The organism is Armatimonadota bacterium (genome assembly GCA_031459765.1).
Taxonomy (GTDB): domain Bacteria; phylum Sysuimicrobiota; class Sysuimicrobiia; order Sysuimicrobiales; family Kaftiobacteriaceae; genus Kaftiobacterium; species Kaftiobacterium secundum.
Map to the genome: position 1 here is coordinate 56509 of JAVKHY010000006.1, position 55514 is coordinate 112022.

The 55514-nt window shown below is 70.6% G+C and carries 60 protein-coding genes and 1 pseudogene (1 of these 61 running past the window's edge); 31 read left to right on the plus strand and 30 right to left on the minus strand.

What is annotated here, in order from left to right; all coding sequences use genetic code 11:
* From QN141_08790 to QN141_08865, 16 genes are all read right to left on the minus strand, one after another.
* On the minus strand, positions 1-1217 hold the 5' portion of the coding sequence (locus tag QN141_08790) for an NADH-quinone oxidoreductase subunit M (GenBank protein MDR7558573.1). 262 nt of this gene lie to the left of the window's left edge; only the first 1217 of its 1479 coding nucleotides appear in the window; its start codon is at positions 1215-1217; the stop codon falls past the left edge of the window.
* A complete protein-coding gene (gene nuoL, locus QN141_08795; GenBank protein ID MDR7558574.1) occupies positions 1214-3067 on the minus strand; it encodes an NADH-quinone oxidoreductase subunit L in 1854 nt (617 codons plus the stop codon). The genes QN141_08790 and nuoL overlap by 4 nt, the downstream gene beginning before the upstream one ends.
* A 9-nt stretch (positions 3068-3076) precedes the next feature.
* Complete coding sequence (nuoK, locus tag QN141_08800) at positions 3077-3376, minus strand: NADH-quinone oxidoreductase subunit NuoK (GenBank protein ID MDR7558575.1); 300 nt, start codon at positions 3374-3376, stop codon at positions 3077-3079.
* Positions 3376-3876, minus strand: a complete 501-nt coding sequence (locus QN141_08805) for an NADH-quinone oxidoreductase subunit J (protein MDR7558576.1) — start codon at positions 3874-3876, stop codon at positions 3376-3378. Before QN141_08805 ends, nuoK begins: the two co-directional genes overlap by 1 nt.
* A gap of 18 nt (positions 3877-3894) precedes the next feature.
* On the minus strand, positions 3895-4389 hold the full coding sequence (gene nuoI, locus QN141_08810) for an NADH-quinone oxidoreductase subunit NuoI (protein MDR7558577.1): 495 nt from the start codon (positions 4387-4389) through the stop codon (positions 3895-3897).
* Positions 4386-5369, minus strand: a complete 984-nt coding sequence (nuoH, locus tag QN141_08815; GenBank protein ID MDR7558578.1) for an NADH-quinone oxidoreductase subunit NuoH — start codon at positions 5367-5369, stop codon at positions 4386-4388. The genes nuoI and nuoH overlap by 4 nt, the downstream gene beginning before the upstream one ends.
* On the minus strand, positions 5366-7855 hold the full coding sequence (nuoG, locus tag QN141_08820) for an NADH-quinone oxidoreductase subunit NuoG (protein ID MDR7558579.1): 2490 nt from the start codon (positions 7853-7855) through the stop codon (positions 5366-5368). The genes nuoH and nuoG overlap by 4 nt, the downstream gene beginning before the upstream one ends.
* Entirely contained in the window at positions 7852-9120 is a 1269-nt protein-coding gene (nuoF, locus tag QN141_08825) for an NADH-quinone oxidoreductase subunit NuoF (protein MDR7558580.1), read from the minus strand. The genes nuoG and nuoF overlap by 4 nt, the downstream gene beginning before the upstream one ends.
* Positions 9113-9580: an NADH-quinone oxidoreductase subunit NuoE gene (nuoE, locus tag QN141_08830; GenBank protein ID MDR7558581.1), complete on the minus strand. Its 468-nt coding sequence runs from the start codon at positions 9578-9580 to the stop codon at positions 9113-9115. Before nuoE ends, nuoF begins: the two co-directional genes overlap by 8 nt.
* Positions 9577-10755, minus strand: a complete 1179-nt coding sequence (gene nuoD / locus QN141_08835; protein ID MDR7558582.1) for an NADH dehydrogenase (quinone) subunit D — start codon at positions 10753-10755, stop codon at positions 9577-9579. The genes nuoE and nuoD overlap by 4 nt, the downstream gene beginning before the upstream one ends.
* Before the next feature lies 1 nt (position 10756).
* Positions 10757-11272 carry an NADH-quinone oxidoreductase subunit C gene (locus tag QN141_08840; protein ID MDR7558583.1) on the minus strand — a complete coding sequence of 172 codons (516 nt, stop codon included), beginning with the start codon at positions 11270-11272 and terminating at the stop codon, positions 10757-10759.
* Positions 11269-11787 (minus strand): NADH-quinone oxidoreductase subunit B family protein, encoded by a 519-nt coding sequence (locus QN141_08845; GenBank protein MDR7558584.1) that lies wholly within the window; start codon positions 11785-11787, stop codon positions 11269-11271. The genes QN141_08840 and QN141_08845 overlap by 4 nt, the downstream gene beginning before the upstream one ends.
* Complete coding sequence (locus tag QN141_08850; protein ID MDR7558585.1) at positions 11784-12137, minus strand: NADH-quinone oxidoreductase subunit A; 354 nt, start codon at positions 12135-12137, stop codon at positions 11784-11786. The genes QN141_08845 and QN141_08850 overlap by 4 nt, the downstream gene beginning before the upstream one ends.
* Positions 12138-12194: 57 nt before the next feature.
* Entirely contained in the window at positions 12195-13355 is a 1161-nt protein-coding gene (locus tag QN141_08855; protein ID MDR7558586.1) for a cysteine desulfurase family protein, read from the minus strand.
* A complete protein-coding gene (locus QN141_08860; protein ID MDR7558587.1) occupies positions 13355-13684 on the minus strand; it encodes a MerR family transcriptional regulator in 330 nt (109 codons plus the stop codon). Before QN141_08860 ends, QN141_08855 begins: the two co-directional genes overlap by 1 nt.
* Before the next feature lie 210 nt (positions 13685-13894).
* Entirely contained in the window at positions 13895-14470 is a 576-nt protein-coding gene (locus QN141_08865; GenBank protein MDR7558588.1) for a CoA pyrophosphatase, read from the minus strand.
* Between the two features lie 293 nt (positions 14471-14763).
* On the opposite strand from QN141_08865, the gene thyA reads away from it, so the two are divergent.
* Both thyA and QN141_08875 read left to right on the plus strand, forming a co-directional pair.
* On the plus strand, positions 14764-15681 hold the full coding sequence (gene thyA / locus QN141_08870; protein ID MDR7558589.1) for a thymidylate synthase: 918 nt from the start codon (positions 14764-14766) through the stop codon (positions 15679-15681).
* Positions 15678-16187 carry a dihydrofolate reductase gene (locus QN141_08875; protein MDR7558590.1) on the plus strand — a complete coding sequence of 170 codons (510 nt, stop codon included), beginning with the start codon at positions 15678-15680 and terminating at the stop codon, positions 16185-16187. The genes thyA and QN141_08875 overlap by 4 nt, the downstream gene beginning before the upstream one ends.
* Positions 16188-16247: 60 nt before the next feature.
* Here the strand turns inward: QN141_08875 and QN141_08880 are convergent, their stop codons facing one another.
* Positions 16248-17369: a hypothetical protein gene (locus tag QN141_08880; GenBank protein ID MDR7558591.1), complete on the minus strand. Its 1122-nt coding sequence runs from the start codon at positions 17367-17369 to the stop codon at positions 16248-16250.
* A 91-nt stretch (positions 17370-17460) separates the two neighbouring features.
* On the opposite strand from QN141_08880, the gene QN141_08885 reads away from it, so the two are divergent.
* From QN141_08885 to QN141_08920, 8 genes are all read left to right on the plus strand, one after another.
* The gene (locus QN141_08885; protein ID MDR7558592.1) at positions 17461-18351 is read left to right on the plus strand and encodes a fumarylacetoacetate hydrolase family protein; all 891 of its coding nucleotides are present in this window, start codon (positions 17461-17463) and stop codon (positions 18349-18351) included.
* 75 nt (positions 18352-18426) lie between these two features.
* Positions 18427-19233 carry an IclR family transcriptional regulator gene (locus QN141_08890; GenBank protein ID MDR7558593.1) on the plus strand — a complete coding sequence of 269 codons (807 nt, stop codon included), beginning with the start codon at positions 18427-18429 and terminating at the stop codon, positions 19231-19233.
* Complete coding sequence (locus QN141_08895; protein ID MDR7558594.1) at positions 19230-20138, plus strand: ABC transporter permease; 909 nt, start codon at positions 19230-19232, stop codon at positions 20136-20138. The genes QN141_08890 and QN141_08895 overlap by 4 nt, the downstream gene beginning before the upstream one ends.
* Positions 20138-20923 carry an ABC transporter permease gene (locus QN141_08900; GenBank protein ID MDR7558595.1) on the plus strand — a complete coding sequence of 262 codons (786 nt, stop codon included), beginning with the start codon at positions 20138-20140 and terminating at the stop codon, positions 20921-20923. Before QN141_08895 ends, QN141_08900 begins: the two co-directional genes overlap by 1 nt.
* Before the next feature lie 44 nt (positions 20924-20967).
* Positions 20968-22083, plus strand: a complete 1116-nt coding sequence (locus QN141_08905) for an extracellular solute-binding protein (GenBank protein MDR7558596.1) — start codon at positions 20968-20970, stop codon at positions 22081-22083.
* A gap of 7 nt (positions 22084-22090) precedes the next feature.
* Entirely contained in the window at positions 22091-23203 is a 1113-nt protein-coding gene (locus tag QN141_08910) for an ABC transporter ATP-binding protein (protein ID MDR7558597.1), read from the plus strand.
* Positions 23187-24173 (plus strand): succinylglutamate desuccinylase/aspartoacylase family protein, encoded by a 987-nt coding sequence (locus QN141_08915; GenBank protein MDR7558598.1) that lies wholly within the window; start codon positions 23187-23189, stop codon positions 24171-24173. The genes QN141_08910 and QN141_08915 overlap by 17 nt, the downstream gene beginning before the upstream one ends.
* Before the next feature lie 103 nt (positions 24174-24276).
* Positions 24277-25527 carry an amidohydrolase family protein gene (locus QN141_08920; protein MDR7558599.1) on the plus strand — a complete coding sequence of 417 codons (1251 nt, stop codon included), beginning with the start codon at positions 24277-24279 and terminating at the stop codon, positions 25525-25527.
* Positions 25528-25599: 72 nt separating this feature from the next.
* Here the strand turns inward: QN141_08920 and QN141_08925 are convergent, their stop codons facing one another.
* From QN141_08925 to QN141_08935, 3 genes are read right to left on the minus strand one after another with little or no spacing between them, the layout of a single operon-like run.
* Entirely contained in the window at positions 25600-26625 is a 1026-nt protein-coding gene (locus tag QN141_08925; GenBank protein MDR7558600.1) for an ABC transporter substrate-binding protein, read from the minus strand.
* Positions 26626-26664: 39 nt separating this feature from the next.
* Positions 26665-27543: an ABC transporter permease gene (locus QN141_08930; protein ID MDR7558601.1), complete on the minus strand. Its 879-nt coding sequence runs from the start codon at positions 27541-27543 to the stop codon at positions 26665-26667.
* Complete coding sequence (locus QN141_08935; protein ID MDR7558602.1) at positions 27530-28357, minus strand: ABC transporter ATP-binding protein; 828 nt, start codon at positions 28355-28357, stop codon at positions 27530-27532. The genes QN141_08930 and QN141_08935 overlap by 14 nt, the downstream gene beginning before the upstream one ends.
* Here QN141_08935 and QN141_08940 point away from each other — a divergent pair.
* Positions 28277-28879, plus strand: a pseudogene (locus tag QN141_08940) (DNA-3-methyladenine glycosylase I). The gene QN141_08935 and the pseudogene QN141_08940 sit on opposite strands and share 81 nt — an antisense overlap.
* 99 nt (positions 28880-28978) lie before the next feature.
* Here the strand turns inward: QN141_08940 and QN141_08945 are convergent.
* The 3 genes from QN141_08945 to QN141_08955 are packed head-to-tail and all read right to left on the minus strand — an operon-like array spanning position 28979 to position 30235.
* Complete coding sequence (locus QN141_08945) at positions 28979-29437, minus strand: GAF domain-containing protein (GenBank protein MDR7558603.1); 459 nt, start codon at positions 29435-29437, stop codon at positions 28979-28981.
* On the minus strand, positions 29437-29877 hold the full coding sequence (locus QN141_08950) for a hypothetical protein (protein MDR7558604.1): 441 nt from the start codon (positions 29875-29877) through the stop codon (positions 29437-29439). The genes QN141_08945 and QN141_08950 overlap by 1 nt, the downstream gene beginning before the upstream one ends.
* Entirely contained in the window at positions 29855-30235 is a 381-nt protein-coding gene (locus QN141_08955; protein MDR7558605.1) for a hypothetical protein, read from the minus strand. Before QN141_08955 ends, QN141_08950 begins: the two co-directional genes overlap by 23 nt.
* A gap of 83 nt (positions 30236-30318) precedes the next feature.
* Here QN141_08955 and QN141_08960 point away from each other — a divergent pair, with 83 nt between their 5' ends.
* Genes QN141_08960 through QN141_08970 form a run of 3 tightly spaced genes read left to right on the plus strand, consistent with a single transcriptional unit; the run spans position 30319 to position 32329 of the window.
* Entirely contained in the window at positions 30319-30945 is a 627-nt protein-coding gene (locus QN141_08960; GenBank protein ID MDR7558606.1) for an exopolysaccharide biosynthesis protein, read from the plus strand.
* Positions 30942-31937, plus strand: coding sequence for a Gfo/Idh/MocA family oxidoreductase (locus tag QN141_08965; GenBank protein MDR7558607.1), 996 nt, complete (start codon positions 30942-30944; stop codon positions 31935-31937). Before QN141_08960 ends, QN141_08965 begins: the two co-directional genes overlap by 4 nt.
* A 41-nt stretch (positions 31938-31978) precedes the next feature.
* Positions 31979-32329, plus strand: a complete 351-nt coding sequence (locus QN141_08970; protein ID MDR7558608.1) for a 4a-hydroxytetrahydrobiopterin dehydratase — start codon at positions 31979-31981, stop codon at positions 32327-32329.
* Between the two features lie 29 nt (positions 32330-32358).
* Here QN141_08970 and QN141_08975 read toward each other — a convergent pair whose 3' ends face one another.
* Complete coding sequence (locus QN141_08975) at positions 32359-33114, minus strand: sulfite exporter TauE/SafE family protein (protein ID MDR7558609.1); 756 nt, start codon at positions 33112-33114, stop codon at positions 32359-32361.
* An 87-nt stretch (positions 33115-33201) separates the two neighbouring features.
* Here QN141_08975 and QN141_08980 point away from each other — a divergent pair, with 87 nt between their 5' ends.
* The 8 genes from QN141_08980 to QN141_09015 are packed head-to-tail and all read left to right on the plus strand — an operon-like array spanning position 33202 to position 41900.
* On the plus strand, positions 33202-34113 hold the full coding sequence (locus QN141_08980) for a creatininase family protein (protein ID MDR7558610.1): 912 nt from the start codon (positions 33202-33204) through the stop codon (positions 34111-34113).
* Between the two features lie 7 nt (positions 34114-34120).
* Positions 34121-34729, plus strand: a complete 609-nt coding sequence (locus QN141_08985) for a class II aldolase/adducin family protein (GenBank protein ID MDR7558611.1) — start codon at positions 34121-34123, stop codon at positions 34727-34729.
* Between the two features lie 3 nt (positions 34730-34732).
* Positions 34733-35908, plus strand: a complete 1176-nt coding sequence (locus tag QN141_08990; protein MDR7558612.1) for a Tm-1-like ATP-binding domain-containing protein — start codon at positions 34733-34735, stop codon at positions 35906-35908.
* Positions 35909-35912: 4 nt separating this feature from the next.
* Positions 35913-37016 (plus strand): alcohol dehydrogenase catalytic domain-containing protein, encoded by a 1104-nt coding sequence (locus tag QN141_08995; GenBank protein ID MDR7558613.1) that lies wholly within the window; start codon positions 35913-35915, stop codon positions 37014-37016.
* A 32-nt stretch (positions 37017-37048) separates the two neighbouring features.
* Positions 37049-37963: a TIM barrel protein gene (locus QN141_09000; protein MDR7558614.1), complete on the plus strand. Its 915-nt coding sequence runs from the start codon at positions 37049-37051 to the stop codon at positions 37961-37963.
* A 53-nt stretch (positions 37964-38016) separates the two neighbouring features.
* Positions 38017-39015: a LacI family DNA-binding transcriptional regulator gene (locus QN141_09005; protein ID MDR7558615.1), complete on the plus strand. Its 999-nt coding sequence runs from the start codon at positions 38017-38019 to the stop codon at positions 39013-39015.
* A gap of 2 nt (positions 39016-39017) precedes the next feature.
* Positions 39018-40007 carry a TAXI family TRAP transporter solute-binding subunit gene (locus QN141_09010; protein ID MDR7558616.1) on the plus strand — a complete coding sequence of 330 codons (990 nt, stop codon included), beginning with the start codon at positions 39018-39020 and terminating at the stop codon, positions 40005-40007.
* A gap of 21 nt (positions 40008-40028) precedes the next feature.
* Positions 40029-41900: a TRAP transporter fused permease subunit gene (locus tag QN141_09015; protein ID MDR7558617.1), complete on the plus strand. Its 1872-nt coding sequence runs from the start codon at positions 40029-40031 to the stop codon at positions 41898-41900.
* On the opposite strand, the gene QN141_09020 is transcribed toward QN141_09015, so the two are convergent.
* The 4 genes from QN141_09020 to QN141_09035 all read right to left on the minus strand — a co-directional run bounded on the left by QN141_09020 (position 41901) and on the right by QN141_09035 (position 47445).
* Positions 41901-43019 (minus strand): C45 family peptidase, encoded by a 1119-nt coding sequence (locus tag QN141_09020; GenBank protein MDR7558618.1) that lies wholly within the window; start codon positions 43017-43019, stop codon positions 41901-41903.
* Positions 43020-43051: 32 nt separating this feature from the next.
* Positions 43052-44035, minus strand: coding sequence for a GNAT family N-acetyltransferase (locus QN141_09025; GenBank protein MDR7558619.1), 984 nt, complete (start codon positions 44033-44035; stop codon positions 43052-43054).
* A gap of 335 nt (positions 44036-44370) precedes the next feature.
* Positions 44371-45081 carry an ImmA/IrrE family metallo-endopeptidase gene (locus QN141_09030; GenBank protein ID MDR7558620.1) on the minus strand — a complete coding sequence of 237 codons (711 nt, stop codon included), beginning with the start codon at positions 45079-45081 and terminating at the stop codon, positions 44371-44373.
* A 108-nt stretch (positions 45082-45189) separates the two neighbouring features.
* Positions 45190-47445 (minus strand): DEAD/DEAH box helicase, encoded by a 2256-nt coding sequence (locus QN141_09035; protein MDR7558621.1) that lies wholly within the window; start codon positions 47443-47445, stop codon positions 45190-45192.
* Between the two features lie 69 nt (positions 47446-47514).
* Here QN141_09035 and solA point away from each other — a divergent pair, with 69 nt between their 5' ends.
* The 7 genes from solA (at position 47515) to QN141_09070 (ending at position 53360) form a co-directional block, all read left to right on the plus strand.
* Positions 47515-48654 (plus strand): N-methyl-L-tryptophan oxidase, encoded by a 1140-nt coding sequence (gene solA, locus QN141_09040; protein ID MDR7558622.1) that lies wholly within the window; start codon positions 47515-47517, stop codon positions 48652-48654.
* A gap of 8 nt (positions 48655-48662) precedes the next feature.
* Positions 48663-49514: a hypothetical protein gene (locus tag QN141_09045; protein ID MDR7558623.1), complete on the plus strand. Its 852-nt coding sequence runs from the start codon at positions 48663-48665 to the stop codon at positions 49512-49514.
* A gap of 26 nt (positions 49515-49540) precedes the next feature.
* On the plus strand, positions 49541-49960 hold the full coding sequence (locus QN141_09050; GenBank protein MDR7558624.1) for an RNA-binding protein: 420 nt from the start codon (positions 49541-49543) through the stop codon (positions 49958-49960).
* Positions 49961-50032: 72 nt separating this feature from the next.
* Complete coding sequence (locus QN141_09055; GenBank protein MDR7558625.1) at positions 50033-50770, plus strand: helix-turn-helix domain-containing protein; 738 nt, start codon at positions 50033-50035, stop codon at positions 50768-50770.
* Entirely contained in the window at positions 50760-50897 is a 138-nt protein-coding gene (locus QN141_09060) for a hypothetical protein (protein ID MDR7558626.1), read from the plus strand. The genes QN141_09055 and QN141_09060 overlap by 11 nt, the downstream gene beginning before the upstream one ends.
* A gap of 253 nt (positions 50898-51150) precedes the next feature.
* Positions 51151-52377: a DEAD/DEAH box helicase gene (locus QN141_09065; protein MDR7558627.1), complete on the plus strand. Its 1227-nt coding sequence runs from the start codon at positions 51151-51153 to the stop codon at positions 52375-52377.
* 50 nt (positions 52378-52427) lie between these two features.
* Positions 52428-53360, plus strand: coding sequence for a cobalamin-binding protein (locus QN141_09070; GenBank protein MDR7558628.1), 933 nt, complete (start codon positions 52428-52430; stop codon positions 53358-53360).
* Positions 53361-53377: 17 nt separating this feature from the next.
* Here QN141_09070 and QN141_09075 read toward each other — a convergent pair whose 3' ends face one another.
* Together QN141_09075 and QN141_09080 are read right to left on the minus strand one after the other, a co-directional pair.
* Positions 53378-53764 (minus strand): cupin domain-containing protein, encoded by a 387-nt coding sequence (locus QN141_09075; protein MDR7558629.1) that lies wholly within the window; start codon positions 53762-53764, stop codon positions 53378-53380.
* Positions 53761-53973 carry a hypothetical protein gene (locus QN141_09080; GenBank protein MDR7558630.1) on the minus strand — a complete coding sequence of 71 codons (213 nt, stop codon included), beginning with the start codon at positions 53971-53973 and terminating at the stop codon, positions 53761-53763. Before QN141_09080 ends, QN141_09075 begins: the two co-directional genes overlap by 4 nt.
* Positions 53974-54058: 85 nt before the next feature.
* Between QN141_09080 and QN141_09085 the strand changes: the two genes are divergently transcribed.
* A complete protein-coding gene (locus QN141_09085) occupies positions 54059-54733 on the plus strand; it encodes a hypothetical protein (GenBank protein ID MDR7558631.1) in 675 nt (224 codons plus the stop codon).
* Entirely contained in the window at positions 54726-55514 is a 789-nt protein-coding gene (gene mutM / locus QN141_09090; protein ID MDR7558632.1) for a bifunctional DNA-formamidopyrimidine glycosylase/DNA-(apurinic or apyrimidinic site) lyase, read from the plus strand. The genes QN141_09085 and mutM overlap by 8 nt, the downstream gene beginning before the upstream one ends.

Genomic DNA, 55514 nt, shown 5'->3' on the forward strand with positions numbered 1-55514 from the left:
GCGCGAAAGGTCCCGAGCAGGATCAGAAACTCGCCCACGAAGCCGTTTGTTCCGGGCAGCGCCATGGAGGAGAGCATGATGATCGTGGCCACGACGGCAAAGCGCGGCATGAGCGCCGCCACGCCGCCGTAGTCGTCCATCAGCCGGCTGTGGGTGCGCTCGTAGAGCACGCCCACCAGCAGAAACAGGCCTCCCGTGCTGATGCCGTGGTTGACCATCTGCAGGAGGCTGCCCTGCAGGCCTTCCACGGTGAAGGCGAAGGCGCCGAGGGTGACAAAGCCGAGGTGGCTGACGCTGCTCATCGCCACCAGCCGCTTCATGTCCTGCTGGGCCCAGCTCACCGCGCCGCCGTAGAGGATGCCGACGACGGCCAGGACGCTGAGCCACGGCGCGAACTGCCGGGACGCCTCGGGAAACAGCGGCAGGAGGAAGCGCAGGAAGCCGTAGGTGCCCATCTTCAGCAGGACCGCGGCCAGGACCACGCTGCCCGCGGTCGGCGCCTCGGTGTGGGCGTCGGGCAGCCAGGTGTGCAGCGGCCAGACGGGGACCTTGATGGCGAAGGCCAGGGCGAAGGCGCCGAACAACCAGGCCTGCAGGGGCATGCCCGGCCGGAGGTCCCGGAGGACGAGCCAGTCGAAGCTCCGCGCCCCCGGGGGGCCGCTGTGCAGGTGGAGGACGATGATGGCCACGAGCATCAACGCGCTGCCGACCATGGTGTAGAGGATGAATTTGTACGCCGCGTAGGTCCGCCGGTCCGAGCCCCACAGGCCGATGATGAAGTACATCGGGATGAGCACGGCGTCCCAGAAAACGTAGAACAGCACCAGGTCCAGGCTGAGGAAGGTGCCCAGCAGCGCCGTCTCCAGGACCAGCATGCTGACGGTGAACTCCTTCACCCGCTCGGCGATCGCCGTCCACGACGAGAGCAGGGCCAGGGGCATGATCACCGCGGTGAGGGCGACCAGTGGCAGGGAGATCCCGTCCACCCCCAGGTGGTAGGAGAGCCCGAGGCCGCCCACCCAGACCGCCCGCTCCTCGAACTGCACCGCCGCCGTACCCGCCTCGAAGCGGGCGAAGACCAGCAGGGCCAGGGCCAACGCGCCGAGCGAGGCGGCCAGACCGGTCCAGCGGATGGCGTCCTCTCGCCGGCGGTCCAGCAGGGCGGCCGCGACGGCGCCGGCCAGGGGGAGGAAGACCAGGGCGGACAGCAGCTTCATCGCAGCCGCCAGAGCCAGTAGCCCAGCATCAATACGGTGCCGGCCAGGATCGCCGCGGCGTAGTGGCGCGCGTAGCCGGTCTGCAGACGGCGCAGCGCTCCGCCGGCCCGCCCCACGGCGGCCGCCACGCCGTTCACCGCGCCGTCGATCACGCCCAGCTCCACGGGGCCGGCCAGGGTGCGGCCGAGCCATCGGGCCGGCGCCACGACGGCCCGGGCGTAAAGCGGATCCAGGAGCCAGTGGCTCTCCAGGAACGGCCGCAGCGCGCCGAGACGGGGTTCGCGCCGCCCCCGGTACACAGAGACGGCGAGCAGGATCCCGAGCACCCCCACGGCGGGTGGCGCCACGGTCGCCCACCGCGGGATGCCGTGCTCGAGGACCTCCAGGCCGAAGAACTGCTCCAGACTGTGAAGCAGCGGGCGTCCGGCGACGTGCGCTCCCAGGATCCCCCCGACCGTGGAGAGCAGGGCCAGCGCGGCCATCGGCCACAGCATGACGGCCGGGGCCTCATGGGGATGGGCCGGCCCGGGCGCGGCCGGCGGCGGGGCGAAGGTCATGATGGCGGCGCGGGTGATGTAGACCGAGGTCACCAGGGCGGCGATCAGCCCCACCAGCCACACCGCGAGGAAGCCGGCGGCCGGCCCGCGCGCGAAGGCCGCCTCCAGGATGAGGTCCTTGCTGAAGAAGCCGGCGAAGGGCGGCACGCCGGCCATGGCCAGGGCGCCGATGAGAAACCCCCACATCGTCCAGCGCATCGGCCCGCCCAATCCGCCCAGTCGGCGCATGTCGATGACCCCGTGCATGGCGTGCATCACGCTGCCCGCGGCCAGGAAGAGCAGCGCCTTGAAGAAGGCCTGGGTCGTCAGGTGGAACATCCCGGCCTGGGGGGCCAGGACGCCCATGCCGAGGAACATGTACCCGAGCTGGCTGATCGTGGAGAAGGCCAGCACGCGCTTGAGGTCCCACTGCACCAGAGCCACCGTCGCGGCGAAGACGCTGGTGGCCGCCCCGATTGCGGCCACCACGGGGAGGACGGTCTCGGCCCGCAGGAACAGCGGGTAGAGCCGGCCCACCATGTACACGCCGGCCGTGACCATCGTGGCGGCGTGGATCAGCGCCGAGACCGGCGTGGGGCCCTCCATCGCGTCGGGTAGCCAGGTGTACAGGGGCAGCTGCGCCGACTTCCCGGTGGCGCCGGCGAACAGCAGGAGCGTGATCACCGCGGCGGTGCCGGCGGAGATCGCGGTCGCCCGGGCCGCGGTCTCCCGCAGGTCCAGCGTCCCGGCGGTGAGGCCCAGGAGGATCATCCCGAGCAGGAAGGCGGCGTCACCGATGCGGTTGACCATGAAGGCCTTGCGTCCGGCGGTCGCCGCCCGCTCGCGGTCGAACCAGAAGGCGATCAGCAGGTAGGAACACAGCCCGACCAGCTCCCAGCCCACGAACAGGGCCGGCAGCGAATCGCCCAGCACCAGCAGCAGCATCGACCCCAGAAAGAGGTTGAGGTAGCTGAAGTAGCGGCTGTAGGCGGGATCGTCCCCCATATAGCCGATGGAGTAGACGTGGATGAGGAAGCCCACGCCGCTGACGACGAGCACCATCACCGCAGAGAGGGGGTCCAAGAGCAGCCCCAGGCGGATGTGGACGTCGCCGGAGCGGATCCACTCCCACAGGGGCACGGCCCAGCCGGAGGCGACCTGCGGATTCCGAACCGCCGCCAGTGCGGCGGCGAAGGAGAGGCCGGCACTGCCGGCGCCGAGGAGCCCGACCGCCTGCCGGGGCAGTCGGCCGGCGAAGATCCCGTTGAGGAGCCACCCGGCCAGCGGAAAGGCGATGATCAGGATCAGCAGCATCGGCGGATCTCAGCCCCGCAGCAGGTCCACGTCATCGATATCCACGGTCTCGCGGGCGCGGAAGATGGCGAGGATGATGGACAGGCCCACCACCACCTCCACCGCGGCCACGACCATGACGAAGAACACCGTCACCTGCCCCTCCAGCGAGCCCAGCTGGCGGGCGAAGGCGACAAAGGTCAGGTTCACCGCGTTCAGCATCAGCTCGATGGACATGAAGACGATCAGGGCGTTGCGCCGGATCAGCACGCCGACGGCGCCCAGGGTGAAGAGGACGGCGCCGAGCGCCAAGTAGTAGGCGACGGGGATCACGGCGGCGCTCCCCGGGCGAGGACCACGGCGGCGACGATCCCGACGATCAGGATCATCGAGGCCAGCTCGAAGGGCAGGACGTACCGGGTGAACAGCGTCTCCGCCACCGCCTGAGCGGTGCCGAACTCCCCGCCCACCGCCGGCGGCGGAGGGGTGGCGGCGGTGCGGAGGACGGCGGCGGCCGCCGCCAGAAAGGCCGCGGCCAGGACCAGCCCCACCGGCCGCTGCCGGGGCAACTTGGTCGCCCGGCCCTCACCGCTGCGGATGTGCAGGAGCATCACGACGAAGAGGAAGAGGACGACGATGGCGCCGGCGTAGATGATCACCTGGAGGACGGCGATGAACTGCGCAGCCAGGAGGAGGTAGAGGACGGCCAGGCTGCCCAGGACCAGCAGGAGGGCCAGGGCGGCGCGGACCGGCGGATGGGCCAGGATGATGCCGACCCCCCCGGCCAGGGCGCCTGTTGCCGCCAGGATGAAGAGGACGACCTCCGCCACCTGCGCCTCCACGACCCGCTACACCTCCCGTCCCGGGTCCCGCCCCGAGGCGCCGGGATAGGGCTCCGTCAGCATCGGCTTGGTGTAGATCAGCGACTCCCGCGTGTACCCCGCCAGTTCGTACTCCCGGCCCAGGACGATCGCCCCCGTGGGGCAGGCCTCCTCGCAGAACCCGCAGAAGATGCAGCGGAGCTCGTTGATCTGGAACTCCTCGGCGTACCGCTCGCCCTTGCTCACCTGGCGCTCGGGAGTGTTCTCCGCCGCCCGGACGTAGATCGCCTGCGAGGGGCAGACGATCACGCACAGCTCGCACCCCACGCAGCGCTCCATCCCGTCCTCGTAGAGGGTGAGCCAGTGGCGGCCCTTGAAGCGGGGCTGGACGGCGGTGCGCTTCTCCTCGGGATACCGGATGGTGATGGGCGGCTTGAAGAGATAGCGGAAGGTGATGCCCAGCCCCCTGAGCATCGCCGCTCCCCGGCGCAGGTACGCGGCGGCCGCCGCCCCGGTCCTCATGGGGCCCTCAGGAGGACGACCGCGGAGGTGACCACGATGTTGAGCAACCCCAGCGGCACCAGCACCTTCCATCCGAAGGCCATGAGCTGGTCGTGGCGCACCCGCGGCAGCGTCGCCCGCAGCCAGATGAAGAAGAAGATGAACACGAAGGTCTTCAGGAAGAACCAGACCGCCCCCGGCAGGAGCGGCCCCTGCCAGCCGCCCAGGAACAGCGTCGTCGTCAGGGCGCTCATCGTTACGATCCCCAGGTACTCGCCCGCATAGAACATGGCGAACCGGAACCCCCCGTACTCCGTCTGGTAGCCGGCGACCAGCTCCTGCTCCGCCTCCGGCAGGTCGAAGGGGGCGCGGTTGGTTTCGGCCACGGCGGCGGTGAGGAAGAGGAGGAAGGCCACGGGCTGCAGGACGACGAACCAGAGGCGCCGCTGCGCCTCCACGATCTCCACCAGGCTCAAGGTGCCCGCGGTCAGGACGACGGCGATGACGGCCAGCCCGAGGGCGAGTTCGTAACTGATGAGCTGGGCGCTGCTGCGCAGGCTCCCCAGCAGCGAGTACTTGTTGTTGGAGGACCATCCGCCGAGGATGATCCCGTAGACGCCGATGGAGGAGGCGGCCAGCACCAGCAGGATCCCCACGTTCACGTCCGCCAGGTACAGCGCGACGCGCCGGCCGAAGAGGGAAACCTCCGGGCCGAAGGGGATGACGGCATAGACCAACAGCGCCGTGGTCATGCTGATCGCCGGCGCCACCAGGTAGACGAGGACGTCCACCTGAGCCGGGCGGAAGCTTTCCTTGAAGAGGAGTTTCACGCCGTCCGCCAGCGGCTGGAGCAGCCCGAAGGGTCCCACGCGGTTCGGTCCGTAGCGCACCTGGAACTTCCCCAGCAGCCTGCGCTCCAGCAGCGTCATGTAGGCGAAGGCCGTCAGCAGCGCCAGGATCAGGATCGCGCTCTTGACGGCGGCTTCCAGCGCGCCGGTCATAGGCCCGCCACCCGCACGCGCGTGACCGGATCGCCGGGGTCCACCAGGACGTTCACCGGCGCGGCGTCGAATCCGCGCGGCACGTAGGCCTGTCCGGGGAGGATCGCCGTCGAGAGGCGGGCCCGCAGGGCGAGCGCTCCCCGGGGCGAGGACACCACGACCGGATCGCCGTCCTCCACGGCGGCGCGCCGGGCGTCCTCGGGGTGCAGGATCGCCCACGGCTCGCCGGCCAGGTCGGCGACGGCCGGGGCCCGGGCGCTCATCGCCCCCCGGTCGAACAACACCTCCCCCACGATCAACGTCAGCGGAAACGGCGGATCGAGCGGTGAGGGACCGGAGGCGGACACAGGCGCCGTCGGCCCGGGCCGGGCGCCGGCGGTACCGCCGTTTCCTTCCTCCGCCGGACGGCGCGGCGCCAGCGGCGCCCGCTCACCCAGGCGCAGTTCGGGGATCACCGCGCGCATCTCGTCAAAGATCTCCTCCCAGTCGCTGTACGCCACGGTGGCCCCGAGGACGCGGGCCAGGGCGGCGAGGATCTGCCAGTCGCCGCGCGCGGCGCCGGGTCCCCGGACCGCGGCGCGGATCCGCTGAATGCGGCCCTCCAGGCTGGAGACGGTGCCGTCCTTTTCCGGCAGAACGAGCGCCGGAAGGACGACGTCGGCGTCCTGCGCGGTCTCGGTGAGGAACGCGTCCTGGACGACGACGAAGGGAACCCGCGCACGCGCCGCGGTCCACCGGGACCGGTCCGGGACGTCGGTGGCGGGATCCCCGCCGATGACGTAGAGGACGTCCAGTCTTCCGGCCGCCGCGGCCTCGATGATCTCGGGCGCCGTCAGACCTCCTTCGGCGGCCGGCGGCGCTCCCCACAGCCGCTGCAGCTCCCCGCGCACCTCCTCCAGCGGCCGTCCGCCCGGCGCGGTGTCGGGCAGCAGCCCTCCCAGCATCGCCCCGAAGACGTTGCCGCGGCCGCGCAGCACCGACGGACGGACGCCCCATCGCCTGCAGATCGCCCGCACCTCCGCCAGCGCCTCCGGCCCGTCGACGGCTTCCAGCGCCGCCCTGCCGATCATCACCAGCGGCCGCCTCGCCCCGCGAAGGGCCGTCGCCGCCGCCGTGATCCGGTCCGGCTCTACGCCTCCCGCCGACGCCCCATCCCGGTCTCCGTCCAGCGCGTGCCGGAGCGCCGCGAGGACCGCGCTCCCCTCGCCGTGCCGGTGCAGCAGGTGGTGGGCCAGGTGGCGTTCGACCTCCAGGGCCTTGGAGGTCACCGCGACGACGGCCGTCCCGCGGTCGAGGGCCTGTTTCAGGCGTAGCCAGAGCACCGGGTACTCTTCGGTGAGGTCGCATCCCACCAGGAGGACGACGTCGGCGTCGGCGATGCCGGAGATGGGTGTGGTCAGCCCCCAGGTCAGGCCCAGACTCGGGCTGCCCCGGCGGGCATCCAGCCGGCAGTCCAGGTGCGGGGTGCCGACGACGCTGCGGAAGACGCGCGCGGCGACGTAGGCGTCCTCGTTGCTCATCCGGCTCCCGCCCAGCAGCGCCACCTGCGCTCCGCCCGCGGCGCGGATCCGACGGGCCACCGCCTCCAGCGCCTCCTCCCAGGAGGCGGGCTGCAGCGCGCCGTCGCGGCGCACCAGGGGTTCGGTCAGGCGCTCGGGGTGCTGGACATAGCCGTGACCGAAGAATCCCAGGTCGCACAACCAGATATCGTTGACTTCGGGCCGCTCGCCGGCCCGGGTGCGCCGGATGACGTTCCCGCGGACGTCGAAGGTCACCGCGCAGCCCACCCCGCACAGCGTGCAGACACTGTCCACCGGGTGGTTGTCCCAGGGACGCGCCGCGAACCGGTAGGACTTCGCCGTGAGGGCGCCCACGGGGCAGATGGCGATGGTGTTCCCGATGAACTTCGAGCGGACGGGCTGCGTGAAGGGCGTGTTGATCTCGCTCCGGAAGCCCCGGTCGAACCCCTTCAGCGCGTCGTCGCCGGCGACCAGTTCCCCGAACCGCACGCACCGCCAGCAGAGGATGCAGCGCTCGCGGTCCAGCACCAGCACCGGGCCCAGGGACACCGGCTTGGCGAAGTCGCGCTTCGTCTCGATGAAGCGGCTGCGGCCCGGTCCCCAGCGGAAGGTCTGGTCCTGGAGGGGGCACTCCCCGCCCTTGTCGCAGATCGGACAGTCCAGCGGATGGTTGATCAGCAGGTACTCGAGGATGGCCTCCTGCGCCGCCTTCACCTCGGGGGTCGTGGTGTGCACGACCATCCCCTCGGCCGCTTCCAGCGTGCAGGAGGTGGCCAGCTTCGGAACCTTCTCCACCTGGACCAGGCACATCCGGCAGGCGCCCAGCGGCGGCATCCGGTCGTGGTAGCAGAAGATCGGGATCTCGATGCCGGCCCGCCGCGCGGCGTGCCAGACGGTGGTGCCCCGGGGCACGGTCACCGGGCGGCCGTCGATGGTCAGGGTCACGGTCGGCGCGGGCTCGCTCATACCTGGACCGCCGTCTTCACGTCGCAGTGTCCGGTGCGGACGTGGTGGTCGTACTCGTGGCGGAAGAACCGCAGCGAGGAGTAGATGGCGGGCGGCACGCTCTCCCCCAGGGGGCAGAAGCACGTCCCCGTCATCCCCCGGGCGATGCCGTCCAGGAGCTCCAGATCCTCCGGCCGTCCTTTTCCGTGAAGGATCCGGTCCAACACCTGGCTGAGCCACACCGTGCCCTCGCGGCAGGGGGTGCACTTGCCGCAGGACTCGTCGCGGTAGAACTCCACCGTCCGGGCCACCACCTCCACCATGCAGGCGGTGTCGTCCATGACGATGAGCGCCGCCGACCCGAGCATCGCGCCGTAGACATCCAGTTTCGCCAGGTCGTAGTCCATGGGCGTGTCGAGGTAGGCCGCGGGCAGGATCGCCGAGGAGGTCCCTCCGGGGAAGCACGCCTTGAAGGCCCGTCCCGGGCGCAGGCCCCCGGCCGCCTCGATCACCTGCCGGATCGACGTGCCCAGCGGCAGTTCATAGACGCCGGGGCGCTGCACATGACCGCTCACAGAGAAGAGAATCGGCGGGCCCTGCTCCCGGTACCAGGCCTCTCCCCGGGCCAGGATCCAGGCCACATGGCACAGCGTCTCGACGTTGTTCAGCGCCGTGGGCTGCATGTACAGCCCCTTCACGGCTGGATAGAAGGGAGGCTTCAGACGCGGCATGGCGCGGCGGCCCTCCAGGGACTCCAGCAGGGCCGTCTCCTCCCCGGCGATGTAGGCGCCGGCGCCGGTGGCCAGGACCAGGTCCAGGTGGTAGCCGCTGCCCAGGATGTCGCGCCCCAGGTAGCCCCGCTCGTAGGCCTGGGCGATCGCCCGCTCCAGAACCGCCCGGGCCCGGTGGAACTCCCGGCGCAGGTAGATGAAGGCCTGGTGGGCGTCGACGGCGTACCCGGCGATGACGATCCCCTCGATCAGCCGGTGGGGGTCGCCCTCCATCAGCGTGCGGTCCTTGAAGGTGCCAGGCTCCCCCTCGTCCGCGTTGACGACCACATACTTCGTCACCGCCGGATCCCGCGGGAGGAACTTCCACTTGCGGCCGGTGCCGAAGCCCGCGCCACCGCGGCCGCGCAGCCCCGACCGCTCCACCTCGTCCACGACCTCCTCGGGACGCATCGCCAGCGCCCGCCGCAGCCCTTCGTAGCCGCCGCGCGAGACGTAGGCGTCCAGGTCGCCCTGATCGGGCTCGTGGATGTACTTCAGCAGGAAGGGCTCAGGCATAGCGCTCCAGGATCTCGCCGATCTGCTCCGGCCGCAGCGGGCCGTGCCGGTCCGGGCCGACCATCACCACCGGGGCCGCCTCGCAGGCGGCGAGGCACTCCGCCGTCTTGAGCGTGAAGCGGCCGTCGGGGGTGGTCTCGCCGACCTGAATGCCCAGGCGGCGCCGGAGGTCGTCCAGCACCGCCCGACACCCGTTGAGCAGGCAGCTGACGTTGGTGCACACCTGGATGAGGTGGCGCCCCTCGGGCCGGAAGCGATAGAGGTGGTAAAAGGACGCCACGGCCGCCGCCTCGGAGGCCGGCAGCCCCAGCAGGGCGGCCACCTCCGCGACGACCTCGGGATGGAGCGCCCCGGCCTCCTCCTGCGCCACGAACAGGGCGCCGAGGAGGGCGGAGCGCGGCTGCGGGAACTGTCCCGCCAGCCTCACGATCGCCGACCGGGCGGCGTCGGACAGCCTCATCGGTCCACGTCTCCCAGGACGATGTCGATCGAGGCGATGGCCACCACGACGTCGGCCACGTAGTTGCGAAAGAGCATCACCGGCAGCGCCTGGAGGTTGTGGAAGGACGGCGCCCGCACCCGCACGCGCACGGGACGGTTGCTGCCGTCGCTGACGACGAAGTAGCCCTTCTCCCCGCGCGGAGACTCCACCGCGGCGTAGACCTGCCCCGGCGGGGGGTGGATGCCCTCGCTGACCAGCTTGAACTGGTGGATGACCGCCTCCATGCTCCGCACCAGCTCCCGCCGCGGCGGAAGGGCCACCTTCCGGTCGTCGATCAGCACCGGCCCCGGCTCCAGCCGGTCCAGCGCCTGACGGATGATCCGGCAGGACTGGCGCATCTCTTCCATCCGCACCAGGTACCGGTCGTAGGCGTCGCCCCGCCGACCGAGGGGGACGTCGAAGTCGTACTCCTCATAGCCGCCGTAGGGGAACGCCTTGCGCACATCGTAGTTCAGCCCCGAGCCCCGGCCGATGGGTCCGGTGCAGCCGTAGCGCAGGGCGTCCTGCCGCGTCAGCACGGCCACCCCCTCGGTGCGCTGCCGCCAGATCAGGTTGTCGCTGAGCAGCCGCTCGTACTCCTCCAGGCGCCGGGGGATCTCCTCCACCACCTCCCGGACCCGCGCCGGGAACTCCTCCGGGATGTCCCACTGCAGCCCCCCGATGCGCATGTAGCCGTGCATCATGCGCTGGCCGGAGACGGCCTCGAAGAGGTCCAGGATCCGCTCCCGGTCGTTGAAGCAGTACATCAGCAGGCTGGTCACGTTGACGTCGATCGCCGAGGTTCCGAGCCAGACCAGGTGCGAGGCGATGCGCGACAGTTCGGCCAGGATGATCCGGATGATCTCGGCCCGGCGGGGCGGCCGGATCCCCAGCAGTTTCTCCACCGCCAGCACGTAGGCGTGCTCCTCGATCATCGTCGCCAGGTACTCGATGCGCGGGGGAAAGACGATGTTCTGGTGGTAGGTGCGGGTTTCCATCTCCTTCTCGAAGCCGGTGTGCAGGTAGCCGATCACCGGCTCGGCGCGCAGGATGACCTCGCCCTCCAGCTCCACCATGAGGCGCAGCACCCCGTGGGTGCTGGGATGGTGGGGCCCCATGTTCAGGACGATGGCCTCGCGCGCCAGCTCGGACATCTCAGTCCTTCCGCGGCGGGGTCCTGGGGATGATGGCGCTGGGCGGCTTGGGAGTGTGGCCAAAGAACTGCACCGGCTCTTCCACCAGCGGGTAGTCCTTGCGCAGCGGGTGGCCCTCCCAGTCGTCGGGCATGAGGATGCGCTTGAGGTCCGGATGCCCCAGGAACCGGATGCCGAACATGTCGTACACCTCGCGCTCCAGCCAGTTGGCGCCGGGATACACTTCCACCGCGGTGGGCACTGTGGGATCGCCTCCGGGCAGACGCATCGCCAGGCGCAGCCGGGCCGGGGGATCCAGCGCCGTCAGCAGGTACACCACCTCGAAGCGGGGCTCGGCGGGATGGCGGTCGACCGCCGTCAGGTCGGTGAGCATGAGGAAGCCCAGATCCCGGGCGCGGACCAGCGCGTCCCGGATGCTGTCGCGGGAGACGAGGAGGGTCAGCTCATCCCGGAACCGCACCTCCTCCTCGGCCAGGCCCCGGAAGGCCTGCGCCACCTCTTCCCGCCGATCCGTCACCGCCGGCTCCGGGCCGCGGGACCGGCGGCGATCAGTTCCTGCAACTTGGTGAAGCCGTACAGCAGCGCCTCGGGGCGCGGCGGACAGCCGGCCACGTAGACGTCCACGGGGATGAGTTTGTCCACGCCCTGCACCAGGGCGTAGTTGTTGAAGACGCCGCCGCAGGAGGCGCAGTCGCCCATGGCGATGACCCACTTCGGCTCCAGCATCTGCTCGTAGATGTGCTTCACCACCGGGGCCATCTTCTGGCTGACCCGGCCGGAGACGATCATCAGGTCGGCCTGGCGCGGCGAGGCCCGGAACAGCTCGCTGCCGAACCGGGCGATGTCGTAGCGGGACTGGGCGGCGGAGATCATCTCGATGGCGCAGCAGGCCAGCCCGAACTGCACCGGCCATACGGAGTTGCTGCGCGCCCACCCCACCAGGCGCTCCACGGTGGTGGTCAGGATGTTGCGCTGCAGAGCGGCGACCTCGGCGTCGGTCGCCTCGGCAGAAGCGCGCGTCCTGGAGATCATTGCCATTCCAGAGCCCTCCGGCGCCAGGCGTAGACGAAGCCGACTCCCAGGACGGCCACGAACAGGAGCATCTCGATCAGGCCGAAGACCCCCAGCCGGCGGGCCACCACCGCCCAGGGGTAGAGGAAGACGGCCTCAATGTCAAAGAGCAGAAAGAGCATGGCGATGAGGTAGTACCGGATGGGCACGCGCTCGCGCGCGGAGCCGATGGGCCAGACCCCGGATTCATAGGGTTCTGCCTTCCCCGGCAGGGGGCGGCCGCGGCCCAGCACGCTGTGCAGCGCCAGCAGCGCCACGACGAGGGCGATGATGAAGCTGAAGTAGATGAAGATCGGCAGGTAGTCCGCCACCACGCGTCCCCGGAGGCGCTGCTTCCTTCACGATGATTACAGAGATGGTGGGGGGTGTCAACGCCGCAGGTCCGCGGGGCGCAGCGCCGCCCGCACCCGAGCGACGATCTCGGGTGTGACCTGCAGCAGATAGTCCACCTCAGCCGGGGTGGTGCCGCGGCCGAGGGAGAAGCGCACCGTGCCCTTCGCCGCCTCCGGGGGCAGCCCGATCGCCGCCAGCACGTGGGAGGGCTCCAGGCTGCCCGAGGTGCAGGCCGATCCGCTGCTCGCCGCGACCCCCTGGAGGTCTAAGGCGACGAGCAGCGACTCGCTGTCCGTCCCCTCGAAGGAGACGCTGAGCACCCCCGGCAGGCCGGCCTGTGGATCGCCGTTGCGTCTGGCCCCGGGAATCGCCGTCAGCCCCGCGGCCAGACGGTCGCGCAGCGCGCGCAGGCGGACGGCCTCCTCGGCCATCGTCTCTTCCGCAATGCGCACCGCCTCGCCGAACCCGACAATTCCCGGGACGTTCTCCGTGCCGGCGCGGCGGTTGCGTTCATGGGCGCCGCCGTGCTGGATGCGAGCCAGCGGGGTCCCGCGGCGCACGTACAACGCCCCGACGCCCTTGGGGCCGTACCGTTTGTGCGCGGAGACGGAGAGCAGGTCCACGGACAGCGCGTCCACCTTCACCGGGAGAATGCCCAGGGTCTGCGCGGCGTCGGAATGCATCACCGCGCCGTGGTCGCGGACCAGTCGGCCGATCTCCTCCACGGGCTCGATCGTGCCGATCTCGTTGTTCGCGTGCATCACGCTGACCAGGATCGTATCCGGCCGCAGCGCGGCCCGAACGTCGTCGGGATCGACCCGGCCGAACCGGTCCACGGGCAGGATGGTGATCTCGAAGCCGCGGGCGGCCAGGAAGCGGCACGACTCGAGGACGGCGTGGTGCTCCACCGCCGTCGTCACGATGTGCTTCCCCCGGTGTTCGGCGGCATACGCCGCCCCCAGCAGGGCCAGGTTGTCCGCCTCGGTGGCGCCGCTGGTGAAGACGATCTCCTGCGGAGCGGCCCCGATGGCGGAGGCGAGGATCTCCCGGGCGCGCTCCACCGCCTCGCGGGCCTCCTGTCCCCAGGCGTGGATGCTGCTGGCGTTTCCGAACCGCTCGGAGAAATACGGCAGCATCGCCGCGACCACCCGCGGATCCACCGGTGTGGTGGCGGCGTGGTCGGCGTAGACGCGCATCAACGGGAAAGGGCCAGGGCGATCCCGGGCACGAGCGGCGTGCCGCCGCGGACGGGGGGAAGTTCGAGCGCGCGGACGGCCTCCCGGGCCGCGAGGAGCCGCAGGTGGCTCTTCACCTCCCGCAGCGGAACGCGGCGCCGGAGGACCAGGTAGCGGATCTGCTGGGCCCGTTCGATGTCCCGCCAGGTATAGAGGCGCCGCCGTGTAGCGGGCTCACGGCGAGGGGAGAGCAGGCCCCGGGCCTCCCACCGCCGGAGGGTGCCGGCAGAGACGCCCACCAGGCTGCTGGCGACGGAGACAGTGAACAGAGGCTGCGTTTGGGACTTCATGGCCACGGCCCCCCGTCCTGCCCTCCCAGTATAGCAACGGGCCGGACCCCGGCGGAACAGCCGAACAATGGGTCGAAACATGGCCACAGAGGGCTAATTTCAGTGAAATCTGGAGATATCGTGAGAAAAATGCAGTCCTTGCCCGTATTCGGCCATCGGAAGTTTTAGAATCGCCTAGATCAGGACTGGAATTGCATCAGGGGGAGGTTCCTATTCGCCGAAAGCCGCGGCGACGAAGGTTCGCATGATGCGGGCCGTGGCCCCCCAGATCACGTACGGCCCGTACTCGAAGAAGGAGACCTCGACCTGCTCGCCCGCCGGCCCCATCCGCACCTCGACACGCCGCCGGGCGGGATCTCGAAACACGCTCAGAGGAACAGAGAGCACCTCGGCGATCTCCTCCACGCTGACCCGCAGGGCGGTGGGAGGGGGAACGACGCCCACGACAGGGGTGATGACGAAGCCGCTGACGAGGGTATGGACGTCGTCCAGCAGTCCCAGCACCCGTACCTCCCTCCGGGGAATCCCCAACTCCTCCTCCATCTCCCGCAGCGCGGTCTCCACCGGGTCCTGGTCGGCGGCGTCCGCCTCTCCGCCCGGCAGCGAGATCTGTCCTTTGTGGTGCTCCACCGTCTCGGTCCGCCGGGTGAACAGGACGCAAATCTCCCCCCCGTCCCGGAACAGGGGAAGGAGGACGGCGGCGCGTCTCAACGCGGCGTCTGCGATGATCCGCCGGCGGATCCCCGCCAGGCGGCGCTCCACCACGGCGAAGAAGTCTTCAGTCATTCGGGCCGCCCCGATTGGGATCGAACATCTGCTCGACGCCGCGTGTTGGGGAGGAGGCCGTCGTTCTCTACAATATATGGAAACTTCGGCAGGAATCCGCCGACGGACCGTGAATACGACCAGAGACCCTCAGGGGGGAGGAGCCACCAGTCTGGGCTTGACCGTCCACGACAGGCTCCCCACACAGCAGCATCCGGATACCACTCCTCCTCTGCCTGCACCTCCTCCCTGGGGTCGGTCTGCCGGTCCCAGGGACGCGACAGACCGCGGGGCGAGGGGGACGAGGGCAGGTCATGGTCGTCTATAAACCCTTCGAGGAACGGACCGTCGATACCCAGTACCGGGACCTGCTGCAGCGGATCCTCACCTCCGGAGAGGAAGTCCCCACGCGGCAGGGAGTTCCGGCGCTCCGCGTGGTCGGCCACCTGATGCGCTTCCCGCTGGACAACGGCTTCCCCCTCATCACGGAACGCGACCTCGTGAGCAGACCGCGGACGCGCCCCTCTCCCTTCCACCAGGCCGTGGCGGAGATCTGCGCCTTTCTCAACGGGGCGCAGACGCGGGAGGAACTGGAGGCCTTCGGCTGCTACTGGTGGGCCGACTGGGTCACGGCGGAGGAGTGCGCGAAGTTCGATCTGTCTCCCGGGGATCTGGGACCGGGCTCCTACGGTGCGGCCTTTCGGCGCTTCCCCACCGCCGAGGGGGGGGTCTTCGATCAGGTGGCGCACCTCGTGGCGCAGATCAAGACCGCCCCCCACCTGCGCCATCACGAGCTGACCCCCTGGATCCCCCAGTACCTGCTCCAGGGCGACGGCCGCCGGCGCCGGGCGGTGGTGCCGCCCTGCCACGGGTGGATCCACGTCCACGTCAACCCCGGCACCCGGAGCCTCATCCTGAGCCACCGCCAGCGCAGCGCGGACGCGCCGGTGGGACTGGTCTTCAACCTGATCCACTACGGGGCTCTGGCCCTCATGCTGGGGCAGGTCACGGGGTACCGGCCGACGGAACTGGTGTATTTCATCGACGATGCCCATATCTACCTGAATCAGATCAAGGACGTCGAGGAGTTGCTGTCCACCTCTCCCCAGCGCCTGCCGACGGTGAGGCTCGACCCCACGGTCCGCGATCTCTTCGCCTTCCGCCCGGAGCACTTCGCCGTCACCGACTACTTCCCGCAGCTCCCGCGCCGGCGGATCCCGACACCGGTATGATCCTCTCCCTGGTCGTCGCCGTCGCCGACAACGACGTCATCGGGCTGGCCGGGGACCTCCCCTGGCGCCTGCGGACCGACCTTCGACGGTTTCGGGAGTTGACCTGGGGGCGCACCGTGATCGTGGGACGCCGGACCCACGACGCCATCGTGCGACGGCTGGGCGGCCCGCTGCCGGGGCGCCGCACCATCGTCCTCTCGCGCCGGCGGGCGGCCGCGGAGGGGTGCGCGGTGGCGGCGTCGTGGGAGGAGGCGCTGGCCCTGGTCCAGGGGGAAGACGAGGTGTTCGTCATCGGCGGCGCGGAGGTCTACCGTCTGGCCCTGCCCTATGCGCAGCGCATCTACCGCTCGCGCGTGCACGCCGCGCCGGACGGGGACACCGTGTTCCCCGAGCTCGATCCCGCGCAGTGGCGGGTGCTCCGGGCCACGGCGCACCCGCGCGGCGCCGGGGACGACTTCGACCACACCTTCGAGATCCTGGAACGCGCCGCCGTCCCCGTCCGGTGAGCCGCGTCAAGCCCCGCGCGCTGCCGGCGGGATCGTCGTAATCCAGAGGGGTCGAGTTCTTCAGGCGACAACCGCGACGATCCCCTGGACGCGCGGCAGCCCCCTGGCCAGCAGGCGCCAGGTGTCCCCCTCGTCCGCGCTGCCGTAGATCTCGCCCGCGGTCGTGCCGAAGTAGATCCCGGCCGGCTGCAGGCGGTCGGCGTCCATCCCGTGGCGCAGGACCACGGTGTGCACCTTCCGCGGCAGGCCCTCGCCCAGCCGCTCCCAGCGGGCCCCGCCGGTGCGGCTGCGGTAGACCTCCAGCGCCCCCTGGATGCAGGAGTTGTGCTTCTTGCACCGGCCCTGGTAGGCCGGGACGACGTACACAGTTCCCCGCTCGCGCGGGTGGACGGCCAGCGGGAACCCGTGCCGGTCGGGCAACCCGGCCGAGATGTCGGTCCAGGAGCGCCCGAAGTCGTCGCTGCGGTAGACGCCGCAGTGTTGCTGCCGGTAGACGGTGCTGCTCGCCGCCGGAGAGATTCCGATGCGGTGGGTGCAGGAGTGGACCTGGGAGAGGTGGGCCTCCACCGTCCTGGCCCGCTCTTCCGCCGGCACCTCCTTCCCCTGAAGCGACCGATCGGCGTCGGGGCAGGATTCGACGACGCCGGTGCGCGCGTACTCCCACGTCTCCCCGCCGTCCTCCGTCCGCAGGGCCCCGTGGTTGGTGCTGCTGACGACGATCATCCGCCTGGGGTCCTGCGGGTCGAAGTGGATCCCGTGGAGCGAGTTGCCGATCGTGCCGAACCCCCAGTCTCCCCACCGATCCTCCTTGCCCGGCGCGTTGAGGTAGCCGGGGACGAGCGACCAGGATTTCCCGCGGTTCTCGCTCTTGAAGAGATAGCTGAAGTGGGTCCCGACCCACAGTTCGCGCGGCTCCCGGGGATTCACGGCCACGGTCCAGACCTTGCGGATGGGCAGGCCGTCGTTGAGCGGGGTCCAGCTGCGGCCGAAGGTTCTGCTGCTCAGGACGCCCTCGTTGCCGGTGGTGGCGTAGAGCGTCCTGCTCTTCCCGTCCCACGCGCAGTGGGTCACGGACACGCCCCGGAGCAGCGGGCCGCGCCGGCGCCACCGGGCGCGGCGACCGTCGCTCTCCAGGACGAACAGCCCGTCCACCGTGCCTGCCAGTACCAGGACCCTGGGCATCGCCGCCGCCTCCGGGGATGAGTCGGAGGGTAGCGTTCGGTGTCCGCAGAACCCTCCCCTGCCGAACACTGCTGTCCCTCCGGAGGCTCCGATGCGCCTGTGCACCTACCAGATCAAGGGAGACGCCCGGCTCGGTATCGTCGTGGGCGAGGCGGTCGTCGATCTGCACGCGGTGGCCCGCCGCCGCAAGATGCGAGACCTGCCCCGGGAGATGCTGGGGCTCATCGCCGAGGTCCCCGCCGCCGCCCTGCGCGCGCTGGCCCGCGAGGCGGAGCGGTGGGTGGCGGCCGGGCGCCCGACCGTCCCGCTCCGATCGGCCAGACTGCTGGCACCGATTCCCCGGCCGCGGAAGAACATTGTCTGCATGGGTCGCAACTACGCCGAGCACGCCCGGGAAGGGGGGAACGAGCCGCCCGCGGCGCCGGTCTTCTTCACCAAGCCGCCCACCGCGGTGGTCGGCCCCGACGCCCCCGTGATCCACCATGCCGTGACCGAGCAGCTGGACTACGAGGTGGAGCTGGTGGCCGTGATCGGCCGCCGCGGCCGGGACATCCCGGAGGAGCGGGCGCTGGACTACGTCTTCGGCTACACCATCATGAACGATGTCACGGCGCGCGATCTCCAGGACCGCCACCTGCAGTGGTTCAAGGGCAAGGCGCTGGACACGTTCGCGCCCCTGGGCCCCTGGATCGTCCACCGCTCGGCGATCCCCGACCCCCAGCGCCTGCGCCTGTCGCTGCGCGTCAACGGCGAGGTGCGCCAGCAGTCCACCACGGCGCACATGATCTTCCCCGTGGCCCGGCTGATCTCGGTGCTGTCGGCCGGCATGACCCTCGAACCGGGGGACCTGCTGGCCACGGGCACGCCGGAGGGCGTGGCCAAGGGGATGAAACCTCCGCGGTGGCTGCGGCCGGGCGACGTGATGGAGGCGGAGGTGGAAGGGATCGGCGTCCTCCGCAACCGCGTCGTCGCGCCGCGCTGACCGCTCCGCACCGCCTTCCCTCCGACCCCTTAGGTGAAGGAGTTGGCGGAGGCGGGACGAACCGCATTCCCAATTGTGGACTCTGTTCCTGATTCTGGAACACTCAAGACGCTGCAGAAGGCCATCGAACTCCTCCGCTGTTTCGATGCCGTCCACCCGGTGCTCGGCATCTCCGACCTCAGCCGCCGCCTGGGCCTGCCGCGCAGCGTGGTGTACCGCATCGCCACCACGCTGAAATCGGGAGGTCTCCTGGAACAGGAGGCCGGGTCGCGACGGTATCGCATCGGCATCGGGCTGTTCGATCTGGGGGCCCGCTACACGCACCGCCACCGATGGCTGCCGCTGGTCCTGGAGGCGCTGAAGGATCTGGTCGCCTCCACCGGCCACACCGGGTACATCGGCGTCCTGGCCGGCCCCGACGTCGTGGTGCTGGCCTCGGAGGCCGGCGCCCACCGGGTGCGTCTCGTGGTCAAACCGGGCGAGCGTTTCCCGGCGTACGCCACGGCGATCGGCAAGGCGCTGTTGGCCCGCCTGCCGGATGAGGAGGTGGCCCGCCTCTACGCCCGCACCCCGTTGACCCCACTGACCCGGGCCACCCTGCGCGAGATCCCGGCGCTCCTTGCCGAACTCGCGCGGACCCGGACCCGGCGCTACGCCGTCGCCGACCAGGAGACCTTTGACGGAATCAAAGCCGCGGGCATCGGATTCGCCAGTGCCGCAGACGGGGAGTCCTTCGCCCTCAGCGTCTCCTATCCGATCGCCGGTGTCTCCCGGCAAGACGAGCGGCGCATCGTCGAGGCCCTGCTCCTGCGGGGCGAGCGCCTGGGCCGGGCATTGGGCGACCGCTGGTGGAACACGGAAGCGAGGAGGCCGCGCCGGTGAATGCCGTCGCGCTGCCCGGCATCCGGGGCGACATCCGCTCCCTGGGTGCGGCGGTGCAGGGCCGGCCCTACCTGGCGCTGGCGGCGCTTCCTGTGGCCTTCTTCGGGGTCTTTCTCCTCTACCCGCTGGCGCTGATGTTCCTCGTCAGCATCCGGAACTACGCGCCGGCCCAGATCGTCGGGGACCGCATCACGCTGGAGAACTACCTGCGGTTTCTCCTCGACCCGTTCTATCGTCGGATCCTGCTCTCCACCCTCCGGCTGGCGGCGGTGGTGAGTGCGACCGCCCTGCTCCTCGCCTATCCCCTGGCCTACTACCTCTCCCGCACGACCAGCCGGGCCAAGGGGTGGCTCATCTTCCTGCTGCTGACGCCGCTCATGGTCGGGATCGTCGTCCGCACCTACGGCTGGATCGTCCTGCTGGGACGCAGCGGGACCGTCAACCAGCTGCTGCTGGCCCTGGGCGTGGTCCGGGAACCGGTGCGCATCCTGTTCACGGAGACGGCCGTCGTCCTGGGCCTGATCGAGGTCCTCCTGCCCTACATGATCTTTCCCCTGATCTCCGCGCTGCAGAAGGTGGATCCCACGCTGGAAGCGGCGGCCGCCACCCTGGGTGCCGGCCCGCTGGAGGTGCTGCGGCGGGTGGTGCTGCCCCTCAGTCTGCCCGGCATCGTCTCGGGCACGGTGATCGTCTTCACCCTGTCCGCGGGCGCGATCGTGACCCCGGCCATCCTGGGCGGCCCGCGCACGCAGACCATGGGAACGCTGATCTACCAGCTCATGACCGCCACGTTGAACTGGCCCTTCGGCTCCGCGGTCGCCTTCATCCTCCTGGCCTTCGAAGCCTTCCCCGTCTTCCTCTTCTTCGCCGTGACGGCCCGGGGGCGGGGAGGGAGAGGACCGTGATGCCGCTCCGGGCGCTGGGACGCCTCTATCTTGTGTCGGTCTTTGCCTTTCTCCTCGCCCCCGTCGTGGTCGCCGTGCTCACGTCCTTCAACCCCACCCGGCTGAACCTGTTCCCGCCGCAGGGGGTCTCGCTGACGTGGTATCGGGAGTTCCTCCAGGCCGAGAACTTCACCCACGCCTTCGTCGCCGTGAGCCTGAAACTGGCCCTGATCGTCGCCGTCGTCACGGGGCTCCTGGCCCTGCCCGCGGCGTATGCGCTCAGCCGCTATCGGTTCCGGGGGCGCACCCTGCTCCAGACGCTGTTCCTCTCGCCGATGATGGTCCCCCAGATGGTGGTGGGGATCGCCCTGCTGCTGTTCTTTGCCCGCCACACCTTCGCCGACGAGCTCCGCATCGTGGTCGGCCACACGCTGATCGCTTTGCCCATCGCCGTCCGGGCCATCACGGCCAGCCTGGAGGGCAGCGATCCCCAGCTGGAGGAGGCGGCCCTGAGCCTGGGCGCCAATCCCCTGCAGACCTTCACCCGCGTCACGGCGCCGCTCATCGGCTCCGGGCTGCTGGCCGCGATGCTGTTCGCCTTTACCCTCTCCTTCACCGACGTGAACGTGGCCCTGTTCCTCACCGGCCCGCGGACCACGACGCTGCCGGTGGAGGTGTTCGCCTACCTCCGCTGGGAGAGCACGCCCATCATCGCCGCGATTGCCGCGGTGCAGGTGGCGATGATCCTGGCCATCGCCCTGGTGATCAACCGGCTGGCCGGGCTGGATGCCGTGGTCAGGTACTGACGAGTCTGCAACACCATCCAGGCCATCGAGGAGGAGGTGGGGGGATGCTGATCAGGGCAGAAGACGATCGGATCGAGCTGGTCCTCAGCCGGAGGGCGTTCCTGCGGCTGGGCGCGGCCGCGGCCGGCGCGGCGGTCTTCGGCCGGCTGGCCGGAGTGCCGGGCGGGAGCCCGGCCGCGGCGGCCGCCGCCCCGGTCTCGGACCTGAACCTGCTGTTCGCCGGGGGAACGTGGAAGGAGTACTTCGAGCGGATCTACGCCCGGCCCTTCGAGAAGGCGAAGGGAGCGCGGGTGGTCTTCAGCGTCGGCGACTCGGCCCAGCAGATCTCGCGGGTCATCGCCGAACGCGACAACCAGCGGTTCGACATGATCCACATCCACCAGTATGCCGCGGCCCAGTTGAACGAACTGGGACTGCTCGTGCCCCCGGACCCGCGGACCGTCACGAATCTCAAAGATGTCGACGAGGCCTTTCGCTTCCCGTACTTTGTCGGCAAGGTGCTGGCGCCCTTCGGCCTGGCCGTGAATACCCGTCGGGCGCCGAAGAAGGTGACCTCCTGGAAGGACCTCTGGGATCCCGCCTTTACCGGCCGGGTGGCCATCCCGAAATGGGAGTGGGTGGGCAATACCTGGTTCTACGCCGTCAACCGGGTCTGGGGCGGCACCGAGACGAACATCGACCCGGGCATTGCCAAGTGCCGCGAGCTGGTGCGCACCAACCGCGCCGTGATCATGAACAACGTCGAGCACGGCATCGCCCTGCTGACGAGCGAAGAGACCTGGATCCAGCCCTTCTACACCGCCCGCACCGAGCAGGCCCGCGACGCCGGGGCGCCGGTGGAGTTCGTCTTCCCCTCCGAGGGGGGGCTGAACTGGACCTTCAACCTGGGGATCATCCGGGGACGCAGCCCCGCCAGCACCGCGCTGGCTCAGGAGTTCCTCAACTTCACGCTGGATCCGGTGCAGCAGGCGCAGTTCGGCATCCTCACCGGCTATCCGCCGACGAACCGGCGGGCCCAGGCGCTGCTTCCGCGCAACTCCAACGTCCTGCTCACTCCGGAGCAGATGGCCAACCTGGGCCGGATGCGCTTTGACATCAAGGCCATGCTGGCCAACCGCGACCGGCACGCGGAGCGCTGGAACAAGGAGGTCCTCGGCTGACCCGGCCATGGCCGTCCCCCTGACGCTGGCGGGGGTCCAGAAGTACTACGGCCACGTGCTTGGGGTGGGACCGGTCAGCCTCGAGGTGGCCCCCGGGGAGTTCGTCTCCCTCCTCGGCCCCTCCGGGTGCGGGAAGACGACGACGCTGCGCCTCATCGCCGGGCTGGAGCGGCCCACGGCCGGATCGATCCGCATCGGCGACGAGGACGTGACCGGCGTGCCCAGCTATCGCCGCAACATCGGGCTGGTCTTCCAGAACTACGCGCTCTTCCCCCACCTCTCCGTCTTCGACAACGTCGCCTTCGGGCTCCGCTACCGCGCGGTGACCGGCGCGGAGGCGCGGCGGCGCGTGGCCGAGGCGCTGGAGCTGGTGGGGCTGGCCGGCTACGAACAGCGGTTGCCGCGGCAGCTCTCCGGCGGCCAGCAGCAACGCGTGGCATTGGCCCGCGCCGTCGTGATCAACCCGCGCATCCTGCTGCTGGACGAGCCGCTGAGCAACCTCGACCTGGCCCTGCGTCAGCGGATGCAGGCCGAGATCAAGCGCATTCAACGCGAGGTGGGCATCACCACCGTCTACGTCACCCACGATCAGACCGAGGCCTTCGGCCTTTCGGACCGCATCGCCGTGCTCTTCCACGGCCGCCTCCACCAGTACGCCCGGCCGGACGAACTGTACGAGCGCCCGGCGACGCCCGAGGTCGCGGATTTCATCGGCGAGACGAATACCCTGCACGGCCGGCTGCGCCGCGACCGCGGCCGGGTCGTCTTCACCACGACCCGGGGCACGGAGCTCGTGGTCTCCCCCGAGCATGTGCCCGCCGGCGAGGAACGCGTGCGCCTGTTCATCCGACCGCACCGCGTTCGCTTCCTCCCGCCGGGGGCGGAGGCGGAGGGCCCCAACCTCTTCGAAGCGACCGTGGAGCGCCTGATCTTCGGCGGCGACGTGCTGCGGGCCACCGTGCGCCTCCGGCAGGGCGATGTCGTTCAGATCAGCGCCCACAACCGCCGGGAGACTCGCGCCGCCCTGCAACAGGGGTCGCTGCGGATCCAGCTTCTGCCCCAAGACCTGCAGGTGTTTCCCTCCAACGGAAGGGAGGCCGACCGTGTTTCAGTTCGGTGAGACGACGGTGGCCCCCGGACAGGTGGCGCGGACGAGCTTCCGGCTGCTGACCTGCCCGGACGGCGACGCCGTCGATGCGCCCGTCGTCATCATGCACGGGGCGCGTCCGGGGCCGGTGCTGTGGATCCAGGCCTGCATCCACGGCAACGAGGTGGGTGGCACGCTGGCCCTCCACCGGCTGCTGGCCCTGCTGCCGCCGTCGCGCCTCCGGGGGACCATCGTCGCCGTCCCCATCCTCAACGTGCCGGCCTTTCGCGCCCGCAGCCGCGAGAGCCCCGTAGACCACGCCAACCTCAACCGGGTGTTCCCCGGCAGCGCCGCCGGCCGCTTCAGCGACCAGATGGCCCACCGGATCTGGGGGCTGGTGCGTGAGACGGCGACCGCGGCACTCGACCTCCACAGCGCCGGCGATCTGGGCCGGGTGCCGTTCTACGCCATCTACCACGCGGACGGCTCGGCGGCCAGCCGCACCGCCCGCCGCATGGCCGAGGCGGTGGGCACGCCGTATCTGTGGGCCTCGCGGGCGGACTGGCTCGCCGGGGCGATGTTCACCCGCCTGACGCAGGAGGGGATTCCGGCGGTGATTGTGGAGGTGGGCGGCGGCGACGTCACCGACGACGACCTCCGTCACTTCGAGCAGGCCCTCCGCGGGGTCCTGGCCGCGCTGGAGATGGTGGACGAGCCGGTCCTCCGCCAGCAGCGCTACACGATCCTCGGCGCCTCGCAGATGATGCAGGTGCGGCGGGGCGGGATCCTCATCCCCGGGGCCCGGCCCGGGGAGATCGTCCCCCGGGACGCGGTGGTCGCCGAACTCGTCGACGCCTACGGCGACGTCGTGGAAACGGTGCGCGCCCCCTTCGACCGGGGGTTCGTGGCCTCGATGCGGCGCCGCGGCCTCGCCGTCCATCCGGGCGAGCGCGTCAGCATCATGCTGGAGGTCGCAGGCGAGGAGACCGGCGGTGGGGCCTGAAGACCGGCGCCGCTACCTGCCGGAGATGACTGGCTGAGTGTGTCCGTGACCTTGCCAAGGGCCGGCCGCGGTCGCGGCCGGCGCGCAGGGAGGAGGCCTTGAGATGACGGAGCAGACGGCCATCGTAGGAGCGCGGCTGATCGACGGCACGGGGGCGGACCCGGTGGACCGCGCGGCGCTGGTGTTTGAAGGGGAGCGGATCGTCGCCGCAGGCCCGGCCGCCCGGGTGGCGATCCCTGGTGGAGCCCGCGTCATCGACGGCGACGGCCTGACGGTGATGCCCGGGCTGATCGACGCCCACGTGCACATCACGATGACCGGCGGGGCCGACCTCCTGGCGATGTCCCTTCAGCGGTCGCTCCCTGAGGTGGCGTTCGACACCGTCGGCCACCTCGCCGCCACCCTGGAGGCCGGCGTCACGACCATCCGGACCGTCGGAGACATCGGCCACATCGACATTGCCGCGCGCGAGGCGATCACCCGGGGACGGATCCGCGGCCCCAGGATCGTGGCGGCCGGCAAGGGGCTGACCTCCACGGGCGGCCACGGCACCATCGTCCCCCCCTGGATCCGCGTCGCCCACGGCGACATCTCCGAGGTCGTGGACGGTCCCGAGCAGGGGCGCGCCGCCGTGCGCCGACAGGTCGAGGCGGGATGCGATCACATCAAGGTCTTCCAGACCGGCGGGGTGATCGACCCGGGCGGGCGGATCGAGGCGGAGGAGTTCGACGAGGAAGAGCTGCGGGCCATCGTCGGCACGGCCCGCCTCGCCGGTCGGCCGGTGGCCTGCCACGCCCACAACAAGAACGGCATCCTGCGGGCCATCGCCGCCGGCGTACGCTCCATCGAGCACGGCATGTCCTTCGACGAGGAGTGCGCCCTGCGGGCCGTGGAAGGCGGCGTCTTCCTCGTGCCGACCCTCATCGTCATGGAGCAGATCCTGCGCCGGGGGCGCAGCGCGGGACTCCCCCAGTTCATGATCGACAACGTCGGCGACCGGACAAAGCAGCACCACGCCCACGTCCAGCTCGCCTACCAGATGGGGGTGAAGATCGCCGCGGGAACGGACGCCGGGTCGGTGCTCACCCCCCACGGGGCGGCGGGGATGGAGGTGGCGATGCTGGTCCGGGCGGGGCTCCGGCCGCTGGATGCGATCCGCGCCGCGACGATGACGGCGGCGGAACTGCTGGGTTTGGGCCCGCGCCTGGGATCCCTCCAACCCGGCAAGCTGGCCGACGTCATCCTCGTCGCCGGCGACCCTCTGGCCCGTCCCGAACTGCTGGGCCAGCCGGAGGCGGTGACGGCGGTCTTCGTCGGAGGCACCCAGGTCAAGGGCGTCGCCCTGACGCTGTGAGGCGCCCCCGCAGCGGGCGGTAGTCGGGCGGCGGCCCCGGCGGACCTTGCGCCGGGGCCGCCGCGGATCACCCTACGGGCCGATGAAGCGGTTCGTCCAGAGGATCCCTTCCTTCGCCGACGGCTTGAAGGGAATCTGGCCGTCGTCGAGCATGAACTGCAGGTGCTTTTCCATCATCGCCTCGCTGATCCGGCCGTCTTCGGAGAGGGCGGGGATGATCTCCCGCAGGGCCAGGGTCAGCACCTCCGGATCGGTGCGCGGGAAGTGCTTGCGCAGGTGCTGGACGGCGGCGGCCTGATCGGTGCGCATCAGCCGGTTCGCCCGGTTCACGGCCCGCACCCAGCGTCGCAGCAGGTCGGGGTTCTGGTTGGCGTAGACATTGTGGACGGCGATGCCCGTGTACATGAAGTTGTCCAGCTGCGGGACGTCCCCGGCCGACGATTTGATCACCACCACGCCGAACCCGTCCTTCTCGGCCAGGTAGGGGGTGGGCGCAGACAGGTGGAAGGCGTCGATCTGCCGCGTGCGCAGGGCGGCCAGCAGCGCGCCTCCGCCGCCCACCGCGATGAGCTGCGCGTCGCGGTCGGGATTCAGCCCGGCCAGCTTGAGGTAGTAGCGCATGTAGACGTCGGTGGCCGCTCCGGGCCGGGTGATGCCCAGCTTGAGCCCGCGCAGGGCGGCAAAGCGCTGGGCGATGGGCGTGGCGCGGCTGACGTTGCGCGCCCGGGCCACCTCGGGATGCATGACCATGTCCAGGGTGACGCGCTTGGTCAGGTTGTAGATGAACAGGATCTGCTTGCCCTGCCGGCGCAACTGCACCGCCTGGAACGGGTCGGCGTCGAAGAACTGCACCTGGCCGGAGACCAGCGCGGCGATGCCCAGGGCGCCGCTCTCGACCTCGATGAGTTCCAGGTCGATGCCTTCCTCCGCCATGTACCCCGCCGCTTCGGCGATGTACACCGGCGCCATGAAGAGCGTTCCGGTGTGCGCCTCACGGATCCGCACCCGCGGCCCCGGGCCCGCGGCGCCGCCGGCACCGAGGGCCGCCGTCAGGATCATCAGGACGGCGCAGGCCGCCGTCCACCGCCTCCATCGCATGCCCCCCTCACCTCCCCCGAGTCTCACACCCTCCACCCGCTAGGGCACATCGCGCAACGTCCCCGCCTTGGGATGCCAGCGCATGAGATGGCCGCCGAGCAGGGTGATGCCCAGGTTCATCACCAGCACCACGACCAGCAGGGCGAAGATTCCGGCGAACAGCCCCGGGGTGTCCAGCCACCCCGCGGCCCGGCTGATCAGGTGCCCCACCCCGCGGTTGCTGGAGATGAACTCGCCGACGATGGCGCCGATCATGGCCTGCGGCACCGTGATCTGCAGGGCGGCGATGATGAAGGGCGTGGCGGCGGGGAAGACCACCTTGCGCACCAGATCCCAGGAGGACGCGCCCATCACCCGCGCCACCTGGAGCAGCTGGGGCGGCGCGGCGCGGACGCCGGCGATGGTATTGATGAACACGATGAAGAACACCATGACGGCCGCCACGGCGATCTTGGAGGTGATGCCGATGCCGAACCAGAGGATGAACAGCGGCGCCAGGGCGATGCGCGGGATCCCGTAGAAGGCCACCACGAAGGGCTCGACGATCCGGTAGACGACGTCCATCCGGGCCAGGGCGAAGCCCAGGATCAACCCCGCCGCGGCGCCGATCAGGTAGCCGACCGTGGCCTCCACGATCGTGAACTGCAGGTGGTACAGCAGGGCTTCTTTCGTCAGCATGGCCCACAGGGCGCCGGCGATGGCCGAGGGCTTGCTGACGAAGAACTGCTCCACCACCCGGCCGCTCGCCACCTCCCAGCCCAGCAGGAAGGCCAGGGCAAAGAGCAGCCGGCCGACCAGGGTGGCGCGGCGCTCGGCCCGGGCCCGCAAGGCCTCTTCCCGCTCCACCCGCTCCAGCAATCCGCTGCCGGCGGGCAGCGCCGGACCGCCGGGCCTCACCGCCGCCTCACGCAGGGCCATGCGCGGCCGCCTCCTGGTCCACCATGGTGATCTCCTCCTTCAGGTCGTGCCAGAGCCGCTCGTAGAACGCGGGGAAGAGCGGATCGGCGTGGATGCGAAAGACGTCGCGGGGCCGCGGCAGGGGAACCGGATAGACCCGCTTGATCGTCCCCGGCGCGCGACTGAACAAGACGATCTCATCGGACAGCGCGATGGCCTCGACCAGGTCGTGGGTGACGAAGACGATGGTCTTGCCGCTCCCCTCCCACAGACGCAGCAGCTCGTCCTGCAGGAGCACCCGGGTCTGGGCGTCGAGCGGGCCGAAGGGCTCGTCCATCAGAATGACGTCCGGCTCGTAGACCAGGGTGCGGATCAACGCCGTGCGCTTGCGCATCCCGCCCGAGAGTTCGTGGGGGTAGTGGTGCTCGAACCCGCTCAGCCCCACCCGCTGGATGTAGCGCCGGGCCCGCTCCCGGCGCGCCCCCGCCGCCACGCCGCGGAACTCCAGGGCCACCTCAACGTTCTCCAGCAGCGTCCGCCAGGGCAGCAGGTTGTCGTCCTGGGTGATGTAGCCGACATCGGTGTTCACCCCCTCCACGGCGCGGCCCTTGTAGCGCACCTCGCCGTCCGTGGGACGGATCAGCCCGGCGATCATGTTGAGCAGGGTAGACTTCCCGCAGCCGGAGGGACCGACGAAGCTCACGAAACGGCCCTGGGGAATGGTGAGGCTGACGTCGTGGAGAGCCAAGAAGGCGTGGCGTCGCCGGCGCTCGGTGCGCGCCACGAATACCTTGAAGACGTCCCGGGCCTCGATGATCCCGGGGGCGGCCGTCATCCCGACACCTCAGGGACACACTGGGCTGGTCGCCGGCGCGACCTTGGCCCCATAATTCGGACCCGCAGGTGGCGATTCCCTTCTCTCGAGTTCCTCGTCCTGGAGGGGATGCAGGCCGGGCTGAGCTGGGACCTGATCCTGCGCAAGCGGGACCGCTTCCGCGCCGCCTTCGACCACTTCGATCCCCAAGAGGTGGCGCGCTACACGCCGGCACAGGTGCGCCGGCTGCTCCGCGATGGCGGGATCGTCCGCAACCGGGCGAAGATCGAGGCGGCGATCGCCAACGCCAGAGCCGTCCTGAAGATTCAGGAGGAGGTCGGCTCATTCGACCGGTTCATCTGGGGGTTCGTCCGCGGACGACCGCTGCAGGGGCGGCGGCGGCGCCTTGCCAACATCCCCGCGAGCACGGAGCTCTCGGTCGCGATGAGCAAGGAGCTGCGGCGCCGTGGATTCCGCTTTGTGGGCCCGACGATCTGCCACGCCTTCATGCGGGCCGTGGGGCTGGTGAACGACCACACGGTGCGCTGCTTCCGTTACCGGCAGCTCGCCGCGCCAGGCTACTCGCCACCTGGCGGCCGTTCAGGCCTGCGCGCGGTCCGCCTGGGGCCGCCGCACCGACGGTCAGCGCGTGCGGGCGAGCAGCGCCGCGACCTGTTCCAGAAACCTCTGATCGTCGCGACCGAAGGCGCCGATCTGGTCGCTGTCGATGTCGATCTCCCCGATGACGCGCCCGTCGCGGACGATGGGAACGACGATCTCGGACTTCGTAGACGGGAAGCAGGCCAGGTAGCGGGGATCCTGCGAAACATCGGCGACGATCTCGGTCCGGCCCGACGCGGCGGCGGCGCCGCAGACGCCCGTGCCGATGGGGATGCGCGTGTGCGCGGTGGCCTGGGGCCCCCGCCACTCGCCGAGCACGAGGTCGGATCCCTCCACCCAGTACAGACCGACCCACGAATAGTGCGGGAATCGGTCGTGGAGATAGTCCACGACGGCCTGGGCGGCGGCCGCCCCCCTCCGGGCGGCCAGCAGGGCCTCAATCTCCGTCAGCGCCCCCGCGTAGTCGGCGACCGCGCGCATCAGCCCTCGTACTCCAGAATCCGCGGTCTCAGGTGGCGGGCCAGTCCCAGCTGTGCCGCCATCAGGCTGGTCCAGCTCACCACGCCCTCGATGAGGGCGAGCGCCTCCTCCTCGGCCCGCTCCCGGCTGATCGACGGATGGTCCAGCGTGCCGAGCAGATGATCCACGCGCCGGCAGATCGCGCCCACGTCGTCCAGCAGGTCGCCTCCGATGCGCAGTCCGTCGGCGGTGACCGCCCGGGTCGGACGCCTGGCCAGCAGGCGGCGCTGGGCGGCGGCCCACTGGCCCAGGTCGGCGATTGTCGTCCGCGCCGCCGCCGGACCGCCTTCGACCGCTACGGCGACATAGGCCTGCGCGGCCCGCCAGACCTGGCGCACGATGGCGGCCAGGAAGCGCCGGTCGTCCGGAGTCAGGGCACTAGCCTCCGAGTTCCTGCGCATAGGTGATGGTGAACTCCTCCGGGGTGCGCCGGCCCCGGGCAATGGCCCGCCGGCCCACCATCATGGTGAAGTCGATCGCCGCCGGACGCAGCACGCCCATGATCGACCCCGTGGCCAGTTCCGCCTCGCCCCGCAACTGTTCCCGGTTCCGCGCAGGGGAGTGCGCCGGCCGGTACAGCACCGCGTCCCAGACGATGTCGATGTACCGGCCGCCGGCGGAAACGCGCACCGATCGGACGGTCCGCGGCCCCAGGACGTTTTCGGCCAGATTTCTGGCCACCACCTCCGGGGCGGCCTGCTGGGCGCGGGCCGGCGCGGCGGTCAGCAGGACGGCAACCAGGACGACGAGCCGGTACACCGTGATGGGACCACTTCCGCGCCTGCCCGGCGGTCTCCTGTGCCCAAGGGGACAACCCGACGGAGGGGGCCTCCGGGCCCTCCGTGGAAACTCTCCACCACACGATGACCGTCCATGGCGAGGTCCCGCTGTCGGCGATTCTGGCGGAAACGGTCGCCGACGAAGACGTCACCCTCGGAGAGCTCCTCGATCGCCTGGCGCGCCGCGGCTTCGGAGTGCTCATGATCGCTCTGGCCCTGCCCACCCTCATCCCGGTCCTTCCGCCGGGTACGGCCGCGTTCATCGGCCTGCTCTACATCATCCTGGCCGTCCAGATGCTGATCGGCCTGAATGAACCCTGGCTCCCCGCGCGGCTGCGGAGGTACCGGCTGAGCTATCGGACCATCGCCGCCCTCCGCGAGCGTGGAGTGCCGCTGCTGCGCCGCATCGAGCGTTTCTCGCGCCCGCGGCTGCTGTTCCTTGACGACCGCATCACGGCCCGCGCCGTGGCGGCGGTCGTCCTGGTCCTGGGGATCGTCCTGCTCAGTCCGGTGCCCTTTCTCAACACCCTCCCGGCGGTGGCCGTGCTGCTGCTGGGCATCGGACAGCTGAACCGGGACGCGGTCTTCCTCCTGGCCGGACTGCTGCTGGGCGTGGTCGTGGCGCTCATCATCGTCTTCGGGGTGGGCAGCCTGTACGCGTTGTTCAACCTGCTGCGGAGACGACTGTGACGGCCGCCCGGGTGCGCTGGGGAGTCCTCGGCGTGGCCTCGATCGCCGTACGCCGACTCATCCCCGCCATCGCCCGGTCCCAGACCGGCGTGCTCCAGGCCGTGGCCAGCCGCGAGGAGCGCCGGGCCCGGGAGGCGGCGGAGCGATTCGGCTTCAGGCGCGCCTACGGCTCCTACGAGGCGCTGCTGGCCGACCCGGAGGTGGACGCCGTCTACATCCCGCTGCCCAACAGCCTGCACCGAACCTGGACCGAACGGGCCGCGGCGGCCGGCAAGCACGTCCTGTGCGAGAAGCCCCTCGGGATCACCGCCGACGACGCGCGGGCGGCGGTGGAGGCCTGCGCCCGGGCCCGGGTCGTGCTGATGGAAGCCTTCATGTACCGCTTCCACCCGCAGATCGAGCGGATGGTGGAGCTGGTGCGGTCCGGCGGGATCGGGCCACCCTGGCTGGTGCGGGCCGCCTTCACCTTCGGAGTCGGCCCGGGGCCCAACATCCGGCTGGAGCCGACGCTGGGGGGCGGAGGACTGCTGGACGTCGGCTGCTACTGCGTGAACGTGGCGCGCCTCATCCTGGGCGAACCTCGCACGGCCTTCGCCGCGGCGGAGGAGGAGCGCGGTGTGGACGTGCGGCTGGCCGGCGCGCTGCGCTTCGACGGCAGCCGCATGGCCCTGGTGGACTGCGGACTGCGCGCGCCCTACCGTCAGGTCTGCGAGGTCGTCGGCACGGAGGGCAGCCTCCTCCTGCGCCGGCCGTTCCAGCCCGAGGAGGACGCCACCGAGATCGTCGTCAGACGAGCACGCGGCGAGCCGGAGGAGCGGATCGAGATCCCGGGGACCAACCAGTACGTGCTGATGGTGGAGCACTTCGCCGCGGTGGTGGCCGGCGCGCCCGCCCGCTACCCTCCGCAGGATGCGGTGGCCAACATGCGGGCCCTGGATGCGCTGGCCGCCGCGGCCCGCACCGGAGCGCCGGCGGAGGTGGCGGAAGGATGAGCGGGCGCGAGGCGTTAGAGGAGAGCAAGGGAGGGACGACGATGGCCGAACTCGCCGGACAGCGGTGCGTGCCCTGCCGGGGCGGCGACCCCCCGATGACGGCGGAGGAAATTGCGCAGATGCAGCCCCAGGTGCCCGACTGGCAGGTCGTCGCGCCGGAGGGCATCCCCCGCCTGCAGCGCACGTTCACCTTCAAGGACTTCGCCCAGGCGCTGGAGTTCACCAACCGCGTCGGGCGGATCGCCGAAGAGGAGGGCCACCACCCGGCCATCCTCACGGAGTGGGGTCGGGTCACCGTCTCCTGGTGGACGCACAAAATCCGGGGCCTGCACCGCAACGACTTCATCATGGCGGCGAAGACCGATCGGCTGTACGCGGCCGCCCGCGCCTGATCAGCTACCCGCCGACCGGGACCAGACCGCTAGCGCAGGGACTGCCCGATCAGGCTGACCCCGGTCACGAGCACCAGGAGCAGTACGAGGCGCCGGAAGAGCTCCGCCGGCAGCCAGTCCTGGATCCACAGCCCGATCCGCGTGCCGAGCAGGGCCGGAAGGCAGGCCAGCAGCGCGTAGAGGGCGACGGTCGGCGTGTAGAGCCCCAGACGGTAGTAGCTCACGGCCTGCGTCAGGCCGCCGAGCATGAACGAGGCGGTCAACCAGAAGACGAAGACCCGCTTGTCCACCCGCAGCGTGTGGATGTAGGCGGCGATCGGCGGGGCGAAGATCCCGGTCACACCCCCGACCAGCCCGGCGAACAACCCCACCGCGGTCCCCGCATACGGCTGGAGCTCCCGCGGGACGGAGGGCACCAGGTCCCAGAACGAAAGGCCTGCGAACACCACCGCGGTGGCTCCGACCACGGCCGTGAGGAGCTCAGGGTCGAGTCGCCCGAGGAACGGCGCGCTGGCCAGGGTGCCCACAACGACGGCCAGCAGCATGCCTCCGAACCGTCGGAAGTCCCCGGAGGTCCCGCCGCCGCGCAGGAGGATGGTGAAGTTCGTGACCACCACGGGGATGGCGATGAGCAGCACGGCGTTGCGGGGGCCGACGAGCAGCGTGGCCAGCGGGACCGCGATGAGGGGAAAGCCGAACCCCAGGGCCGCCTTCACCGCGGTGGCGAGGACGATGACCAGCAGGACGAAAGCGAACGGAGCATTCAGGGCGAGGGCGTCGTCCATCCCGGCAACACAACTTCTCCGCCTGGCAGGGGAAGCCTTCGCCGTATGGAAACCCTTTTCCATAATTCCCTGAGGGGAGCGCTGCCAGTGAACAAGGCCTATGAATCCTTCTACCTGCACGACGTGCCCGCCGCGGGCCGCAAGCGCAACCTCCTCGCCCTCTCCTATGCGGAGGTGGCGGAGCGGTTGCGCGAACCGGGCCAGGACATCATCCTGGTGCCGATCGGCAGCACGGAGAAGCATGGAGCCCACATCCCGCTGGGGACCGACAGCTACATCACGATGACCGCGGTCGTTCAGGCCAGCGAGCTCGCCGACTGCCTGTACACGCCCCTGATGCCTTTCGGCTACTCCCCCCACCACATGGGACGCCTGCAGGAGGGCGCGGGGACGATCACGCTGCGTGCCGAGACCTACCGGCGGATCCTGCACGACGTGGCCCGCAGCCTCATCTTCCACGGCTTCAGCCGGATCATCTTTGTCAGCCACCACGGCTCAAACACGAAGCCCATCGACGAGGTCCTGCGCGCGCTGCGATACCGCACCGGCGCCTTCCTGGCCTTCTACAAGACGCCCACCGAGCGCGAGATGAACGTCCTGCGGGGGGTCATCGAGAATCCGCCCGAGGAGACGCCGGGCTGGCACAGCAGCGAACTGGAAACCTCGTGCCTCATGGCCGTGCACGCCGGCCTGGTGAACATGAAGGTCGCCGTCCAGGATCGGGCCCACGCGCCGCGCTGGATGGGCCCGAAGTTCTCGAAGACGGACGGCACGGGGACCGTGGTGTTCCAGGAGTCGGAGAACATCTGGGTCCCGATGGAGCACCACGAGTACTCGGACACCGCGGTCATCGGCAATCCCTTCCGTTCGAACCCGGAGAAGGGCGAGGAGATCTTCCGCCGCATGGCCCGGCACCTTGCCGACTTTGTGCTGGAAGCGCGCACCTTCCCCGTGGAGATCGTGCAGCGCGATTATCCGGAGCGGGCCTGGAGCGAGTAGCGCCGTCATGGGCGCCTCCGATCTCACCGTGGACGAACTCCGGGCGGAGCTGGTCCGCGTGGCCCACCGCGCCTTCGACCTCGGCCTGACCCTGGGCATCAGCGGCAACCTCAGCGTGCGGGTCCCGGACAGCGACAGGATCGTGATCAAGGCCACCGGGGTGTCCATGGGCGACATGACCGTGGAGGACACGCTGCTGCTGGACCTCGCCGGGCGGGTCCTCGAAGCGAGCCCGCGTCGGCCGTCCAAGGAACGCTTCTTCCATCTCGCCATCTACCGCGCGCGACCCGACGTGGGCGCCGTCTCCCATCTGCATCCTCCCCACGTCCTGGCCTTCGCGGCGCTCCACCGGCTCCCGCCGCTGCTCACGGGCGCCTCCCGGACGTTCCTGGGAGGCAAACTCGCGCTGGTCCGGCCTGCCCCCTCAGGCTCACAGGAACTGGCGGACCTCGTCGGGCAGGCCTTCAGCAACCCGGCCATCGTCGCCGCGATCCTGGCCGAGCACGGCAGCGTCACCGTGGGCCCGGACCTGCGTCAGGCGTTCTACCTCAGTCAGTATCTGGAAGACGCGGCGCGGACCGCCCTGCTCGTCGATCGGCTTCGGCAGATGGGGTGAATCGTGGGCGGCGCGGCACAGACTCCGCGGGTGGTGGCCATCGTCGCGACGCTGGACACCAAGGAGCCGGAAGCCACCTTCCTCGCGGAGGCGGTCGCCGCCCGAGGCTATGAGCCCCGTCTCCTCGATGTCAGCATCAGGGGATCGCGCGCCAGCATGCGCCGGGACGAGGCGATGGCCGCCGGTGGAGCGGAGGCCGCCCGGATCCTCGACGGACTCTACCGGCAGCGCGCCCTGGCCGGGGTGCTCGGGATCGGCGGCAACCAGGGCACGGCCGCCGCGGCCATTGCCATGCGCGACCTGCCGATCGGCGTTCCCAAGGTCCTCGTCTCCACGATCGTCTCCGGGAACCTCCGTCCCTATATCGGGGCGAGCGACATCGTCATGATCCCGGCGGTCGGTGACCTCCTCGGCGGCACGAACCGGCTGACGCGCGCCGTGCTCGCCCAGGCGGCCGCGATCATGGCGGCGATGATCGACTCGCGGGCCGCCGGCACCGTCTCCACCGCGACGCCGGCGGTGGCGCTGACCGCCCTGGGGAATGTGGAACCGGCGGCGCGCCGCATCATCCAGGCCCTGGGCCAATCCGGCCTCGAGGTCATCCCCTTCCACGCTTCGGGGGCGGGCGGCACGGCGATGGAGGCCCTGATGGAGACCGGGATGTTTGCCGCCGTGGCGGATCTGGCCACCCACGAACTGCTCGGCGAGGTCGTGGGAGACGACATCTATGCCCCGGTGCGGCCCGGGCGGCTAACCGTGGCCGGCCGCCTCGGGATCCCTCAGGTCGTCGCGCCCGGAGGCCTCGATTTCCTCGTGTTCGGCCCGCCGGACAGCGTGCCGCCGGCCTACCGCGGGCGGGCGACCCACCGGCACAACCCGTACAACACAAACATCCGCGCCTCCGCGGACGAGCTGCGCCGCGCCGGCGAGACGATGGCCAGGCGCCTGCGGGAGGCGCGCGGGCCGGTGGCCTTCATCGATCCCCTGGAGGGATGGTCCCAGGTCGGGCGCCGCGGCGGCCCGTTGTGGGATGCGTCGGCCAACGAAGCTTTTCGGATCGCCCTGCGCGAGGGGCTCCGCGACGCCCCCGTGCAGTACATCGCGATGGAAGCGGCGATCAATGACCCGCCGGTCGCCGATCAGGTGGTGCAGCTGTTGCGGCAGTGGCTGGGGAGGTGATCCCATGCTGGTGAGAGAGACGCCCCGCAATATTCCTGCACAGATGCGGGCCTGGGCGTTGTTCGGGCCGGGGGACCTGCGGCCCGTGGTCAAACCGGTGCCGGCGCCCGGGCCGGCCGAGGTCCTGATCAAGGTGGAGGCGGTGGCGATCTGCGGCACGGACATCGAGATCTACCGGAAAGGACTGCCGGCGATGATCGAGGGGCAGCTGCCGTTCAACGGCAGCCACGTCATCGGCCACGAGTACGTCGGCACCGTTGCCCAGCTCGGCCCGGGGGTCGACGAGTTTGCGGTCGGAGATCGGGTGATCGTGGAGGTCCATGCCGGCTGCGGCCGGTGCGAGCGCTGCCGCCACGGGATGTATACGTCCTGCCTGAACTACTCGTACCGGGCCAAGGGCCATCGCGCCAACGGCTTCACCACCGACGGAGCGTTCGCCGAGTACGCGGTGAATCACATCAACACCGTCTTCCCCCTGCCTGCGCACATCCCGTTCGATGAGGCGACCCTGGCCGTCACCGCGGGGACGTCGATCTACGGGCTCGACGTGTTGGGGGGCCTCATCGCCGGGGAGTCCCTGCTGGTCATCGGGCCGGGGCCGATCGGCCTGATGACCGTCGCCTGCGGCAAGGCGCTGGGCGCGGAGGTTATCTTGGCCGGTACCCGCGAGAGCCGGCTCCGGCTCGGCCGGGACCTCGGGGCCGACCACGTGATCAACGTGCGCGAGCGCCCGCTGGTGGAGACGGTCAAGGCGCTCACGCCCCGCGGGCTGGGGGTCGACCTCGTCATGGAGTGCTCGGGATCGCCCGAGGCGGTCAATCAGGCCCTGTACTGCACCAAGCGGGGAGGGCGGATCTGCCTCGCCGCGTATGCCAGCGATCCGGTGCAGCTCGACGCCGCCTACATGGTGCGCAACAACATCTACATGTACGGGATCCGCGGGGAGGGAAACAGCGCGACGAAACGGGGGCTGGCCCTGATGGCGCAGGGGAAGATCTCCGGCCGGCCGTTCATCACCCATCGCTTCACCCTGGACGAGTTGCCCAGGGCGCTTGAAACGTTCGAGAAGCGCATCGAGGAGGCGATCAAAGTCGTGGTCACGCCGTAGACCGCAGGCGCGGCCCGAAGGGGGAGAGCGTCATGGACGCACCGATGAAGAAGTACATGCGGCCCGGCATCGTCAGCTTCAAGGCGTTCCCGCTGGAGCAGGGCACCGGGCCGATCCTCGAGAGCCTGTCGAAGATCTGCGAGGACGATTTCTTCAGCGCGGTCGAGGTCGGCTGGATCAAGGATCCGCTGGTGCGGGATGAGGCCCGACGGATCCTGGAGCAAAGCCATGTCGAGGTCTGCTATGGCGCACAGCCGGCGATGTTCAGCCAGAAGCTGAACATCAACGCCCTGGACCCCGAGGCCCGCCGGCGGGCGGTGAACCAGATGAAGAACTGCATCCGCGAGGCCGCGCACCTCGGTGCGCGGTGGGTGCGGGTCTTCTCCGGCAAGGATCCCGGGCCGCAGCGCAGGGAGGAGGCGAAGAAGATCCTGGTCGACTCCCTCCTGGAGATCTGCGAGTTTGCCCAGGGGCAGAACAACCCGGGCCTCACCCTGAAGATCTTCGACCGGGCGATCGACAAGGAGTTCCTGGTCGGCCCCTACCAGGACGCCCTCGACGTCGTGCGGGCCGTGCGCCAATCCTTCCCGACGTTCGGCCTCCTGGTGGATCTCTCGCACTTCTCGCTCCTGGAGGAAGACCCTGCGGTGGTCATTCCCGCGCTGCGGCCCTACCTGGTGCATGTGCACATCGGCAACGCCTATCTCCGGGACCGGCGGCACGTCGCCTATGGCGACCTGCAGCCGCGGTTTGGCTTTCCGGACAGCGAGGTCACCGTCGACGACGTGCGCGCGTTCTTCCGGCTGCTGCTCGATCAGGGGTTCTTCAACCCCGTGGACCGCCCGGTGTGCAGCGCCGAGGTCCGGCCGCTGGTGGCCGGGGAGCGCTCGGAGCTGATCATCGCCGGCACCAAGCGGGTGATGGCAGAGGCATGGGCCCTGGCCTGACGGCCCCTCCCACGCACCGTCGCCGTCGCCGGGCGTCCGCGCGGCGCCGGATCGTGACGATCCTCGACGTGGCCCGCCACGCCGGGGTCTCGCCGGCGACCGTGTCGCGCGTGTTGAACCAGAGCAGCCATCCGGTGAGCGCCGGGGGTCGGCGGCGGGTGCTGGCGGCGGCGCGGAAGCTCGCCTACATCCCGAACCTCCTGGCCAGGAGCCTGCTGACCCAGCAGACCGCCGCGCTGGGCGTCCTCATTCCGGACGTCTCGAATCCCTACTACGCGGCGGCCCTGCGCGGGATCGAGGACGCCGTGGAGCCGACCGGGCGGACCGTCATCCTCTGCAATACCGATCGCGACCCGGAGAAGCAGCGCCGATACCTGCGCGCCTTGATGGAGCGCCGTGTGGACGGCCTGATCATCGTCGGCGGATCCTTCGGCCGCGAGGAGTCGGAGATCATCGGCGGCGATCTCCCGGTGGTCATGATCGGCCGGCACCGGGTCCGGTTCCCCTCGGTCCGTATCGACAACGAGGAGGCCGCCGCGCTGGCCGCCGGGCATCTGATTGCCCTCGGGCACCGGCGCATCGTCCACCTGGCCGGACCGGCCGCCTCGCTGACCGCCGCCGACCGGCGCCGGGGCTACTGCCGGGCGTTGGAGGGCGCGGGCATCCCGGTGGACCCCGGGCTGATCATCGAAGTGGGCTTCACCCCGCGGCAGGTGGGGGCCGCCGTGGGCGCGGCGTTTCAGGCCCCCCGCCGGCCCACGGCGATCCTGGCCGCCAACGACCAGGTGGCGATCGGGGCGATCAGAGCCCTGCATGAAGTGGGGCTGCGCGTGCCCGACGATGTGTCGGTCGTGGGCTTCGACGACACGCCCCTCGCGTCGTACACCATCCCCGCGTTGACGACCGTGGCGGTGCCCAGCCGTGACCTCGGGTACCGGGCGGCGGCCCTGCTGGCGGCCGCTCTGGAAGGCCGCCGCACCGCCTCCGTCGTCCTGCCGTGCGAACTGCGAATTCGGGAATCGACAGCACCACTCAAATCGAGGAGGGGGTAGCCGTGCGCAGCGGTGCTCTGCGGTGGATGTTGGCGTGCACAGTGGTGGCCATGCTGGGCGTCTGGGCGGCGGGCATGGCCCAGGCCCAGGTCCGGGTGACGATCCTGGGAGGGATCGTCGGCGGCGGTCCGTATCTCCAGGCGGCCGGATTGGGCCAGATCATGTCGGAGCACATGAGCACGGTGGTCCAGGGAACCGTGCAGGCGACCCCGGGGCTGGGGGCCAACGCCCTGCGCCTGGCCAGCGGGCTGGGCGACATTGCCGTGATCGTCAGCACCGACGGATTTCAGGTGCTCAAGCGTCAGGGTCCGTACGCCGAGGCCAAGAAGTTCCCGCTGCAGATGTACCCGACCGTGCCCGCCCAGTACGTGCACTTCATCGTGAAGCAGAGTTCGGGGATCACAAAGTTCGCGGATCTCAACGGCAAGCGCATCAACGTCCTGACCCGCGGGTCCCTGGCCGATCAGCTCGGGACGCGGCTGCTCGAGGTGCTGCGGGTGCGGCCCAGCCGTGTCTACCACTACCCCCACGGTGAGGCGGCCAGTGCGCTGCAAAACGACGAGGTGGACGCGGTCGTCGCCGGCGGCATCGCCCCGGCCTACAACGAGGTCTCGCTGAAGCACCCGGTCCGCGTCCTGTCCTTCACCGATGAGGAGGTGGCCCTGCTCAAGGAGCGCCTCCCGCAGATCCCGGTGACCGAGGCCGACTTCTCGTCGTCCTATCGGGGCGCGGGGAAGGCCCGGGTCATGGCCCCCTGGGCGGTGATGGCCGCGCGACACGACCTGGACAGCACCCTCGTCTACCAGATCACGAAGACCGTCTACGCCAACTTTGCCACGGTGGTGAAGATCTACAAGGAAGCCGAGAGCATGACCCTCCGCACGGTGCTGCAGACCCTGTATCCGCTGCATCCCGGGGCGTTGCGCTACTACCGCGAGGCGGGGCTGCGGATCCCGCCCGAGATGCTGCCGCCGGCGGACCTGCCCAAGTAGGCGGCGGTCAGAGGCCGGGCGATGGGCCAGACCCTGACCCGCATCTACCGGGCCGCAGCGTTCATCTTCGCGCTCGTCTTCCTCGTTGAGGCCTGGCGGGCGGGGCTGGATCTGCTCGTCGAACGGCCGCTCTTCGTGCTGTTCGCCCTGGTCTTGATCTTCCTCGAGGCCATGGCCAAAAGCGGGCGGATGCGGCCCCTCGAGCTGCTGCTGATCGTCCTGACCATCCTCTCCGTGGGGTACGTGGCCGTCAACGCCGACACGATCGCCTACCAGGGCGGAATCGCGCGGAGCAACCAGATCGTCCTGGCGGTCGTCGCCCTGGTCCTCATCCTCGAGGCCACCCGCCGGACCATCGGCTGGACTCTGCCGATCCTGGTCTTCGTCATGATCGGTTACGCCGTGGGCGGCGCGTTCATCCCCGGGAGGTGGGGGCATGCGGGTTTCACCATCCAGGACATCCTGGGCTATCTGTACCTGACCTCCGACGGGATGTGGAGCCTGCCGGTAGGTGTCGCCGCAACCTACATCCTGGTCTTCATCGTCCTGGGGCAGGTCATGATGAAATCCGGCCTCGCCGATCTGCTCAACGCCTTCGCCATGCGGGTGGCCGGTCGGATCCGCGGCGGGCCGGCGCAGGTCTCCGTGCTGGGCAGCCTGGGCTTCGGCATGGTCTCGGGTTCGGCCCCGGCCAACGTCGCCATCACGGGATCGGTGACCATCCCCCTGATGAAACGGTACGGCTTTCCGCCGGCCTGGGCCGGCGCGGTCGAAGTGGCCAGCAGCGCGGGTGGGCAGCTCATGCCTCCGGTCATGGGAGCGGCCGCCTTCATCATGGCTGAGCTGATCCGCGTGCCCTATGCCCAGATCGCCGTGGCCGCCCTCGTTCCGGCTGCGCTCTACTACCTGGGCATCGGCGCCTCCGTGTACTTCTGGGCGGGGGCCGCGGGGCTGCGCGGGTTCAGCCGTGAGGAACTGAACCAGGGGTTCATGACCATCCCCCGGGCGCTGCGCCGACGCGGACACCTGCTCATCCCCTTCGCGGCGCTGATCTGGCTCGTGATCGGAGGCTGGCACGCGCCACGCGCCGCGGCCCTGGTGGTCGTGCTGACGATCCTGACGTCGCTCGGGCATCGCGAGACGCGGATGAGCCTGGGAACCGTCTATGGCGCGTTGGCCGAAGGGGGCACGAAGACGCTGGAGGCGGCCATGGGCACCGCCGCCTCGGCGCTGATCTACTCGATGATCGTGTTCACCGGGATCGGGCTGAAGTTCTCGAGCCTGGCCGTCGCCGCGGCCGGCGGCAACACGCTGATTGTCCTCCTCTTCGTGGTGGCCGCGACCCTCATCCTCGGCCTGGCGCTACCCACCACGGCCGCCTACCTCATCGCCGCGGCCACGGTCGCGCCGGCCCTTGAGCAGGTGGGGGTGCCGACGCTCGCCGCCCATATGTTCATCTTCTACTACTCGGTGCTGGCGACGATCACGCCGCCCGAGGGCATGGCCCTGTTCACGGCGTCTGCCATCGCCGGGTCGAACTGGATGGAAACCGGCCTCCACGGCATGAAGCTCACGCTCTCAGGCTATCTCGTGCCCTTCGGCTTCATCTTCATGCCGACCCTGCTCCTCATCGGCAGGGCCTCGGACATGGTGCTGCACATCGCCACGGCGGCGGTGGGCATCGTCTTCCTGTCGGCAGGCGTCATGGGATTCCTGACCCGCCGCCTCCACGCCGTCGAACGCCTTGCCCTGATCGTCGGGGCGGCGCTCCTGTTCCAGCCCGGGATGGCCCCATCGCTGGCCGGGCTCGCGGTATGCGTGCTGGTTCTGCTGCGCTCGGCGGCCAGAGGCCGGGGGGAGCCGCGACCGGCCGAAGCCGGAGGCGGCGGGTAGCTAGAGCGGGATCTCCTGGTAGGGCTGCGTGCACGGCGTCCCCGACGCCACATACAGCCGGCGTGCCGTGAGATCTTCGACCACCGAGACCACCGTCTCCACCCGCTCCTCCTCCGGGAGGGCGGGATTGGGATGCCGGCACAGCGACTCCGGTCGCCCCTCGTGGTCGCGCAGGATCTCCATCAAGGTCCGGGCATTCAACGCGCGCCGCCGCGCCCCCTCGACGAGGAGGCGGTGCATCCGCCGGGCGCGGTGGTAGGTCGAGGTCTTCTCCTCCGCCAGCGGCTGCCAGATCTTCAGACGGTCGGGATCGACGAAGTGGTTGGCGTGGGCCAGCACCCCGTCGTGGGGGGCCAGCGCGCAGGCGGCCTCCGGGGCCGCCTCGACATTCACCACCTCCGCCGCACCGTCGGCCTGACCGATCAGGAAGTTGGCCGAGCAGGAGCGCGGTTCGTCCGTCACCACTTGCACCGCGTCACGCAGCGAGCGCGCGTGCAGGACGCGCCAGGTGCGGACGTGGAAGGGCGTGCGCAGTTGCCGCCAATCGTCGCGGGAACTGAGCAGGCCGTTGATCACCAGTCCCAGGCCGTGGCCGTTCATGCCGATCTTGCCGCCGACGATCCCCGCCTCGGTGAAGGCCACTACCGCGGTGGCGCCCGTCCGCCGTCGCAGCAGGACCCCGCGGACGGCGGGGAACCAGTCCCAGTTCTGCCCGAGGTAGAGGTGGCCGTCGGCCGAGGCCTCCGGCGTCACGGCGAAGGCCGTGCACCCTCCGGCAGGAATGCCGCAGGACGTCGCCTCGGCCCGGTTGATGGTCGAGTACTGGCTGTAGAGGAGCTCGTAGCGCGCATTCAGCACCGCGACGTCATCCAGGGAGATCCCGGCGCCTTCGGCGATCCCCCGCATCGCCGCCCCGTAGTCCGGTTCCACGCGGTCGATGACCGCCAGGTACATCCGCGCCCGGTCGCGCGTCTCCTGCAGCGTGAGGCGCGCCTCGCGGCGGAAGCGGTCGTAGTAGATGCGCAGGTTGTCCGCGATGGCCGCGGCGCAGGCTGCGCCGTGGGCCACGCCGTCGGCGTGGGGCTCGCCGGGGAGCTCCACGATGGGCAGCCCGGACACGAGACCGTCCTTTCGCCCTCCGAAGGGCGAACTCATGCCCGCAGCACGCGCAGGAAGTCGATCCAGGCCGGCTGCCGGACGAACCCCAGTTTGGCGTTGATCGCCAGCATCGGGGCGTTGCGGCTGCTGTTGAAGGTACGGATCTCCCGATAGCCCATGACCTGCGCGTACTCCACGGTGCGCAGCTTGAGCGCGGTGGCGATCCCCAGGCCCCGGTACTCCGGGAGCACGGCGGTCAGCTGCTGCCACAGGACGCCCGGGTCGGATTCGCTGCGCTTGAGCGCGCTCTCCCCCACGTAGAGGTCGCCCTTCTTGACCAGGAAGAACGCGTCGAGCAGCGCCTGCGGATGGCGGACCTCATCGTCCACGAACCGCTCGAAGGACGGCGGGGTGGGGAGATCGGGATCCTCGCGCGGCGCGCCCAGGTCCAGGGTGCCGTGCGCCTGGTACACCGCCCCCAGGCACTGCGGGTCGCGCCGGAGCTCGTCCTTGAGCGTGGTGATGGTTACCCCGGCCTCCGCAACCCGGCGGGTGGAGGCGGCGAAGGGGGCCAGGTCCACCGCCGTCACGGCTAGCCGGGACTCGAAGACCCGGGCGTACTCGTCGAAGCCGAACCCGCGGAGAAAGGCCACGGCGTGCGCGTAATCTTCCCGGGCCCAGGACTTGACGCGCCTCGCCCCCCGCTCTTCGAGACGGCGCAGGTGGTGGCGCATCAGCGCGGTGCCGATCCCCCGGCGGTGCGCCTGGGGATGGACGGCGACGAAGAGCTGGTATTTGTCGGGATGAAACGACCAGGGCAGGTGCGCGTGGAAACCGTAGCCGGCGGCCCGCCCCCGCTCCTCGGCGATGACCCACTCCCGGACGAACCGCGCCTCGTCGAAGCGGCGATAGCGGTCGCGGACCTCCGCGGCCGACAGCGGTACGTCGGGGAAGTTGGCCCGGTAGATCTCCGCCACCGCCGCAAAGTCCGCGTCGCAAAGTGGCCGAATGTCCACGTGCTCAGCGATCTGTGCCATCGAGGCCCTCCTCGAACTCCTTGACGAAGGTCACCCAGGCCGGCTGCCGGACGAAAGCCCAACTTGGCGTTGATCGCCAGTGCATGGCTTCTCCCTCCACCCTGTGGCCTCGAAAACAAACGGCGCAGAGCGTTGTCGGCTCTGCGCCGCACAGGCGTCGGAAGAACGGGAGACCTACACAGGCATACCCCTGACGATCTGACGCCCATGGGCGCCGAGCCGGTCCTGCGGTGGACCGGAACGCCGCGCCGCACAACGCTGTCGGATCTTCATCATGGACGTCACCTGCCTGCTCAAACGCCCATGAGGCTAGCACACTTCGCCGGGGGCGTCAATCAGAACAGCAGCTCCAGTTCGGTGAGCCGGAGGCGCATCGCCTGCCGGGAGACGCGGAACTGCTCCGCCAGGTCGCCGACGACGCGGTCCACGGCCCGGGCCCGCTCCTCCGGACCGAGGGCGCGCAGGATGCTCGTCTGGGCCTGCTCGAAGGCCCGGCGCACCGCGCCGGCCGGCATGAGCAGCTCCGCGGCAAAGACCCGGGCTTCACGTTCCTGGAGGGCGCGGGCCGGCTCGCGGATCACCGGCGGCTGCCCCGGCGCCTCGCTGGCCACGAGGGCGGAATGCCCGAGGACCGCGTGCGCCAGCTCCTCGGCGACGGCCCACCGCCGCTCCGCATCGCTGCGGAAGGGGTACTCCCGGTTCAGCACCAGCACAGGCCGGTCCGGCCCGCCTTCAATGCCGCCGCGCTGGCCGGCCGGCAGCGCCCGCCAGCGCACCGGATAGCCCAGCGCTTCGGCCAGCCCTTCGACGTCGACGGGAATCCGGGTGGGAAACGCCTCCAGCAGCTGGCGTGCCTGCAGCGCCGCACGGGAACGGCGCGGGGTGGGAGGTCGGGCCGGCACCGGCGCGGCCGCGCCGAGCGCAGCGATCGCCGCCCGCTCTTCGGGGCTGAACGGGCGACCGCTGCTCTCCAGCTGGAAGAGCCCGCACTCCGGGCACGACCAGGCGATCGGCGGCTCGCACTCGCTGGCGAACCGCGGCGACATCTCCGAGGCGCAAACCGGACAGGCACGCATGGGCGAGTTGGGATTAGGTACCTGCGGCGGACCTTCCTGCCGAACGCACGCGGCCGGACCGACTGCGTGTCGGCCCGACTAGATCACGGGGGGCCGCAGCAGGCGCATCCGCGCGTCGCGCGCGGCGGCCCGCACGTCCGGGAAGGGCAGCCCTTCCAGCTGCATCAGGACCTCCGCGGCCTGCAGGATGACCCGCTGCAGGTCGCCTTCTTCGGTCTGGCTGGCGCGGCTCAGCTGCATCCAGTCCGCGCCGCGCATCCAGGCGACCACGGCGTCGGCCCGCCGGTCGGCCGGCGACGGCAGACGGCGCCGCGAGACCGGGTCCCATTCGGGCTCGAACTGGGCGACCACCGGATCCGCCGGGAGGGCCTGGCGGCGCTCGAGGTCGGCGAGTTCCTTCGCCAGGCGTGCCAGCGGCTGCAGTCCGGCTTCTCCCCCGCGACGCGGAGCGCGTTCGGTGGCCAGCGCGCCCCCTACGGCCGCCCAGGCTGCGGTGGACGCCCCGATCAGGCTGCGGCGCACGGCCTCGGCCAGGATCAGGATGCGCGGATGGCGCAGTTCCGCCGCCCACCGGCCGTCCGCCGTGAGGCGGTACTCCGGATCCAGGTAGCCCAGCTGCCGCAGCACCGCGGCGCGCCGGGTGAACTCGTCGATGAGGGACCCTTCCACGTTGTGCAGCGCCTGCCGCAGGGCGGAACGGCGGAGCTCCCGGGCCCGCAGCGCTTCGATCGTCGCCAGGCACCGCGACTCCACCGGGCAGCGGGCGCAGGGCCAGGCCTCGAGCTCCTGCTCCTGGGCGGCAAGCTCCTCCACAGGCAGGTGCGCGTCGCGCCGCCGCATCCGCGCCAGCCGGTCGCGCATCCGTTCGTAGCGGCCCCGCGTGATGAGCCGGTCGTCGCAGGGCCGGCCGGCCAGGTCGTCGGGAGGAATCGAGGCGATGGCCTGCCGCAGGCGCACCACCTCGTCCCGCCGCTCGTAGGCGGCCAGGGACCGGCCCAGTTCCTGCTGGGCTTCCCGGAGCGTGCAGCGGCGCAGCAGGTTGAGGACCTGCACATAGCCCGGCGTGAACGCCGACAGCACGGGCTCCGGCTCCGCGTCGATCAGGGCCAGACCCTCGCGCGCCTCCTCCCGGGAGGTGGCCGGCAGCACGACGATCCCGATGGTGTCCTTGCCCCGGCGGCCGGCCCGTCCCGCCATCTGGTGGAACTCGGTGGGCGTCAGGGACACGGGACCCTCCGGGCTGTTCCGCACCAGCGTGGACAGCGCCACCGTCCGGGCCGGCACGTCCAGCCCGCTGGCCAGCGTCGTCGTGGCGCACACCGCGCGGATGAGCCCGCGGCTGAGCAGATCTTCGACGGCGAGGCGCCAGGCCGTGGTGTGACCGGCATGGTGCGGGGCGATCCCGGCATCGATCAGTGCGTTGCGGAAGGGGTGCTGCCGCAGCAGGGGGTAGTCCTTCTCCCACCGGGCCATCGCCGCCGCGCGCAGTTCGGGCCCGAAGGCCCGCAGCGAGGCCAGTTCCCGCGCCGCCTCGTCGCACTGCCGGCGCGACGGGTAGAAGAGGATCACCGGGAGCAGCCGGTAATGCTCGAGGTCGCGCAGCAGCGAGGGGAGCCACCCGGCCGTCCGGCCGCCCGGCGGCAGGTGCCCCAGGGCATCGGGCGGGATGAGCCGGCCCCGGCCGTCGGCGAGGATGTAGCGCAGCGGCACCGGACGCAGGCGCTCCACAATCACCTCGGGCCGCGCGCCGCGGAGTTCGGTCAGCCAGGAGGCGACGGTCTCCGCGTTGGGGAAGGTGGCGGAGAGCAGCAGCAGACGGCTGCTCCTGGGGGCCAGCATGAGGATCTCCTCCCACGCCGTGCCCCGCTCGGGATCGGCCAGGTAGTGCGCCTCGTCGAGCACGATCAGGTCCGGCGCGGCGGAGACACCGTAGAGCGCGTTGCGGAGGATCTCGGTGGTGGCGACGATAATGGGCGCCTGGGCATTGATGCGGCGCTCGCCGGTGAGCAGGCCCACGGACTCCAGACCGTACAGACCGCTGAACCGGTGGAACTTCTGGTTGGACAGCGCCTTGAGCGGCGTGGTATACCAGGCGCGTCCGCCCCGGGCCAGCACCTCCGCCATCGCCTGCTCGGCGATCCACGTCTTCCCGCTGCCCGTCGGCGCCGCGACCAGGACATCGCCGGTGCGCACGGCGGCCAGTGCGGCTTCCTGGAAGGGGGCGGGGACAAAGGGGGCGGCCGGCGGCGTGCCGACGTCTTCGAGAATGGCGCGGAGTTTGCCGGAGGTGGGACGTCGAATGGTCTGTCGGACGGCGAGTCGCGATCGCGCCATGTGCCCTCATGATAGCGGATGCATCTCCTCGGCACCAGTGCGACGCATACTGATTGTTACTTGACTTCTATGAACCGCGACGGGACCGCCGATGTCATCGTCCTCGGCCTGGGAGCCATGGGCAGCGCGGCCGCCTATCACCTGGCCCGCCGCGGCCGACAGGTGATCGGGCTCGAGCAGTTCACTCCCGGGCACGACCGCGGCTCCTCCCACGGCCGCTCCCGGATCATCCGGGAGGCCTACTTCGAACACCCGGACTACGTCCCGCTGGTCCGGCGCGCCTACGAGCTCTGGGCCGCCCTCCAGGCGGAGGACGGATCCCGCCTCTTCCTGCCCACGGGAGGATTGATGATCGGTCCGCACGACGGCGCCCTGGTACAGGGCGCGCTCGCCAGCGCCCGCACCCACGATCTGGACCACGAGGTGCTGGACAGCGCCGGGCTGCGGGCCCGCTACCCGGTGTTCCAGGTCCGGGACGACGCCGCGGCGGTCTGGGAGCCCCGTGCCGGGGTCCTCTTCCCGGAGGCCGGTGTCCTGGCGCACCTGCGGGGCGCCCTGCGCCACGGGGCGCGCCTCCGGACGGAAGAGCGGGTCCTGGCCTGGCATCCCCGCGACGGCGGCGTGGAGGTTGAGACAGACCGCGGCGTCTACGGCGGAGACCATCTGGTCGTCACCGCCGGCCCGTGGGCCGCGCAGGTCCTGACCGACCTCGGGCTGCCGCTACAGGTCGAGCGCAACGTGATGTACTGGTTCCAGCCGGCCGATCCCGCCCTGTTCGCCCCGCACCGCCTGCCCGTGTACATCTACGAGTACCGACGGGAGGCCTTCATCTACGGGTTCCCCCGGCTCGGCGACGACGGGGTGAAGGTCGCCCACCACCACAGCGGCGAGATCTGCACCCCCGAGGACATCCGCCGCGATGTCTCGGCCGACGAGGTCTCCCGCATGCGGGAGATCCTGGCGCACACCCTGCCCGGCCTGGCCGGGGAGTTGCGGCAGGCCGTGACCTGCATGTACACGAACACCCCGGACGGCCACTTCATCATCGATCGCCACCCCCGCCACCCCCAGGTGATCCTGGCCTGCGGCTTCTCGGGACACGGCTTCAAGTTTGCCCCGGTGGTGGGGGAGATTTTGGCCGACCTGGCCGTCGACGGCCGCACCCGTCACCGAATCGACCTGTTCCGCCTCGACCGATTCATGGTATAGTGTAGGCAATGGCTTCCACCCGCCCTTCCCCGCGGCGGGATCCCGTTCTCCTGTATCGCATTCAGTCCGATTTTGCCGCGGGTCTGGCTCCGGCCCAGATTGCCGAGAAGCTCTCGCTTCCGGTGTACACCGTGACCACGGCGCTTCGCCGGGACGGGAGTCCGGGTGCCTTGCCGGACCCGTACAGCCTCGCCCAGCGGCGGGCCGACCAGCGGGATGCCACCCTGCTGTACTGGGTGGGCTACGTGGCCGCCTGCGGCGCCGTCTACGACGGGCCGACTCCCACGGTGGTCATCGACCTCGACCCACGAGACATCCCCCACGTGGAGCGGATGCTGGCCGACCTGACCGACCGGCATCCCGGCTGCGAGTTCTGCCAGAGCAGCGCGCGCGGACTGCAGGCCTACATCCGGGATCGCGCCCTGGGGCGGCTGCTCCTGCACTGGGGGATTCCGGACGGCAGCCGGGCCGACTCGGTACCCCTCCACTTCATCCCGGCAGCCCTGCTCCCCCACTTCGTCCGCGGATATCTCGAGGGGGGACGGGGCACGCCGCCCTTCGGCGGCCGGACGACCCCGGGATCCGTGGGGGCCATCCGCAGGGTGGTTTTCGAGGGGCCCCCGACCTTCCTCGCCGCGCTGCGCGAGGCCCTTCGACCTCACGTCGACGGTCGCGGCACACTGGTGATCCGGCGCGGCACCGGCAGGCTCACCTACACCGGTCGGGCGGCGCCGCGTGTGGTGCGCTTCGCCTATCGGGACGCCGACCGGTCGCTCCCGCGCCTGGATCGTCTGCGCCAGACACTGCGCCTTCCAGGACCCGCTGCACAGAACGGACGCCTGCGGGCCCGCCGAGGCTAGGCGGCCCGCGGAGGATCGAGGAGGAGATGGCCACGAAGCGGTTGTACGTGGGGAACCTGCCCTACGATGTCGGCGAGCAGGACCTCCGGACGTTGTTCGAGCCCTTCGGACCGGTCAGCGCCGTCCAGCTCATCGGCGGACGAGGTTTCGGATTCGTGGAAGTTCCCGAGGAGCGGGCGCCGGACGCGATCGCGCAGGTCAACGGCAGGCAGCACGGCGGCCGCGCCCTGGTGGTCAGCGAGGCTCGTCCGCGCCAGCCGTCCTTCGGCGGTGAGCGCCGGGGGCCGAGCGGCGGCTTCCGACGCGACGCCGGCGGCGGAGGACTCGGACGCGACGCCAGAGGCGGACCGGGCGGCGGTGGACGCGGTCGCCGCGGCAGCGGACGGGGCTCCGCAGGTGGCGGCGGACGCCGCGGCGGCCGGGGATGGCACCGCGAGCGCTACTGAAATCGCCTTGGGTTGCGCTGCCTCAGATAGATCCGAGACACCCTGAGTGAGGGTGCTCCGCCACAAACACCGCTGCAAACCCGTCCGTCGGGGCTACACTGGCCCCATGAATGTCCAAGAGATCATCCTGCCCCAGGTCCGGCACCTGCGGGTGGCGCCCGAGCTGTCCCCCGAGGCCCGTCGCCGGATGACCGGCGCACGCGGCGCCCCACACGGGTGCGCCAGCCCCAAACGTCGCCGGAGCTGGTGGCCCGGATCCGGGCGCTGCGCGAGGCCTACCCCCGCTGGGGGGACCGCAAGCTGGCCGTGCTGCTGCAGCGCGAGGACTATCGCGTCGCGCACGCGACGGTGGGGCGGGTGCTGACCCGCCTGCGCGCGAAGGGGCAACTGCAGGAACCGCCCCTGGTGCGAGCGGCGATCCACAAACGGCGCCGGCGGGCGCGCCTGCAGCGGCGCTACGCGCGGCGGATGCCGTGGGGCTACCTCCCGCGGGCGCCGGGCGATCTGGTCCAGATCGACACGACGCCCATCACGCTCTATCCGGGCTGTCCGCGGGTGCACATCACCGCCCGCGATGTCGTCAGTCGCAAAGATGTGGTCGCCGCCTACAAGCGGGGCAACAGCGCGGCGGCCGAGGACTTGCTGCGCCACGAACTGCCGCGGATGGGCGTCCCCATCCGGGCCCTCCAGATCGATGGGGGCTCGGAATTCAAGGCCAACTTCGAGCGGGCCTGTCAGGCCCTGGGGATCGCGCTCTACGTCCTGCCCCCGCGCAGTCCCCGCTTGAATGGCAAGGTGGGTGCCCGATGACTTGGTCGCCCACAATACGCTGCTGCGGGAGCACGAGGCGGTCTATAATGGGCTCCGGCCCCACCAGGCGCTCGGGTATCTTACCCCGAACGAGTTTGTGACGCGCTGGCAGGCCGATCACCCGTGAAGGAGGCAAAGTGTCTCGCATCTACTGAGGCAGTACACGGGTTTGACGGCCAGGCGGCGCTCTGCTACACTAAGCAAGTCGTCATAGATGCGTTGAGCGAGGGATGCGCATCCGGCATCCCTCGCGGTGTGTCGCGAGCCTTCCTCGGACGGATTGGTGCTGGCGAGACACACGCAGATGCCGGCACAATTCGTCGGCCCGAATCCTCGGGCCGGTCCGGGCGCTCCCCGGACGCGAAGGAGGCTTTTTTGTTATGCAGACACCACAGGTCGTACGACACCGACCGCAGCGGGCGCCCCACCACGCGCCCCAGAGCGGATCCCCGTCCACGGCGGAGGCGACGGCCCCGCCGGCCGCATCGGGCGGTCGCAGCTTCGGCCGCCTGGAGCTGCGCCCCGATGTCCTCCGGGCGGTTCACGAGCTTGGCTGGACCCAGCCGACACCGATCCAGGAGCAGGTCATCCCGCTCCTGAGGGAGGGACGGGACCTGGTCGGCCAGGCGCAGACCGGCTCCGGCAAGACCGGGGCCTTCGGGATCCCGCTCGTCGAGCGGATCGACCCGCAGGCGCGCGATCTGCAGGCCCTGGTGCTGGTTCCCACGCGGGAACTCGCCCTCCAGGTGTCCGATGAAGTCCGCGCTCTGGGGCGATACCGCCACCTCCGGGTTGTCACCCTGTTTGGCGGGCAGCCCATCGAGCGGCAGTTCGCCGACCTCCGGCGCCATCCGCAGGCGGCGATCGCCACACCCGGCCGGCTGCTGGACCACCTGCGGCGGCGCACCGTCACCCTCGGCGCCGTCGGGCTGGTCGTCCTCGACGAGGCAGACCGCATGCTGGACATGGGTTTCCTGCCCGACGTCACGCAGATCCTCCGCGCGCTGCCGGCTCATCGCCAGACGGCGCTGTTCTCGGCCACGATGCCCGCCGCGGTCCGGACCATCGCCGACCGGCAGATGCGGCATCCGGTCGCGGTCCAGGTCGCGGCGCCGGCACCGACGGTCGAGACGGTGGAGCAGTTCTACGTGGAGGTCGCGGAGGAGGACAAGGTCAGAGCGCTGCGCCGACTGCTGCAGGACGAGGCGATTCGCAGCGCCCTGGTCTTCCGGCGGACCCAACACCGGGCGGACCGGCTGGCCACCCAGCTGGGTCGCCACCACCGGGTCGGCGTGCTGCACGGGGGGATGCGCCAGAGCGCGCGGCTGCGGGCCCTGCGCGACTTCGAGGAGCGGCGCACGCCCATCCTGGTGGCGACCAACGTCGCGGCACGGGGATTGGATCTGCCGGAGATCTCCCACGTGATCAACTTCGACGCGCCGGAGGACGTGGAGACCTACATCCACCGCGTCGGCCGCACCGCCCGCGCCGGCCGCGCGGGGACGGCGATCACGCTGATCGGCCAGCACGATCTCCAGATCTTCGATCAGCTGCGCCGCACCCTCGGTCCGTCGTTCCGGCGCCACCCGCTGAATCTCTACACCTGACGCCTGCGGGTGCCACCGCCGCCGGGCGGGCGTGGTAGGATGGCGCTGGGATGCGCATCGTCTCCCTGCTGCCCAGCGCCACCGAGATCGTCTGCGCCCTCGGCCTGGCCGACTCCCTCGTCGGGATCTCCCACGACTGCGACTATCCGCCGGAGATCCGCAACCGTCCGGTCCTGAGCGAGGCCGTCGTGACGGGCGATCTGCCCAGCGCCGTCATCGACGCCCGCATCCGCGAGCAGGTGCACCGCGGCCGAAGCGTGTATCATCTGGACGAGGCGCAGCTCGCCCGGCTGCGGCCCGACCTCATCCTGACCCAGGAGCTCTGCCGGGTCTGCGCGCCTTCCTACTCGCTGGTGCAGCAGGCGGCGAAGATCCTGGACGCCAAACCCGGGATCGTCTCTCTGGAACCACGGGGGCTCCGGGATATCCTGGCCAACATTCAGCTGGTGGGAGACCTGACGGGCACGAGCACCCAGGCCCGGGCCATCGTGGACGGCCTGCAGGAGCGGATCGATGCCGTGTCGCGCGCGGTCGCCGGCACGACGCGACCGCGCGTGGCCTGCCTCGAGTGGCTGGAGCCCATCTTCGTCGGCGGACACTGGGTGCCCGAGATGGTGGAGGTCGCGGGAGGACACGACGTCCTCGGCCGCGCGGGAGAGCCCTCCTTTGTGGTCGAGTGGGATCAGGTCGTGGCAGCGCAGCCCGACGTGATCGTCCTGATGCCCTGCGGCTTCGACATCCCGCGGACGCGCCGGGAGCTGGACCTGCTGACAACCCGTCCGGGGTGGGAGGCGCTCTCCGCCGTCCGCGCCGGGCGCGTCTACCTGACCGATGCGTCGGCGTACTTCAACCGCCCCGGCCCACGCATCGTGACCGGGCTGGAGATCCTCGCTGCGATCCTGCATCCGGACCGTTTCCCAGTTCCGCTCCCCCCTCACAGCGTCGAGGAGTGGCGGCCCGCCGCCAGCAACTCACGCCGGTAGCCTCGGCGCGCGGCCGATCAGTAGTCGTCCCAGTTCTTCTTCTCGACCGTCCAGTCGGTGGGACCCGCGGGACGCATGGAGAGGTGCAGCATGGCGCTGGTCCGCGTCGCCCCGTGCCAGTGCCAGGTGTGGGCCGGGATGACGGCGACGTCGCCGGGGCGGATGATCCGCCGCTCGTGCTCCGTGGCCACGATGCCCTCGCCCTCCAGCACATACAGCGCCTGGTCGGTGGAGTGCACGTGGGGGATGGTCCGCGCCCCGGGCTCGAAGAAGACGCCGATCAGCTCCACCCTGCCGGGATCGGTGGGACGGACCAGGTGGTGCAGCCGGACGCGGCCGGAGAAATACTCCGGCCGGTCCGGGGGCCCGGCCCGCTCGCGCTGGGGTTTCACCACCTCGATCACGACGCCGCCCCCCGCCCCCGCATCACCTCATCCACCGACCGGCCCAGCAGCAGCCGGCCGAGTTTGCGGTGGCCGATCCTGAGGTAGTGGGCGCGCCACACCCGGACGACGTCCTCCTTCGTCCGGGCGGCGTCGAGTTCGCCTTTCACCCGGGTTAGGTAGTCCCGCTCTTCATCGGGCGAAGCAAACGCCGGCTCGCGTGTCGCCATGAGACGCCTCCTGTCGGCGACGGTCTGTGCCCTTTCAGTCTACGCGCCGTAGGGGGCACATCCTCCCCGGCGAATACCACCGGCCGTGGGTTCCTACTCCGGCCCGCCGCCGAAGGAGGCGTTCACCCCGAAAGAGTGGGCCATCATCCGGCGACACCGCACGCCCGAGCAGGTCCAGCGGTTCCTGAACGCCCTGCCCTACAACTACGAAAGGCGGGCGGAGACGCTCCGCTCTTTCCGTCAGGTGATCCGCCGCGGCACCGCGCACTGCCTGGAGGCGGCGCTGGTCGCGGCCGTGATCCTGGAACAGCACCACTATCCGCCGCTGGTGCTGAGCTTCGAATCCCAGGACAACCTGGATCACGTCATTTTCGTCTTCCGCCGTCGAGGGCGCTGGGGGTCGGTCGCCCGCTCGCGGGACGCCGGGTTGCACGGACGTCGGCCCGTGTTCCGGACCCTCCGCGCGCTGGCCTGGAGCTACTTCGACCCCTACGTGGACTGGACCGGACGCCTCACCGGCTACCAGCTGGTTGATCTGCGCGATCTCGGCGACTACGACTGGCGGTTCAACCCGAAGAACATGTGGAAGGTGGAGAAGTTCCTCATCGACATCCCGCACCGGCCGCTGCGCAGCTCAGAGGCCCGGTACCGGCGGCTGCTGGCCCGGTTCACCGAGTACCGCCGCCGGCACCCCAAAGGTCCGGTGATCGAGATCTACTCCGGCCGCGAGCGGTGGATGCCGCTGCCCCGCGATGCCTGAACTCCCCGACGTGGAGACCCTGGCCCGCAGACTGCGGCGGCGCCTGCGGGGCCGCCGGATCCGCGGGGTCCGCCTGCTCACCCCGTCCACCGTCCGCCATCCCGATCCGGTGACCTTCACGCGCCTGCTGCCCGGCCGGCGGGTGCTGGACGTCGATCGCCGCGGCAAATACCTGCTGATCCGCCTCTCCGGCGATCTGACCCTCGCCGTCCACCTGCGGATGACCGGAGACTTCGAAGTCACGGTGGCCCGGACGCCGCTCCATCCCCACACGCGTGTGCTCTTCGAAGTCAACGGGGTCCACCTCCGCTTCATCGACCTCCGACGGTTCGGGCACATGGACCTGGTCACGCCGCGCCAGCTGGAGCACCTGCGGGGAGTGGCCACTTTGGGCGTGGAGCCGCTGGGACCGGAGTTCACCCCGGCGCGATTTCGCCAGCTGGTCCGCGGGCACCGGATGGGGCTCAAGGTGCTGCTCCTGCGTCAGGACCTCATCGCCGGCATCGGCAACCTCTATGCCGACGAGATCCTCTGGCAGGCCCGGCTGCACCCGGGCCGGTCCGTCGATACGCTGTCGGCGCAGCAGATCGCCGCCCTGTACCGCATCATCCGCCGCGTCCTGGACCGTGCGGTCCGGCTCCTCCCCCGGTACGGAGGGGCCGTCGGGGTCTTTCTCGACGCCCGCGAACGCGGCGGGCGGTGCCCGCGCGACCACGGGACCCTGCGGGTCGCCCGGATCGCCGGCCGCACGACCTACTTCTGCCCGCGCTGCCAGCGCTAG

What these genes read in the sequence shown, in the direction of transcription:
- QN141_09070 (MDR7558628.1), top strand. Translation starts at nt 52,428, where the DNA reads ATGCGCATCGTCTCCCTGCTGCCCAGCGCCACCGAGATCGTCTGCGCC.
- QN141_08920 (MDR7558599.1), top strand. Translation starts at nt 24,277, where the DNA reads ATGACGGAGCAGACGGCCATCGTAGGAGCGCGGCTGATCGACGGCACG.
- nuoH (MDR7558578.1), bottom strand. Translation starts at nt 5,369, where the DNA reads ATGACCGGCGCGCTGGAAGCCGCCGTCAAGAGCGCGATCCTGATCCTG.
- QN141_08905 (MDR7558596.1), top strand. Translation starts at nt 20,968, where the DNA reads ATGCTGATCAGGGCAGAAGACGATCGGATCGAGCTGGTCCTCAGCCGG.
- QN141_08950 (MDR7558604.1), bottom strand. Translation starts at nt 29,877, where the DNA reads ATGCGCAGGAACTCGGAGGCTAGTGCCCTGACTCCGGACGACCGGCGC.
- QN141_08880 (MDR7558591.1), bottom strand. Translation starts at nt 17,369, where the DNA reads ATGCCCAGGGTCCTGGTACTGGCAGGCACGGTGGACGGGCTGTTCGTC.
- nuoL (MDR7558574.1), bottom strand. Translation starts at nt 3,067, where the DNA reads ATGCTGCTGATCCTGATCATCGCCTTTCCGCTGGCCGGGTGGCTCCTC.
- QN141_09030 (MDR7558620.1), bottom strand. Translation starts at nt 45,081, where the DNA reads ATGTCGCCGCGGTTCGCCAGCGAGTGCGAGCCGCCGATCGCCTGGTCG.
- QN141_09015 (MDR7558617.1), top strand. Translation starts at nt 40,029, where the DNA reads ATGGGCCAGACCCTGACCCGCATCTACCGGGCCGCAGCGTTCATCTTC.
- QN141_08995 (MDR7558613.1), top strand. Translation starts at nt 35,913, where the DNA reads ATGCTGGTGAGAGAGACGCCCCGCAATATTCCTGCACAGATGCGGGCC.
- QN141_08985 (MDR7558611.1), top strand. Translation starts at nt 34,121, where the DNA reads ATGGGCGCCTCCGATCTCACCGTGGACGAACTCCGGGCGGAGCTGGTC.
- nuoG (MDR7558579.1), bottom strand. Translation starts at nt 7,855, where the DNA reads ATGAGCGAGCCCGCGCCGACCGTGACCCTGACCATCGACGGCCGCCCG.
- QN141_09000 (MDR7558614.1), top strand. Translation starts at nt 37,049, where the DNA reads ATGGACGCACCGATGAAGAAGTACATGCGGCCCGGCATCGTCAGCTTC.
- QN141_08910 (MDR7558597.1), top strand. Translation starts at nt 22,091, where the DNA reads ATGGCCGTCCCCCTGACGCTGGCGGGGGTCCAGAAGTACTACGGCCAC.
- thyA (MDR7558589.1), top strand. Translation starts at nt 14,764, where the DNA reads ATGGTCGTCTATAAACCCTTCGAGGAACGGACCGTCGATACCCAGTAC.
- QN141_08860 (MDR7558587.1), bottom strand. Translation starts at nt 13,684, where the DNA reads ATGAAGTCCCAAACGCAGCCTCTGTTCACTGTCTCCGTCGCCAGCAGC.
- nuoF (MDR7558580.1), bottom strand. Translation starts at nt 9,120, where the DNA reads ATGCCTGAGCCCTTCCTGCTGAAGTACATCCACGAGCCCGATCAGGGC.
- QN141_08945 (MDR7558603.1), bottom strand. Translation starts at nt 29,437, where the DNA reads ATGCGCGCGGTCGCCGACTACGCGGGGGCGCTGACGGAGATTGAGGCC.
- QN141_09035 (MDR7558621.1), bottom strand. Translation starts at nt 47,445, where the DNA reads ATGGCGCGATCGCGACTCGCCGTCCGACAGACCATTCGACGTCCCACC.
- QN141_08875 (MDR7558590.1), top strand. Translation starts at nt 15,678, where the DNA reads ATGATCCTCTCCCTGGTCGTCGCCGTCGCCGACAACGACGTCATCGGG.
- QN141_08970 (MDR7558608.1), top strand. Translation starts at nt 31,979, where the DNA reads ATGGCCGAACTCGCCGGACAGCGGTGCGTGCCCTGCCGGGGCGGCGAC.
- QN141_09050 (MDR7558624.1), top strand. Translation starts at nt 49,541, where the DNA reads ATGGCCACGAAGCGGTTGTACGTGGGGAACCTGCCCTACGATGTCGGC.
- QN141_08865 (MDR7558588.1), bottom strand. Translation starts at nt 14,470, where the DNA reads ATGACTGAAGACTTCTTCGCCGTGGTGGAGCGCCGCCTGGCGGGGATC.
- QN141_08930 (MDR7558601.1), bottom strand. Translation starts at nt 27,543, where the DNA reads ATGGCCCTGCGTGAGGCGGCGGTGAGGCCCGGCGGTCCGGCGCTGCCC.
- QN141_08900 (MDR7558595.1), top strand. Translation starts at nt 20,138, where the DNA reads ATGCCGCTCCGGGCGCTGGGACGCCTCTATCTTGTGTCGGTCTTTGCC.
- QN141_09065 (MDR7558627.1), top strand. Translation starts at nt 51,151, where the DNA reads ATGCAGACACCACAGGTCGTACGACACCGACCGCAGCGGGCGCCCCAC.
- nuoE (MDR7558581.1), bottom strand. Translation starts at nt 9,580, where the DNA reads ATGAGGCTGTCCGACGCCGCCCGGTCGGCGATCGTGAGGCTGGCGGGA.
- QN141_08975 (MDR7558609.1), bottom strand. Translation starts at nt 33,114, where the DNA reads ATGGACGACGCCCTCGCCCTGAATGCTCCGTTCGCTTTCGTCCTGCTG.
- QN141_08845 (MDR7558584.1), bottom strand. Translation starts at nt 11,787, where the DNA reads ATGATCTCCAGGACGCGCGCTTCTGCCGAGGCGACCGACGCCGAGGTC.
- QN141_08855 (MDR7558586.1), bottom strand. Translation starts at nt 13,355, where the DNA reads ATGCGCGTCTACGCCGACCACGCCGCCACCACACCGGTGGATCCGCGG.
- nuoI (MDR7558577.1), bottom strand. Translation starts at nt 4,389, where the DNA reads ATGAGGACCGGGGCGGCGGCCGCCGCGTACCTGCGCCGGGGAGCGGCG.
- QN141_08935 (MDR7558602.1), bottom strand. Translation starts at nt 28,357, where the DNA reads ATGACGGCCGCCCCCGGGATCATCGAGGCCCGGGACGTCTTCAAGGTA.
- solA (MDR7558622.1), top strand. Translation starts at nt 47,515, where the DNA reads ATGAACCGCGACGGGACCGCCGATGTCATCGTCCTCGGCCTGGGAGCC.
- mutM (MDR7558632.1), top strand. Translation starts at nt 54,726, where the DNA reads ATGCCTGAACTCCCCGACGTGGAGACCCTGGCCCGCAGACTGCGGCGG.
- nuoD (MDR7558582.1), bottom strand. Translation starts at nt 10,755, where the DNA reads ATGTCCGAGCTGGCGCGCGAGGCCATCGTCCTGAACATGGGGCCCCAC.
- QN141_09080 (MDR7558630.1), bottom strand. Translation starts at nt 53,973, where the DNA reads ATGGCGACACGCGAGCCGGCGTTTGCTTCGCCCGATGAAGAGCGGGAC.
- QN141_08925 (MDR7558600.1), bottom strand. Translation starts at nt 26,625, where the DNA reads ATGCGATGGAGGCGGTGGACGGCGGCCTGCGCCGTCCTGATGATCCTG.
- QN141_09045 (MDR7558623.1), top strand. Translation starts at nt 48,663, where the DNA reads ATGGCTTCCACCCGCCCTTCCCCGCGGCGGGATCCCGTTCTCCTGTAT.
- QN141_08885 (MDR7558592.1), top strand. Translation starts at nt 17,461, where the DNA reads ATGCGCCTGTGCACCTACCAGATCAAGGGAGACGCCCGGCTCGGTATC.
- QN141_09025 (MDR7558619.1), bottom strand. Translation starts at nt 44,035, where the DNA reads ATGGCACAGATCGCTGAGCACGTGGACATTCGGCCACTTTGCGACGCG.